The 57,671-nt window shown below is 68.9% G+C and carries 41 protein-coding genes (2 of these 41 running past the window's edge); 11 read left to right on the top strand and 30 right to left on the bottom strand.

Annotated features, from left to right (window positions below; all coding sequences use genetic code 11):
• The 4 genes in view from M8R19_RS32355 to M8R19_RS32340 are tightly spaced (at most 12 nt apart) and all read left to right on the top strand, a layout consistent with a single transcriptional unit that may run on beyond the window.
• Positions 1-612: the end of a putative baseplate assembly protein gene (locus tag M8R19_RS32355; RefSeq protein WP_249920046.1), read on the top strand. The gene continues 2,172 nt to the left of window position 1, outside the view; the window shows 612 of its 2,784 coding nt (coding positions 2,173-2,784); its start codon lies off the left edge, out of view; its stop codon occupies positions 610-612.
• A complete protein-coding gene (locus tag M8R19_RS32350) occupies positions 609-2,681 on the top strand; it encodes a hypothetical protein (RefSeq protein ID WP_249920045.1) in 2,073 nt (690 codons plus the stop codon). The genes M8R19_RS32355 and M8R19_RS32350 overlap by 4 nt, the downstream gene beginning before the upstream one ends.
• An 11-nt stretch (positions 2,682-2,692) precedes the next feature.
• On the top strand, positions 2,693-5,848 hold the full coding sequence (locus tag M8R19_RS32345; protein ID WP_249920044.1) for a DUF6519 domain-containing protein: 3,156 nt from the start codon (positions 2,693-2,695) through the stop codon (positions 5,846-5,848).
• A gap of 12 nt (positions 5,849-5,860) precedes the next feature.
• Positions 5,861-6,367 (top strand): tail protein X, encoded by a 507-nt coding sequence (locus M8R19_RS32340; protein ID WP_249920043.1) that lies wholly within the window; start codon positions 5,861-5,863, stop codon positions 6,365-6,367.
• Position 6,368: 1 nt separating this feature from the next.
• On the opposite strand, the gene M8R19_RS32335 is transcribed toward M8R19_RS32340, so the two are convergent.
• The 3 genes from M8R19_RS32335 to M8R19_RS32325 all read right to left on the bottom strand — a co-directional run bounded on the left by M8R19_RS32335 (position 6,369) and on the right by M8R19_RS32325 (position 10,282).
• Positions 6,369-7,382, bottom strand: a complete 1,014-nt coding sequence (locus tag M8R19_RS32335; RefSeq protein ID WP_116424460.1) for an ABC transporter substrate-binding protein — start codon at positions 7,380-7,382, stop codon at positions 6,369-6,371.
• A 315-nt stretch (positions 7,383-7,697) separates the two neighbouring features.
• On the bottom strand, positions 7,698-8,900 hold the full coding sequence (locus tag M8R19_RS32330; RefSeq protein ID WP_249916914.1) for an ISL3 family transposase: 1,203 nt from the start codon (positions 8,898-8,900) through the stop codon (positions 7,698-7,700).
• Positions 8,901-9,799: 899 nt separating this feature from the next.
• On the bottom strand, positions 9,800-10,282 hold the full coding sequence (locus M8R19_RS32325; RefSeq protein WP_249920042.1) for a sigma-70 family RNA polymerase sigma factor: 483 nt from the start codon (positions 10,280-10,282) through the stop codon (positions 9,800-9,802).
• A gap of 161 nt (positions 10,283-10,443) precedes the next feature.
• Between M8R19_RS32325 and M8R19_RS32320 the strand changes: the two genes are divergently transcribed.
• Together M8R19_RS32320 and M8R19_RS32315 are read left to right on the top strand one after the other, a co-directional pair.
• Positions 10,444-11,448, top strand: a complete 1,005-nt coding sequence (locus M8R19_RS32320; protein ID WP_074980882.1) for a FecR family protein — start codon at positions 10,444-10,446, stop codon at positions 11,446-11,448.
• Positions 11,449-11,712: 264 nt separating this feature from the next.
• Complete coding sequence (locus tag M8R19_RS32315; RefSeq protein ID WP_502943047.1) at positions 11,713-14,175, top strand: TonB-dependent siderophore receptor; 2,463 nt, start codon at positions 11,713-11,715, stop codon at positions 14,173-14,175.
• A 598-nt stretch (positions 14,176-14,773) separates the two neighbouring features.
• Here M8R19_RS32315 and M8R19_RS32310 read toward each other — a convergent pair.
• The 5 genes from M8R19_RS32310 to yfiR form a co-directional block, all read right to left on the bottom strand.
• Positions 14,774-15,274 (bottom strand): VOC family protein, encoded by a 501-nt coding sequence (locus M8R19_RS32310; RefSeq protein WP_074980884.1) that lies wholly within the window; start codon positions 15,272-15,274, stop codon positions 14,774-14,776.
• A gap of 117 nt (positions 15,275-15,391) precedes the next feature.
• A complete protein-coding gene (zapE, locus tag M8R19_RS32305) occupies positions 15,392-16,498 on the bottom strand; it encodes a cell division protein ZapE (protein ID WP_249920040.1) in 1,107 nt (368 codons plus the stop codon).
• Positions 16,499-16,507: 9 nt separating this feature from the next.
• On the bottom strand, positions 16,508-17,008 hold the full coding sequence (gene yfiB, locus M8R19_RS32300; protein ID WP_249920039.1) for an outer membrane lipoprotein YfiB: 501 nt from the start codon (positions 17,006-17,008) through the stop codon (positions 16,508-16,510).
• Complete coding sequence (gene dgcN, locus M8R19_RS32295; RefSeq protein ID WP_249920038.1) at positions 16,983-18,290, bottom strand: diguanylate cyclase DgcN/YfiN; 1,308 nt, start codon at positions 18,288-18,290, stop codon at positions 16,983-16,985. The genes yfiB and dgcN overlap by 26 nt, the downstream gene beginning before the upstream one ends.
• A complete protein-coding gene (gene yfiR, locus M8R19_RS32290) occupies positions 18,287-18,850 on the bottom strand; it encodes a regulatory sequestration protein YfiR (protein WP_116424456.1) in 564 nt (187 codons plus the stop codon). The genes dgcN and yfiR overlap by 4 nt, the downstream gene beginning before the upstream one ends.
• Before the next feature lie 275 nt (positions 18,851-19,125).
• On the opposite strand from yfiR, the gene M8R19_RS32285 reads away from it, so the two are divergent.
• Positions 19,126-19,767 carry an HD domain-containing protein gene (locus M8R19_RS32285; protein ID WP_116424455.1) on the top strand — a complete coding sequence of 214 codons (642 nt, stop codon included), beginning with the start codon at positions 19,126-19,128 and terminating at the stop codon, positions 19,765-19,767.
• A 17-nt stretch (positions 19,768-19,784) separates the two neighbouring features.
• Here M8R19_RS32285 and M8R19_RS32280 read toward each other — a convergent pair whose 3' ends face one another.
• Positions 19,785-20,684 (bottom strand): LysR family transcriptional regulator, encoded by a 900-nt coding sequence (locus M8R19_RS32280; RefSeq protein ID WP_116424454.1) that lies wholly within the window; start codon positions 20,682-20,684, stop codon positions 19,785-19,787.
• Positions 20,685-20,806: 122 nt separating this feature from the next.
• On the opposite strand from M8R19_RS32280, the gene M8R19_RS32275 reads away from it, so the two are divergent.
• Positions 20,807-21,565, top strand: a complete 759-nt coding sequence (locus M8R19_RS32275; RefSeq protein ID WP_249920037.1) for an SDR family NAD(P)-dependent oxidoreductase — start codon at positions 20,807-20,809, stop codon at positions 21,563-21,565.
• A gap of 964 nt (positions 21,566-22,529) precedes the next feature.
• Here M8R19_RS32275 and M8R19_RS32270 read toward each other — a convergent pair.
• From M8R19_RS32270 to M8R19_RS32195, 16 genes are all read right to left on the bottom strand, one after another.
• Positions 22,530-22,850: a DUF2025 family protein gene (locus tag M8R19_RS32270; RefSeq protein ID WP_009621849.1), complete on the bottom strand. Its 321-nt coding sequence runs from the start codon at positions 22,848-22,850 to the stop codon at positions 22,530-22,532.
• Positions 22,851-22,913: 63 nt separating this feature from the next.
• Positions 22,914-24,086, bottom strand: a complete 1,173-nt coding sequence (gene ubiM / locus M8R19_RS32265; RefSeq protein ID WP_249920036.1) for a 5-demethoxyubiquinol-8 5-hydroxylase UbiM — start codon at positions 24,084-24,086, stop codon at positions 22,914-22,916.
• A 128-nt stretch (positions 24,087-24,214) separates the two neighbouring features.
• Entirely contained in the window at positions 24,215-25,351 is a 1,137-nt protein-coding gene (locus tag M8R19_RS32260; protein WP_249920035.1) for a saccharopine dehydrogenase family protein, read from the bottom strand.
• 86 nt (positions 25,352-25,437) lie between these two features.
• The gene (locus tag M8R19_RS32255) at positions 25,438-25,839 is read right to left on the bottom strand and encodes a GFA family protein (RefSeq protein WP_249920034.1); all 402 of its coding nucleotides are present in this window, start codon (positions 25,837-25,839) and stop codon (positions 25,438-25,440) included.
• An 84-nt stretch (positions 25,840-25,923) separates the two neighbouring features.
• Positions 25,924-27,426, bottom strand: coding sequence for a TolC family protein (locus M8R19_RS32250; RefSeq protein ID WP_074980894.1), 1,503 nt, complete (start codon positions 27,424-27,426; stop codon positions 25,924-25,926).
• Positions 27,427-27,476: 50 nt separating this feature from the next.
• Entirely contained in the window at positions 27,477-37,499 is a 10,023-nt protein-coding gene (locus M8R19_RS32245) for a DUF4347 domain-containing protein (RefSeq protein WP_249920033.1), read from the bottom strand.
• 140 nt (positions 37,500-37,639) lie between these two features.
• Positions 37,640-38,221: a phage tail protein gene (locus M8R19_RS32240; protein ID WP_074980896.1), complete on the bottom strand. Its 582-nt coding sequence runs from the start codon at positions 38,219-38,221 to the stop codon at positions 37,640-37,642.
• 66 nt (positions 38,222-38,287) lie between these two features.
• The gene (locus tag M8R19_RS32235; RefSeq protein ID WP_074980897.1) at positions 38,288-38,596 is read right to left on the bottom strand and encodes a DUF6916 family protein; all 309 of its coding nucleotides are present in this window, start codon (positions 38,594-38,596) and stop codon (positions 38,288-38,290) included.
• A gap of 16 nt (positions 38,597-38,612) precedes the next feature.
• Positions 38,613-39,020 carry a GNAT family N-acetyltransferase gene (locus M8R19_RS32230; RefSeq protein ID WP_349654707.1) on the bottom strand — a complete coding sequence of 136 codons (408 nt, stop codon included), beginning with the start codon at positions 39,018-39,020 and terminating at the stop codon, positions 38,613-38,615.
• A gap of 231 nt (positions 39,021-39,251) precedes the next feature.
• Positions 39,252-40,241 carry a sulfotransferase family protein gene (locus M8R19_RS32225; protein WP_249920031.1) on the bottom strand — a complete coding sequence of 330 codons (990 nt, stop codon included), beginning with the start codon at positions 40,239-40,241 and terminating at the stop codon, positions 39,252-39,254.
• Positions 40,226-41,029, bottom strand: coding sequence for an aspartyl/asparaginyl beta-hydroxylase domain-containing protein (locus M8R19_RS32220; protein WP_249920030.1), 804 nt, complete (start codon positions 41,027-41,029; stop codon positions 40,226-40,228). Before M8R19_RS32220 ends, M8R19_RS32225 begins: the two co-directional genes overlap by 16 nt.
• Positions 41,030-41,070: 41 nt before the next feature.
• A complete protein-coding gene (locus M8R19_RS32215; RefSeq protein ID WP_116424446.1) occupies positions 41,071-43,164 on the bottom strand; it encodes an efflux RND transporter periplasmic adaptor subunit in 2,094 nt (697 codons plus the stop codon).
• Entirely contained in the window at positions 43,164-44,480 is a 1,317-nt protein-coding gene (locus M8R19_RS32210; protein ID WP_249920029.1) for an efflux RND transporter periplasmic adaptor subunit, read from the bottom strand. The genes M8R19_RS32215 and M8R19_RS32210 overlap by 1 nt, the downstream gene beginning before the upstream one ends.
• Positions 44,477-45,262 (bottom strand): efflux RND transporter periplasmic adaptor subunit, encoded by a 786-nt coding sequence (locus tag M8R19_RS32205; RefSeq protein ID WP_249920028.1) that lies wholly within the window; start codon positions 45,260-45,262, stop codon positions 44,477-44,479. The genes M8R19_RS32210 and M8R19_RS32205 overlap by 4 nt, the downstream gene beginning before the upstream one ends.
• Before the next feature lie 100 nt (positions 45,263-45,362).
• Entirely contained in the window at positions 45,363-45,626 is a 264-nt protein-coding gene (locus tag M8R19_RS32200; RefSeq protein WP_245322926.1) for a DUF6021 family protein, read from the bottom strand.
• 79 nt (positions 45,627-45,705) lie between these two features.
• Positions 45,706-46,590: a LysR family transcriptional regulator gene (locus tag M8R19_RS32195; RefSeq protein ID WP_074980903.1), complete on the bottom strand. Its 885-nt coding sequence runs from the start codon at positions 46,588-46,590 to the stop codon at positions 45,706-45,708.
• A gap of 104 nt (positions 46,591-46,694) precedes the next feature.
• Between M8R19_RS32195 and M8R19_RS32190 the strand changes: the two genes are divergently transcribed.
• Complete coding sequence (locus M8R19_RS32190) at positions 46,695-47,417, top strand: CTP synthase C-terminal region-related (seleno)protein (RefSeq protein ID WP_249920027.1); 723 nt, start codon at positions 46,695-46,697, stop codon at positions 47,415-47,417.
• Positions 47,414-47,743 (top strand): antibiotic biosynthesis monooxygenase family protein, encoded by a 330-nt coding sequence (locus tag M8R19_RS32185; RefSeq protein ID WP_249920026.1) that lies wholly within the window; start codon positions 47,414-47,416, stop codon positions 47,741-47,743. Before M8R19_RS32190 ends, M8R19_RS32185 begins: the two co-directional genes overlap by 4 nt.
• Positions 47,744-47,880: 137 nt before the next feature.
• On the opposite strand, the gene M8R19_RS32180 is transcribed toward M8R19_RS32185, so the two are convergent.
• Positions 47,881-48,195, bottom strand: coding sequence for an AzlD domain-containing protein (locus tag M8R19_RS32180; protein ID WP_058489844.1), 315 nt, complete (start codon positions 48,193-48,195; stop codon positions 47,881-47,883).
• The gene (locus tag M8R19_RS32175) at positions 48,192-48,890 is read right to left on the bottom strand and encodes an AzlC family ABC transporter permease (protein ID WP_074980905.1); all 699 of its coding nucleotides are present in this window, start codon (positions 48,888-48,890) and stop codon (positions 48,192-48,194) included. The genes M8R19_RS32180 and M8R19_RS32175 overlap by 4 nt, the downstream gene beginning before the upstream one ends.
• 202 nt (positions 48,891-49,092) lie before the next feature.
• Here M8R19_RS32175 and M8R19_RS32170 point away from each other — a divergent pair, with 202 nt between their 5' ends.
• A complete protein-coding gene (locus M8R19_RS32170; RefSeq protein ID WP_009621828.1) occupies positions 49,093-49,638 on the top strand; it encodes a C40 family peptidase in 546 nt (181 codons plus the stop codon).
• Positions 49,639-50,108: 470 nt separating this feature from the next.
• On the opposite strand, the gene M8R19_RS32165 is transcribed toward M8R19_RS32170, so the two are convergent.
• The 3 genes in view from M8R19_RS32165 to M8R19_RS32155 are tightly spaced (each overlapping or abutting the next) and all read right to left on the bottom strand, a layout consistent with a single transcriptional unit that may run on beyond the window.
• Positions 50,109-51,596 carry an efflux transporter outer membrane subunit gene (locus tag M8R19_RS32165; protein WP_074980906.1) on the bottom strand — a complete coding sequence of 496 codons (1,488 nt, stop codon included), beginning with the start codon at positions 51,594-51,596 and terminating at the stop codon, positions 50,109-50,111.
• On the bottom strand, positions 51,593-54,703 hold the full coding sequence (locus M8R19_RS32160) for a multidrug efflux RND transporter permease subunit (RefSeq protein WP_249920025.1): 3,111 nt from the start codon (positions 54,701-54,703) through the stop codon (positions 51,593-51,595). Before M8R19_RS32160 ends, M8R19_RS32165 begins: the two co-directional genes overlap by 4 nt.
• Positions 54,703-57,671, bottom strand: the 3' portion of a protein-coding gene (locus tag M8R19_RS32155) for an MdtB/MuxB family multidrug efflux RND transporter permease subunit (RefSeq protein WP_249920024.1). Its footprint extends 157 nt past the window's final position; only the last 2,969 of its 3,126 coding nucleotides appear in the window; the start codon falls outside the window, past its right edge; it ends in the stop codon at positions 54,703-54,705. The genes M8R19_RS32160 and M8R19_RS32155 overlap by 1 nt, the downstream gene beginning before the upstream one ends.

Genomic DNA, 57,671 nt, shown 5'->3' with positions numbered 1-57,671 from the left:
GAACGGGCGCGGGCCAACGCGCCGTTGACGGTGCTGACCCTCGACCGCGCGGTATCGGTGGCCGACTACGGCAACTTCGCCCGCGCCTTCGCCGGCATCGACAAGGCCCATGCGCTGTGGATCCCCGCCGGCCCGGCGCGCGGCATCTTCCTCAGCCTGGCCGGCGTCGACGGCGCGCCGGTGAGCGAGGACGGCGCCACCTACGGCTTCCTCCGCGACGCCCTGCTGGCCTACGGCGACCCGCTGCTGCCGCTGCGCCTGGCCAGCTACCGCGATGCGCGCTTCCGCTGCCGGCTGGCAGTGAAGCTGGCCTCCGGCTACGAAGCCACGCCGGTGCTCAAGGCGGTCGAGGCGGCGCTGCGCGAGCACTTCGGCTTCGCCCGCCGCGACTTCGGCCAGACCGTCTCGGTGGACGAAGTGGCCGCCGTGGTCCACGGCCTGCCCGGCGTCCTGGCCGTGCAGGTCAGCCGCCTCTACCGCCAGGGCCAGCCGCCGGCGCTGAAGCCACGGCTGTTCGCCGCGGTGCCGGTGCCCTCGCTGAGCGGCCTGCCCCAGGCCGCGGAACTGCTGACCCTGAGTGATGCGCCAATGGAACTGGAGGTGCTGCCATGAGCCTGGATGCGCAAAGCCTGTATGCCCTGCTGCCGGCCATCCACCGCGTGCGCGACGCCGAGATCGCTGCCGCCGAAGGCCTGGCCCGCGGGCCGCTGGAGGAACTGCTGGCGCTGCTGGCGGAGCAGCTCGGCGTCGCCGAGGAAAGCCTGGAACAGCTCTACGACGACCTGTTCATCGAAACCTGCAGCGACTGGGTGGTGCCCTACATCGGCGACCTGATCGGCTACCAGGGCCTGCACCGGGTGGTGCCCAAGGTGGCCAGCCCGCGCGCCGAGGTGGCCCACACCATCGCCCTGCGCCGGCGCAAGGGCACCGCCACGGTGCTGGAACAGCTGGCCCGCGACGTCTCCGGCTGGGATGCCCGCGCGGTGGAATACTTCCAGCGCCTGTGCGCCACTCAGTACATGAACCACCCGCGCCCGCATGCCGTGCAGGCGCCGGACCTGCGCCAGGGCGAGGCGCTGGAATGGCTTGGCACGGCCTTCGAGGCCGCCAACCGCAGCGTCGACGTGCGCAACATCGAATCCGCCCGCGGCCGCCATAACATCCCCAACGTCGGCCTGCACCTGTGGCGCATCCAGGCCTATGCGCGCAGCCAGGTACCCTGCCCGCGCGCCGGCGAGCGCCGCTACCGGGCCAGCCCCCTGGGCCAGGACGTGGCGCTGTACAACCGCCCGCAGGTGGAGGACGACATCGGCCACCTGGCCGAGCCGGACAACGTGCCCTGGCCGCTGTCGCGCCGGCGTCTGGCCGCACACCTGGCCCGCCACTACGGTGTGCGGGCCGACGCCACGGCGCCGCTGGACAACCCGCAGCCGAGCCTGCAGCTGTGGGTCGACGGCGTGGCCATCGAGCGCGACCACATCTGCATCTGCCACCTGGGCGACGACGCCGGCGGCTGGGCCCACACTCCGCCGCCGGACGGCTTGTATTCCATCGACCCGCAGCTGGGGCGCATCGCCCTGCCCGGCGACGCCGCCGACCCCGCCGAGGTGCGCCTGACCTGGCACGAAGGCGCCTGCGCCGACCTCGGCGGCGGCGAGTACGAGCGCGGCGCCGACCTGCCCGTACCGCCGGAGGACCGCACACCGGTGCGCGTGCCCGATGACCAGCCGACCCTGGCCGCAGCCCTGGCGCAGATAGCCGGCGACGGCGTGGTGGAGATCACCGACAACGGCCGCTACGAAGAGGCGCTGGACATCGAGGTGAACGCCGGCGGCGCGGTGGAAATCCGCGCCGCCAACGGCTTCCGCCCGCTGCTGGCGCTGACCGCGCTGAACGTCAGTGGCGGCGCCGACGCGGCCTGCCTGCTCAACGGCCTGCTGATCGCCGGCGCGTCGCTGCAGGTGCCGGCCGCCCCGGGCAACGCCCTGGCGCGCCTGGAACTGAAGCACTGCACCCTGGTGCCGGGCATCGCCCTGGACGCCGCCGGCCTGCCGACGCAACCGGCCACGCCGAGCCTGCAACTGGAAGTGCCCGGCCTGCGCGTGGAACTGACGCGCTGCATCCTCGGCGCCGTCCGCGCCCACGAGCACGCCGAGGTGACGGCCAGCGACTGCCTGATCGACGCCCTCGCCCGCAGCGCCGTGGCCTTCGCCGCCGCCGACGGCGAGGCGCCCGGCGCCCGCCTGTCACTGGATGCCTGCACGCTGGTCGGCAAGCTGCACACCCGCGAGGTGGGGCTGATCTCCAACAGCATCCTGTTCGCCGAACTGGCCACGGCCGACACCTGGCCCGCCGCGGTGCGCGCCCTGCGCAAACAGGTGGGCTGCGTGCGCTTCAGCTGGCTGCCGCTCGGCTCGCGGGTGCCGCGCCGCCACCACTGCCAGCCGCAGGCCGCAGGCTCAGGCATCGCGCCGCGCTTCACCTCGCTGCGCTACGGCACGCCCGCCTACGGCCAGCTGGCCAGCTCGACGCCGGCGGAAATCCTCCAGGGCGCCGACGACGAGAGCGAGATGGGCGTGCTGCACCACCTGTACGGCGCGCAACGCCTGGTCAACCTGCGCATCCGCCTGGCCGAGTACCTGCGCGTCGGGCTGCGCGCCGGCAGTTTCCACGAATCCTGAGGAATCCCGCCATGAGCTTCGATCTTTCGCGCATCCGCTTCGACGCCCGCCGCGATTTCCTCGGCGTGGTCATGCAACAGGGCCGCGTCCAGCTCGACGCCGACTGGAACGAATGGGTCGCGCAGCTGGCGCGGCGCCTGCAGGCCGGCAGCCTGGACGGCTTCGGCGGCAACGTGGTGCCGCGCATCACCCCCGACGGCTTCCGCATCCAGGCCAGCGGCGGCAAGCTGAGCATCGGCGCCGGGCGCATCTACGTCGACGGCCTGCTGGCGGAGAACCACGGCGCCGCGCCCCTGGCCTGGGAACCACGGCTGGCCGGCCTGGCCGGCAGCGCGCCGCTGGACTACGCCGCGCAGCCCTACTACCCGAACCCGCCGGCGCTGCCCGAGGGCGGGCCGCACCTGGTCTACCTGGACGTCTGGCAGCGCGAGGTGGACGCGGTGCTGGCCCCGGACCTGGTGGAGAAGGCCGTGGGCGTCGACACCACCGGGCGCCTGCAGACGGTCTGGCAGGTCAAGCTGCTGGCCGGCATCGGCGACGGCACCTGCGCCACGCCCGACGCCGAGCTGCCCGGCTGGCTGGCCGCGACCTCGCCCTCGGCGGCGCGCCTGAGCACCGCCACCGGGGTGCCGGACTTCGAGCCCGACCCGTGCCAGGTGCCGCCGGCCGCCGGCTACCGCGGCCTGGAGAACCAGCTGTACCGCGTCGAGGTGCACCAGGGCGGGCCGCTGGGCACGGCCACCTTCAAGTGGTCGCGGGACAACGCCACGGTGGCCTCGCGTGTCACCCACATCAACCCGGCGCGCGACCGCATCACCGTGGAAAGCCTCGGCCGCGACCAGGTGCTGTGCTTCCACGACGGCGACTGGGTGGAAGTCAGCGATGACTGGCGCGAGCTGCACAACCTGCCCGGAGAGCTGCGCCGCGTCCGTGTCGCCGGCGGCGTGGACGAGACCGCGCGCACCCTGCAGTTCGAGCTCGCGCTGCCGGCCGGGCTGTTCCCCACCGACGCCCAGCAGGCCACCGAGGCGGCGCGCAACACCCGCGTGCGGCGCTGGGACCAGGCCGGCCCGGTGCGCCGCGAGAACGGCAGCCAGCTGCTGGACCTGAACGCCCCCGGCGCCGCCGGCGACATCCCGGTTCCCGCCGCCGGCACCCGGCTGTTCCTGGAGAGCGGCATCCTCGTCGAGTTCAGCCTGGCGCCGGCCGGCGGCCAGTTCCACAGCGGCGACCACTGGGTGTTCGCCGCGCGCACCGTCGACGCCAGCATCGAACTGCTGGAGCAGGCGCCGCCGCTGGGCATCCACCACCACTACGCGCGCCTGGCGGTGGTCGACTTCCCCGACGACGAGACCGACTGCCGCGTGCTCTGGCCGCCCATCGCCGAGGGCGAAGGCTGCGACTGCAGCGTCTGCGTCAGCGCCGAGGGCCACAACAGCGGCGCGACCACCATTCAACAGGCCATCGACTCGATCAAGGACAGCGGCGGCACCGTCTGCCTCGGCATCGGCACCTACAACCTGCGCGAGCCGCTGAACATCGACGGCGCCCGCTCGCTGCGCCTGCGCGGCCAGGGCTGGGCCACCCTGCTGGTGGCCGGCCAGCCCGGCACCCTGTTGAACATCGAGGCGAGCATCGGCGTGGCCCTGGAAAACCTCAGCCTGCTCGGCTCGACCAACCGCGACACGCCGGCGATCCTCGCGCGCAACACCCTGGACCTGCGCGCCGAGCACATCAACGTGATCTGCCTGGCGGTGGGCGACGGCACCAGCGCGGCCATCGGCCTGGCCGGCTACGCCCTGGGCGCCTACGTCGGCGACTGCGCGCTGGTGGCCGAGCGCGGCATCGTGCGCGCCGGCGAATACCTGCTCGGCGCCGAGCTGCAGGTGGCGCGCAACCTGTTCATCTGCAGCCAGCGCGCGCTCAGCTTCGACGGCATCAGCCTGCACTACGGCAACACGCGGATCGCCGGCAACCTGATGCTGGGCGGCGAGCAGGCGGCGCTGGTGGCCACCGGCGCGGCGCTGCCCGGCGCGGTCTTCGACATCGACGGCAACGTCATCCACACCCGCGGCGCCGGCATCCGCGCCGGGGTCGACGGCCTGCGCATCCGCGCCAACGAGATCAACGGCCTGGACGAGGGCAGCGGCGACGGCATCGTCCTCGAAGAGGGCCTGGACCCGGTCGCGCTGGACGGCGTGCGCATCGAGGGCAACCGCCTGGCCCGGCTGCAGGGCAACGCCATCCTCATCCGCCAGCGGGTGGAGAACGCCATCATCACCGGCAACAGCTTCGACGCCATCGGCCTGGGCGCGCTGGTGATGGGCGAAGGCGGCGCCGCCGGGGTGCTCGCCTTCAGCGGCAACCGCTGCCAGGGCCTGGGCCTGGCGGCCGACCTCAAGGGCGGCGCCTATGCCGCCATCCAGCTGGTGCGCGTCGACCAGGCCGACCTGTGCGACAACCAGCTCGCCGAGGTGGCGCGCGAGGCCAGCGACCTGGCGGCACTGGACGGCATCCGCACGGCGGCGGTGCAGCGCCTGCGCATCAGCGGCAACCGCCTGCTCGGCATCGGCCCGGACCGCAGCGGCGCCGAGATCACCGGCATCCACCTGCTGCCGCCCTTCGACCGCGCGCTGCTGCAGGCCAACCAGGTGGAACGCCTGGGCGACGACCCGGCGCAGAAACCGGTGATGAGCCTGTGGCGGGCCATCCGCGTGGCCAGCGCGGCGGCCGGTTCGGCGCTCTACGCAAGCCCGGCGCAGGTGGTCGAGGGCGCGCAGCTGAGCTACCTGTTCACCGCCAGCCAGGTGTTCGCCCTGGCCCCGCGCGCGGCCGACCTGGCGATCCAGGACAATCAGCTGCGCAGCCACGCCAGCAGCCTGCCGCTGGTGCTCTGCGCGGCGCTGGACAACTGCCTGTTCGCCGGCAACCGCTGCCAGGCGCTGGACGGCAACGACCAGCAGCCGCAGCTGGGCGCCTTGCAGGGGCGCACCCTCAACGCCAGCAACAACCGCCTGATCGGCCGCGAGAAACTCGACACCCTGCACCTGAGCACCCAGCTGGAGCGGGCCATCGTCATCGGCAACGCCAGCAGCGGCAACATCAGGGTGCTCAGCGGCGCCACGGTGCCCAACGACATCAACCTGTGCAACCTCATCGGCGTCTAAGGAAGGTGCAGCATGCCCGTCATCCCGTTCCGCGGTGAAAAGAGCCTCGGCGAAATCGCCGACAAGCTGTACAACCGGCTCACGGCGAAGCAGCGCGAGAAGGTCGAGAGCGCCCTGCTCCAGCAGAACCCGCAGCTGGCCGACCTGGCCGCGCTGCCCGCAGGCACCCTGGTGCGCCTGCCGCAGATGCCGGAGCTGAGCGCCAAGGCCCGGGCCGGCAGCCAGGGGCCCCAGGCCGAGGTGGCCGCGCAACTGGGCGACGGCCTCGGCGCCTACGCCAAGCAACTGACCCTGCGCTACCGCCAGGCCATGGCGGCGCTGGCGGAAACCCAGGCGCTGCTGGGCGACGACGAACTGCGCCGGGCCATCGCCAAGGAGCCCGCCCTGCAGGCCCTGGCCAAGGACATAGGCCCCGCCTGCGAGGCCCGCGCCAAGCAGCTGGAGCAGCGCCAGAAGGCCGCCAGCGAAGGCCTGAAGCAGGCCCTGGCGGACCTGCATACGGGGTTCGGCAAGGGCTGATTCAGAGCGCGGCGGCGACCTTGGCCCGCGCCGTCTCAGGCAGCCAGGCCTGCCATACCTGCGGGTGCGCCTTGAGGAATTCGCGGGCGGCATCGCGCGGGGCCTGGCGCGTCTCGCTCATCTTCGCCAGGGCGGCATTGAGCTCGGCGATGGGGATGTCGACCTTCTCGAACAGCGCCACCAGCTCCGGGTAGTCCTTGCCGAAGGCCGCGGAAACGCCGATGGACAGGCGCGCCGGCAGCGACTGGCAGCCGCGCGGGTTGGGGTTGCTGGCGTCCACCAGGGTTTTCCAGGCCTCGGCGTCGAAGGGCGGCTCCTCCAGGCGCACCAGTTTGTAGCGGCCCATCAGCGGCGTCGGCGACCAGTAGTAGAACAGCACCGGCTTGCCGCGGCGGATGGCCGAGGCGATCTCGGCGTCCATGGCCGCGCCCGAGCCGCTGCGGAAGTTCACGTAGCTGTCCTCCAGGCCGTAGGCCTTGAGCTTCTGCGAATTGACGATCTCCGAGGTCCAGCCGGTGGGGCTGTTGAGGAAGCGCCCCTTGTCCGGCGCCTCGGCGTCGCGGAACACCTGGCGGTAGCGCGGCAGGTCGCTCACCGAACGCAGCTGCGGCGCGGCGGCGGCGATGCCGCGGGCGGGGTCGCCGTGGATCACGTAGTCCGGCACCCACCAGCCTTCGTTGGCGTTCTTCACGATGTCGCCCAGGCCGGCCACCTTGCCTTCGGCCTCGGCCTTGATCCAGGCGGGGCTGCGCCCGGCCCACTCCTCGCCTATCACCTGGATGTCGTTGTGCGCCAGGGCCGTCTCCAGGCTCACGGTGCTGCCGGGCAAGGTGTCGGTGGGGTAGCCATAGCCCTGCTCCACCAGCAGGCGCAGCACCTCGGTGATCAGGCTGCCGCTCTCCCAGGTGAGCTCGCCGAAATGGATCGGCTTGCGCTCCTCGGCCGCCTGCGCGCCCTGCGCCAGGAGCCCCAGGGCCAGCAGCGCGGCTCCCAGCCAGCGGGTGATCGAATGCATCGGGTCGTTCCTTCTTCGAGCCGGCCGCAAGGCCGGTGCCAGGTCGAAGGCGCGCCGGCAAGCACGCCGCGTCGCCACCCGCGCGAAGCGGGCCGGCCCTGTATTGATAGCCGAAACTCATGCCGCGCGCCGCAACCGGACGCATCGCCGCGCCCATCGCCCTGGCCCATATGCACTATCAAGCGCATTCATCATTAGCCTGCGAACAATTTGCTAGCTTATTACCCCATCAGGTGTTGCTCACCTGGTTTTGAAGCATCAAGGCCGTTACCCCCCCCGCTTCCCCCGCGACTCGGTAACGGCCTTTTTTTTGGTTCATCGCGCTTTCCCGGGGAAGGCGGCCTTGATTTTCAGGAAAAAGTAGGCGGAGTCCCTGAAGCCATAGGCCATGCGCTTGATCACCTTGATGCGGTTGTTTACCCCTTCCAGCAGGCTGGTGTGCATGGGGAAGCGAGCGCTGGCCAGGATGCCTCGGACGTATTTGCGCAGATTGCGAGCGAAGCGTTGCAGCGGGGCCAGGCCACTGTCCCTGGCGTGGCGCAACCAGTCCCGCCAGCGGCGCCAACCCTCCCGCACGCTGGGGGCGTACCAGATTTCCTTGAGCGTATCCTTGAGCACGTAGACCGTGGCCAGTGGCTGGTTGGCCTCGAGGATTTCCTGCAACTGCACGGCTTGCTGATCCTTGAGGTTTTCGCGATTGCGCAGCAGCAACCAACGACTCTGCTTGATTACCTTGCGTGCCGCTTTGTCCTGGCGTAGCGCGTTGGCCTGATCGACACGGATGCGGTCGATCACCTCCCGGCCATAGCGAGCCACCACGTGGAATAGGTCGTAGACCACTTCGGCACGGGGGCAATGCTGTTTTACTTCCAGATCGAAGGCGGTGTTCATGTCCATCGCCACGGCCTCGATTTGCTGGCAGCGCTCACCGAGCAGTTCGAAGAACGGCTGAATCGCCTCGCGGCTGTTGCCATGCCCGACCCACAGCACGCGTGTCCGCTGCGCATCCATGATCACGGTGGCGTAACGATGTCCTTTGTGAAGAGCGAACTCGTCCATCACCAGACGGCGAACGTCACCCGGCTCGAAAGCACCGACTGCGGCCTCTAGACGACGTTTGTCGAGCTGCTTGAGCGTGTGCCAATGCAGACCGACGAGGCGACTGACGTGACTGATGGGCAGTAATTGCAGCAAAGCCTCGAGCCAGATGCGCAAGCGCTGGGTCAAGCGCGACGCTGGCTCCAGCCAGTCGATCCGCTCGGTCACCCGACCACAGCGCAGGCAGTCGACGCGGCGCACCGGCAGTTGGAGCAGGACGCGCTGGTCGAACAGATCGCGATCACGCACCCGGCGAATCCGCCGTTCGTGGATTAATGGACTGGCCTGACCGCAGCGCCCGCATTTGGGGACAGCGCTGGCGTGAGGCTTGAGCTCGATCAGCAGGGTGCTGTCGGCAGATGGGTGGCAGGCGATGACTTCGTAGCCTGGCCAGAAAGCAGCAAGATCAATAGGATGCACGGCGACAGCAGGGGGTGGGGGTTGGTTCGTTTGGCGACTGCCAATCTACCCGCTTCCCTGACTGTCAATCCGCTCTTTCCCCAGACTCCGCGAAGAACCTTTTTTTTCGCCTGCGATTCAGGGTTGGTATTGTGCGGCGGGCTCCAGAGCACCCTCACCCCAGCCCTCTCCCGGAGGGAGAGGGGGCCGTTGGCCGGAGCGCCGATGCCTTCATGGAACTGTAGGAGCGAGCTTGCTCGCGAATGGGGTTTGCCGGGGGCTGCGGTGTTGGGGTCAAGAGCGCCCTCTCCCCAACCCTCTCCCTGAAGGGAGAGGGGGCTGTCCTGAGTGAAGGGAGAGTCCTGAGTCATCCTGATACTCCTCACCCCCCTCGTCATTCCCGCGAACGCGGGAATCCAGTGACGGCCGGGTTCGCGAGCAAGCTCGCTCCTACGAAGAGCAAAAGCACGTCCGCTCTGGCTTTTGCTTTTGGGATTTCCAGAGAAACCTCCGCGCACTCCGGAACGCCCCTTCAGAAGGCCGAGCGAAACCCGCGCTCAGGAGGTCATGCGACATGGATGTCGCGAGAGCCCCGCGGGCTACAGGGACGTACCCTCGGGGCGGGCCTCCGTGGCGGGGGAGTTCGTGAGGGTAGCCCGGCTCCATCGGGCCCGTATGTCGGGGCAAGCCTTTTTGGTTCCTTTTGTGGCGTTTGACAAAAGGGACTCGCCCGAGGGGGCGAAACAAGAGACATCCGAGCACTCGGAGCGGCGCGCTACACCGAACCCAACCCAAAAAGTCTCTGGGTTCCCGCGTTCGCGGGAATGACGAGGTGTGAGGATGGTGCCTGACCAACAAGCCGCTCAACCATGAAAGACGCATAACGCCCCAAGCGTTATCTGCCGTTCCCACCAAAACCCCTACCCCTGCCCACCCCACTGCAACAACCGCTGCCGACAATGCCGCATGGCATTGACGATATGCTTCTCCACCATATCCCGCGAAATCCCCAGACGCTCAGCGATCTCGGCATGGGAACACCCCTCGACCTTGCGCAGCAGAAACGCCTCCCGGCAGTTCTCCGGCAACTGCTCCAGGGCACGACGCAACATCAGCAACTGCTGTTGCTGGATAGCCTCAGCCTGCGGACAGCGCTCATCGAGACAACCTTCACGATCCAGCGCCTCCAGATCCTCGTTGCGACGGATACGCGCACGCCGGCGCAAATCGATGCTGAGATTGACGGCAGTCTTGAAGAGGAACGCCCGCGGCTGCTCGATGCGCTCCTCGGCCTTGCGGTCGAGCAGGCGCAGGAAAGTCTCCTGGGTCAGGTCCGCGGCGGCATGGCGGTCCCCCAGGGTGCGACTGAGGAAGGCGGTCAGTTCCTGGTAGTAGCGAATCAAGAAAAAAGCGCTCCGCCCGTTAGGGGGCTTGCGGGTAAGATCGGCTCTCGCAGCCGACGCTGGCTGACAGCCCGCGTCGGAGGTAATTATAATCACTCGCATCAAGCCGAAAAGAAAGCGTGATCTGGGCACACTTCGCCGCCCAGTCGTGGAAGCCTTCGATGAACCAGCCCCCCGCCGAGCATGACGACCAGAGCCTGAGCGCCGAAGCCGCGCGTTGGTGCTCGCGCCTGCACGAGGCGGACTGCACCCGGGCCGAGCGCGACGCCTTCGACGCCTGGTGCGCGGAAGACCCGCGGCACCGCGACGAATACCTGGCGATGCTGGAAATCTGGCGCCTGGCCGATCGCCTGCAGGCCCCGGCGCGAGCGCCCCTGTCGCACACCCGCCGGGCCACGACGCGGCCACGGCGCTCGCGCATCAGGCGCTTCGCCACTGCCGCGGCCATCGCCTGCCTGGCGCTGGGCGCGGTCTGGTCGACGGGCTGGTCCGCCGGCTGGCTGCCGTCGCGCATCGGTTACTACAGCGCCACGGACGCGCCGCGCGAAGTGCGCCTGGCGGATGATTCGCAAGTGCGCCTGAACGCCCACTCCAGCCTGTTCTTCGCCCTCTACCGCGACCGCCGCGACGCCCGCCTGGGCAGCGGCGGCGAGGCCTACTTCAGCGTCAGCCACAACGCCCTGCAGCCGTTCACGGTACGCACCGACAACGGCAGCGTGCGCGTCACCGGCACCCGCTTCAACGTCTGGACCGACGTCAACCAGATGCTGGTCACCCTGCTGGAAGGCTCGGTGATAGTCACCCCGCCGCCTGGCGTGGACAGCAACGCCGCCCAGCTGACCCCGGGCATGCAGGCCCGCTACAGCAGCGCCACCGGGCAGCTCGAACTGGCCCAGGTGGCCCCGGGCGACGCCATCGCCTGGCTCGACGGCCGCCTGGTGCTGCAGGACCAGCCGCTGCAGGCGGCCATCCCGCAGATCAACCGCTACCTGGCGCACCCGGTGCGCCTGGGCGACCCAGTGGTGGCGGCCATGCGCATCGGCGGCATCTACGACACCAGCGACCTGCAGGCGCTGGTCGACTCCCTGCCCAAGGTGCTGCCGCTGGAGATGCGCCGCCATGACGACGGCAGCATCACCCTGGCCAGCAGGTACGCGCCGCTCTGACAGATCCACCTGTAGGAGCGCGCCCTGCGCGCGAATCGCGGGCAGGGCCCGCTCCTACAAGACGCGCGTCGTAGGATGGGTTGAGCGAAGCGATACCCATCACCCCCAACCGCATGGGTTTCGCAAGCTCAACCCATCCTACGAAAAGCCATCGCCCCTGCGTGACATCCCCCCTCCTATCCATGCCCGCGAAAAAAAGTCTTCCGGTTTTTTCCGGTAGCCGCGTCATAGAAGGCTAATCATTCGCATTAATAACAAAACTGCATGGATCATAGGAGTGTCCCAGTGAACCGCAAGCCCCTGCACAGCAAGCGCAGCCCCCTGGCCCGCCTGGTCGGCGCCGCCGCGCTCGGCCTGACCCTGAGCGCCACCAGCGCCTTCGCCGCGCCGGTGCGCATAGATATCCCGGCACAGCCGCTGGCCTCGGCGCTGACCAACCTCGGCAGCCAGGCGCACCTGCAGATCATCTTCAACCAGGCCCAGGTGCAGAACCTGCGCAGCCCCGGCGTGCACGGCGAGATGGAGCCGGCGCGGGCGCTGGAGCAACTGCTGCGCGGCACCGGCATACGCTACCAGGTCGACGGCAGCCGCGTGACCCTGCTGGGCGCCGACGCCGCCGGCAACGACACCCTGGCGATGCCGGCCCAGGTGGTCACCGCCGCCCCGGAAGGCACCGACAGCTACGTGCCGCGCACCAGCGCCAGCGCGAGCAAGACCGATACCCCATTGCTGGAAATCCCGCAGTCGGTCTCGGTGATCACCCGCAAGCAGATGGACGCCCAGGGCGTGCAGAACGTCAGCCAGGCGCTGCGCTACGTGCCCGGCGTGCGCGTGGAGACCTATGGCCAGGACCCCAAGGGCTATGACTGGCTGTTCATCCGCGGCTTCAACGGCCAGACCACCAGCGACTACCTCGACGGCCTGCGCCAGCTGAACAACAGCTACACCTTCTTCCGCACCGAGCCCTATGCGCTGGAGCGCATCGACGTGGTCCGCGGCCCCTCCTCCACCCTGTTCGGCCTGGGCGACGCCGGCGGCATCATCAACCGCGTCAGCAAGCTGCCCACCGCCGCCGGCGTGCACGAGGTGGAACTGGGCTTCGGCAACCACGACCGCATCCAGGGCCGCTTCGACATCGGCGACCGCCTGGTGGACGACGGCAGCCTGCTGTACCGCGTGGTCGGCGTGGTGCGCAAATCCAACACCGAGTTCGAGTACGACGACGGCCACGAGGTCAAGGACGATCGCTACTACATCGCCCCGTCCTTCACCTGGGCGCCGGACGAAGACACCAGCTTCACCTTTCTCAGCAGCTTCATGAAGGACGACAGCGGCGGCACCATCGCGGTCAACACCCCGCAATACGGCCATACCGACAACACCCTGCTGGGCGACCACAGCTTCAACCACTCGTACCAGGACCAGTTCACCCTGGGCTACCAGTTCCGCCACCGCTTCAACGACAACGTCGAGTTCCGCCAGAACCTGCGCTACGGCCAGGTCGACTTCATCCTCAACAACATGCTGCCGCTGGGCACCGTGCAGAGCGCCGTGCCGGCCCTGGCCGCGCTGGTCCCGTCCCTGGCCAACGACGTCCTGCGCTCGCCGCGGCGCTGGGACGAGCACATGAACGCCTTCACCGTCGACAACCAGCTGCAGTTCGACTTCGACACCGCGGGCATCCAGCACACCCTGCTGACCGGCATCGACTATTCGCGCACCGAATCCGACGTCAAGCGCTACTTCGAGAGCCTGAGCCTGGCCAACCTGTCGTACTTCCTGCCGCTGCTGCTGGACCCGAGCAACCCGAAATACGGCCTGAACATCAACCGCCCGAGCACCATCCAGGTCAACTACGACCAGGACATCGACGCCGTCGGCTACTACGCCCAGGACCAGATCAAATTCGACGACAACTGGCTGCTGACCCTCGGCGGGCGCTACGACAACGTGCGCAGCAGCACCGACGACCACATCGCCGGCAGCCACACCCTGGCCAAGGACGACGCCTTCACCGGCCGCGTCGGCCTGACCTACCTGACCGACTTCGGCCTGGCGCCCTACGTGGCCTACTCCGAGTCCTTCGTGCCCAACAGCGGCATCGACGGCAACGGCAACACCTTCGACCCGAGCACCGCGCACCAGTGGGAGACCGGGGTGAAATACCAGCCCACCGACAAGCTCCTGCTGACCCTCGCCGGCTTCGAGATCGAGAAGACCAACGTGCTCACCAACGACGTGGTCAACGGCGTCAACACCGGCTTCCAGAAGGCCACCGGCAAGGTGCGCTCGCGCGGCATCGAGGCCGAGGTGAAGGCCCAGCTCGACGAGCACTGGGACCTGCTGGGCTCCTACACCTACACCAAGACCAAGATCCTCAAGAGCAACAACGGCGACGAGGGCAACCGCTTCGCCAACGTGCCCGAGCACATGGCCTCGGCCTGGCTCAACTACACCGTCCGCGAGGGCATGGCCAACGGCCTGAGCGTCGGCGGCGGGGTGCGCTACACCGGCTCGGTGTACGGTGACAACGGCAACACCTTCCACGTCGACAACTACACCCTGTACGACGCCGGCGTGAGCTACCCGGTGAACAAGAACGTCACCCTCTCCTTCGCCGCGCAGAACCTGCTCGACGAGAAGTACGTGACCACCTGCGACGACATCGCCGAGTGCTACCCGGGCGAAGGCCGCACCGTGCTGACCAGCGTCAAGTACACCTGGTAGGCCCAGGCCATTCCCCTGTAGGAGCGGACCTTGTCCACGATGGCCGGACACCCTGGCGCGTTTCGCGGATGAGATCCGCTCCTACGCCGCCCCACCCACGCCATTCCAATGTAGGAGCGCGCCCTGCGCGCGATTTCGCGGGCAGGGTCCGCTCCTACAGGTTACCGGGAGGCACGGTATTCCTTCCCCGTAGGAGCGGACCTTGTCCACGATGGCCGGACATCCCGGCGCGTTTCGCGGATGAGATTCGCTCCTACGCCGCCCCACCTGCGCCACTCCAATGTAGGAGCGCGCCCTGCGCGCGAAATCGCGGGCAGGGCCCGCTCCTACAGGTTGCCGGGTGGTGCGCTATTCCTTCCCCGGAGCGGACCTTGTCCGCGATAGCCGGACATCCCGGCGCGTTTCGCGGATGAGATCCGCTCCTACGCCGCCCACCTGCGCCATTCCAATGTAGGAGCGGGCAAGGGTGCGCCGAGGCGATTTTCGTAGGAGCGAGCTTGCTCGCGAACAGACTCCGCTGCGGGGCTCATTCGCGAGCAAGCTCGCTCCTACGAGAAGCCATGCTCGCCTGCTACAACCGTTCGCGGTTGTACGCCGCTCAGGCCCCGTCGTAGGCCCCGCGCAGCGCCGCGATATCCAGCTTCTTCATGCCCAGCAGCGCCTGCATCAGGCGTTGCGACGCCGCCGTCGCCGGGCCGGCTATCAAGTCCGCGAGCACGGCCGGCACTATCTGCCACGACAGGCCATACCTGTCCTTCAGCCAGCCGCACTGCTGCGCCTCCACCGGGCCGCCGGCGGACAGGCGTTCCCAGTAGTGGTCGATCTCCTCCTGGCTGTCGCAATTCACCTGCAACGACAGCGCCTCGCTGAACTTGAACAGCGGCCCGCCGTTGAGCGCGGTGAAGGCGACGCCGTCCAGCTCGAAGGCCACGGTCATCACCGAGCCCGGCGAGTGGCCGTGGATTTCCTGGCCAGCCTCGCCGTAATGGCTGATGGCGCCGATACGCGAGTTGGGGAAGATGGCCGTGTAGAAGGCCGCGGCCTGCTCCGCCTGGTCGTCGAACCACAGGCAGGGGGTGATGCGCTGGATGCGGGACATGGGCTGTCTCCTCGTCTGGGCGCGCGGCCACCGTGGCCGCGCCCTGTTCCTCGTCGTCCGGCGGGACGCGGAATCGACAAGTCTGGAACAGCTCCGACGAACGCGCCCGCGCGCCGCTCAGCGGCCGAAGCGGCTGGTCTGCATCTCGCGCAGGCGGCTCAGGGTGCGGCGGAAGGGGAATTCCAGGCCGCCCTGGGTGTACAGCGCCTCCAGTGCCACCTCGGCCTCCAGGTACAGCGGCACGCCACGGTCGTAGCATTCGTCGACCAGGGCGATGAAGCGGCGCACGCCGTCGTCCCGGGCCGACAACGCCGGCAACTGGCGGTCGCCGGCCACCACCCGCCGCGCGCCGTCCTCGGTGCCGCGGGCGATGCGCGCCTCGCGACGCTCGCCGCCCAGCTCGGGGATGTCGCCGAGCAGGATGGCGTGGAAGCGATCGCACAGGCCGATGAAGTCCTGGGCCGACCAGGGCCGCTCGCAGAGGTCGGCATAGCGGCACCAGAGCACCCCGCGGCCGTGGCGCACCACGGCCAGTTCGCGGTTGCCCAGCGCCAGCGGCGCCTCGCTGCCGCTGCCGGCCAGCGCGGCGAACACGTAGCCCAGGGCGCTGGGCAACCCGGCGCGGCACAGCCAGTAGCGCTGCACCGGCGCGCCCGGGTGCAGGCGGTGGTCCTGGCCGCCGTCGGTGGCCAGCACCTGCATGTGGCGCTCCAGGGCGGCGATGGCCGGGAGGAAGCGCTCGCGGTTGAAGCCGTCGGCGTACAGCCCTTCGGGCGGCTGGTTGGACGTGGCGACCACCACCACGCCGTGCTCGAACATGGCCTGCAGCAGGCCGCCCAGCAGCATGGCGTCGCCGATGTCGCTGACGAAGAGCTCGTCGAAGCACAGCACCCGCACCTCGCCGGCCAGTTCGGCGGCCAGCGCCTGCAAGGGCGAGGCGGTGCCGGACAGCTGGAACAGGCGCCGGTGCACCCACTGCATGAAATGGTGGAAATGCTGGCGCCGCGCAGGCACCCGCAGGCTGGCGTGGAAGCGGTCCAGCAACCAGGTCTTGCCGCGCCCCACCGGCCCCCACAGGTACACGCCCAGCGGCCGCTCGCCACGGTGCAGGGCCGCCTGGCATTCCTCCAGGCGCTGTGCCGCGTGCCATTGCGCGGCATCCTCGACGAACCCCCGCTCGCTCACAGCGAGGCGGTAGGCTGCCAATGGCGAAGACCGCTCCACGGCGACTCCTTATTCGGCCGGGACGATGATGGAGACCCGGCGGTTCTCCATGCGCCCGGCGGCGCTGCTGTTGTCCGCCACCGGGCGCTGCATGCCGCGGCCGATGACTTCGAGATTCTCCCGGGGCATGCCGATGCCGGCCAGCACCTGGGCCACCGACTCCGCCCGGCGCACCGAGAGCTGCTGATTGTAACCCGCATCGCCGTAGGAATCGGTATGGCCTTCCAGGCGCAGCTTGTCGATGCCCACCGCCAGCAACGCGTGGCCGATGCGCTCGACCTCGCCGCGGCTGGCCGGGTCGATGCTGTCGACGTTGTTGCCGAACAGCACCTTGCTCGACAGCCCCAGTTCCCAGCCTTCGTCGCCCAGCTGGAAGCCCTGCTGCTGGAGGGCCGCGACCTGCTCGGCGCTCAGCCCCTTCTGCGGCGCGGGCGGCGTCTGGCAGCCGGCCAGCAGCAGACTCAGCAGCAGGCCGATGATCAGGCTAGGTTTCAGGGGCTTGGCTATCACGGGCTATCTCCTTGTAGTCCTCGGTGTTGGAATCCGCGCCCTCGCCGGCCAGGCTGCGCATGCCCCGGCCGCTGCGCTTGGCCTGGTACATGGCGCCGTCGGCGCGGTGCAGCAGCTCGGCCAGGGTGCGCCCGTGGCGTGGGTAGAGCGCCACGCCGACGCTCAGCGAGGTGCTGATGCTGCTGCCGTCCGGCAGGGCGATGGGCGCCGCCATGCTGGCCAGGATGTCGTCGGCGATGCGCAGCGCCGCGCGGCTGTCCGGCAGTGGCGCCAGCAGCACGGCGAATTCGTCGCCGCCCAGGCGCGCCACCAGGTCGCTGTCGCGCAGCTGGCCGCGGATGCGCTCGGCGATGGCCACCAGCACCCGGTCGCCGGCCGCATGGCCGAGTTCGTCGTTGATCGCCTTGAAGCGGTCGGAGTCGATGTACAGCACCGCTGCCTGTTCGCCGCGCTGGGCCAGTTCGCGCAGGGTGCGGCTCAGGCGGCCCTCGAAGAAGGCGCGGTTGGGCAGGTGGGTGAGGCTGTCGTGATTGGCCTGGTGCGCCAGGGAGGCGTTCTCGCGCTCCAGGTGCTGCTGCCAGGCTTCCAGCTCGTCGAGCAGCGCGTTGAAGTCGCCGCCCAGCTCGTCCAGCTCGGCGATGCGCGCCGAGGGCACGCGCCGCGAGAACTGGCGGTCGCGGCGCACCGCGTGGGCCACCCGGGCCAGGCGGTCGAGCGGCGTGACGATGCGGCTGACCATGCGCCGCGACAGGTAGAAGGCGCCCAGGGCGGTCAGCAGCAGGCAACCGAGCATGCCGCCCAGGCCGGTGATCAGGAAGGTCAGCAGGCGCCCGCCGGAGCCGGTCAGGCGGATCTCGCCGATCTGCCGGCCATCGTGGACGATAGGCTGCACTTCCTCGTGGTTGAGCCACCAGCGCCCGACGAAATGCCGCAGCGCGCTCACCCCGTGGCCGAGCTCCCAGGTCGCCAGCAGGCGGCCCTGGGCGTCGTACACGGCGCAACGGCGCACTTCCTCGGTGCTGGCCACCAGGCGCAGGGCCTCCTCGGCGGCGGCGCTGTCGTTGAACACCACCGCGGCCTCGACGGTGTAGGCCATCGAACGGCCGATCAGGTGCAGGTTGTGCTCGGCATAGGCGCGCAGGGTGAGCAGGCCGACCACCGCCACCGCCAGCCCGGCCATGCACACCGAGGCCAGGGCCACCCCCAGGTGCGCGCGGTACAGCAGGCGGCCCAGCGACTTGCGCCGGGTGCTGCGGCGCTCGGTCAGGCGCGGCAGGTTCATGGCTGGCCCCTCCGCCGGCCGAGGTTGAGCACGTTGGGGTGCACCCGCACGCCGCTGTGCGCCACCGAATCCAGGTTCACCGCGAAGGACGGCGGCGTGGCGCTGAAGTCCAGGCAGAACACGCTGCCGACGCTGCAGTCGGGGTCGTGCTCGCTGAGCGACAGCACCGGGTGCCCGGCGACCCCGGCGAACGCGCGCCGGCGCTGCGCCTCATCCAGCAGGCCGAGGTAGAGCACGTTGCAGCGCTCGCCCAGGGCGGGGTCGTCCACCTGCGCGCGGCGCACCTCGACGCGGCGGCCGTTGGCCTGCAGCAGGCTGCCCCGGCGCAGCAGGGCCTCGGCGTATTCGCTTTCGCCCAGCACGCACAGCTCCAGGGTCTGCGGCTCCCGCGGCCAGCGCACGTAGCTGAGGATGCCCAGCAGCATGCCGCGCAGGGCCGCGCCGTCGCCGTCCGCGGCGCCGGAAGCCGCCAGGCACAGGGGCGCCGCCAGCACCCACAAGGTGAGTACCAGGGCACGCTGCAGCAGTGCGGGACGAAGGGCGGGAGAAACGAAGGACACGATGACGGCTCGGCGAGTACCAATACGGCGACAGCACGCGCGGCATCTTAATGGATTGCGGCAGGAATGTGACGTAGAGCTGACTTTTAGTTTGACCTGAAACAAGTTTCGTCAGTTTTATGACGTCATTTTCAGCAGAGGCTTACCAAAGGTTGGCAGCGCATCGGCTTCATTTGGCAGGATCCGATCCTCTGCATCGATTGCTGCCAAGGCGGCGCGGGCTTCCAATGGGGGCACGGCAGCACAGCGCCGCAACCACTCACCAGGAGGCCGCCATGACCCTCGACATCCAAGGGGTGAAAGTCCCCGACAGCCAGCTCGCCCGCGAGATCACCGAACTGGTGCGCGACACCGCCACCCCGCTGCTGTTCCACCACTCCTCGCGGGTGTACTACTGGGGCGCGCTGGCCGGCGCGCGCCGGGGCCTGCAGTACGACGCCGAGCTGCTGTACGCCGGCGCCATGTTCCACGACATGGGCCTGCTGCCGCGCTACTGCAGCAAGTGCGAGCGCTTCGAGGTGAACGGCGCCGACTGCGCCGCCGAGTTCCTGCGCAGCCACGGCATCGCCGAGCGCGACGTGGAGACCGTGTGGACCGCCATCGCCCTGCACACCACGCCGGGCATCCCGCAGCACATGCGCGCGGAGATCGCCCTGGTCACCGCCGGGGTGGAGATGGACGTGCTGGGCATCGACTACGCCGAGTTCCCCGAAGCCGTGCGCGACGCCGTGGTGGCCGCCCACCCGCGCGGCGGCGATTTCAAGAACGACATCATCGAAGCCTTCTACCAGGGCATAAAGGACAAGCCGCAGACCACCTTCGGCAACGTCAAGGCCGACGTCCTGGCGCTGAAGGACGCGCAGTTCGAACGCGCCGACTTCTGCCGGATCATTCTCGACTCGGACTGGCCGAGCTGAGGTTGCCCGCGGCCGGCTCAGAGGCCGGCCACCTCCTCCACCAGGCCCTGCAGCCACTGCATGAACAGCCGCACCCGCGGCGGCTGGCGGCGGTGCGCGTAGAGCAGCGTCACCTCCAGCCGCGCCGGGCGCAGGTCCGGCAGCACCTCCACCAGACGGCCGTCGGCCAGGTAGTCGCGCAGGCCGTGGCGCGGCGCCTGGATGATGCCCAGCCCGCCCAGGCAGGCGCCCTCGTAGGCCTCGGCGTTGTTCACCGTCACGCTGCCGGCCATCGGCAGGAAGTGCGTCCTGCCCTCGCGGCGGTATTCGAAGCCCGCCGGGCGTGTGCCCAGCACGGGGACGTAGTGCACCAGGCGATGCCCGGCCAGGTCGTCCAGGCTGCGTGGGATGCCGAAGGCCTGCAGGTAGGCCGGGCTTGCGCAGTTGAGCTGCTCGAAGCCGCCCAGCGGGCGCGCCACCAGCGAGGCGTCCGCGGCTCCGCCCACGCGCAGCACGCAGTCGAAGCCTTCGCGCACCAGGTCGACGCGGCGGTCGGTGCTGCTCACTTCCAGTTCCAGCTGCGGATGGCGGGCGGTGAATTCGCCCAGGCGCGGCATCACCACCTTGCGCGCCACTATGGTCGGCATGTCCACCCGCAGGCGCCCGGCGAGCACCTCGCCGTCGCGGCGGAACAGCCCCTGCAGCTCGTCCATCTGCGCCAGCAGCTCCTTGCTACGCTCGTAGAACACCAGGCCGTCCTGGGTCGCCCGGACCTTGCGCGTGGTGCGCTGCAACAGGCGGGTGCCGAGCAGTTCCTCCAGCGCCTGGACCTGCTCGGAAACGCTGGAGCGCGGCAGCCCCAGCTGCTCGCCGGCCTGGGTGAAGCTGGAGAGTTCGGTGACGCGCACGAAGGTGCGCAACAGTTCGGGCTTGATCATGGGCGGCGGGGCCTGCGGATTGTTCGGCTATGACGAGCAGTATTTCCGATTCCGCCAGGTTTATCAGCAACCAGCAGGACAATAACCTTGTCCCCGAAGCCAACCCCCACAGGAGCCACGCCATGTCCCGCAAGATCGCCCTCATCACCGGCGCCAGCCGCGGCCTGGGCCGCAACGCCGCGCTGCACCTGGCCGAAGCCGGCGTCGACATCATCGGTACCTACCGCAGCCAGGCCGACGAAGCCCGCATCGTCGCCGACGAGATCGAACAGCACGGTGCCCGGGTGCGGATGCTGCCCCTGGACGTCGCCGACAGCGCCAGCTTCTCCGACTTCGCCCAGCGCATGGAAAGCGTGCTGAAGGAGCACTTCGGCCGCCCGCAGTTCGACTACCTGGTGAACAACGCCGGCATCGGCATCCACGCGGCCTTCGCCGAGACCACCGAGGCGCAGTTCGACCAGTTGCTGAACATCCAGCTCAAGGGCCCCTTCTTCCTCACCCAGAAGCTGCTGCCGCTGCTCGCCGATGGCGGGCGCATCCTCAACGTCTCCACCGGCCTCACCCGCTTCGCCCTGCCCGGCTATGCCGCCTACGCGGCCATGAAGGGGGCGATGGAGGTGCTGACCAGGTACCAGGCCAAGGAGCTGGGCGGGCGCGGCATCTCGGTGAATATCCTCGCCCCCGGCGCCATCGAGACCGATTTCGGCGGCGGCCTGGTGCGCGACAACGCCGAGGTCAACCGGCAGATCGCCGGCAACACCGCGCTGGGGCGTGTCGGCCTGCCGGATGACATCGGTGGCGCCGTGGTGGCGCTGCTGGCCGATAACAGCCGGTGGATCAATGGCCAGCGGGTGGAGGCCTCTGGCGGCATGTTCCTCTGAGGGCCGGTCCACGCTCTGCTGCGTGTCGGCATAACTGCGTTAAAAGCAGGCGAGGGAGCGTAATGTTGTTCACTTAAGAAAGAATGCCGTTTCTCTCCATGAGAGAAACGGCATTTTCATGTGGGGTGGGGCTAGGGCTTCGATCTCTAACCCGTCATTCCCGCGAACGCGGGACGCGGCTCCATCGCGAACAGCGCTTGCGCTGGCCCGAAGGGGAATAACCCAGCTGCCTTCTTGCTTGGTGTAACGCGCCGCACCGAGTGTTCGGAGATTTTTTGTTTCGCCCCCTCGGGCGAGTCCCTTTTGTCAAACGCCACAAAAGGAACCAAAAAGGCTTGCCCCGCATACGGGCCCGATGGAGCCGGGCTACCCTCGCGAACTCCCCCGCCACGGAGGCCCGCCCCGAGGGTACGTCCCTGTAGCCCGCGGGGCTCTCGCGACATCCATGTCGCATGACCTCCTGAGCGCCGGTTTCGCTCGGCCTTCTGAAGGGGCGTTCCGGTGCGCGCGGAGGTTTCTCTGGAAGTCCAAGAGCAAACGCGCTTTTGCTTTTGCTCTTCGTAGGAGCGAGCTTGCTCGCGAACCTCTCGAACTGGCCGGCGACATCTGCGCCCGCGTTCAACTCCGCCCCCACACCTCTGCCAACCCTGACTCCGCTCCCGCTTGAGAGGGGACCGTCCGGCATGAAGCGCAATCACGAAGCTCCCTGATTCCCCCCTGTCCAGCCAACCCCATCGCGGACGGAGTCCGCTCCTACGGTTCCAGGAAGCATGGGCGTAGGAGCGGACTTTGTCCGCGATCGGATTCACCGGCCCCACCGAACGCCCCGGTGGCACGGCCAACGGCGTATAACCGCGAACGGTTATACGCCCTACGTTCCCGCCTTCGCTGAACCATGAACAGCATTACGCTCCCTCGCCTGCTTTCGCTCGCGAGATCGTGACCAGCTTTCAGGCGGCACCGGCTACTTCAGCTGGCGCTGGGCGCAAATCTCCGGCAGGTCGGTGCGTCGCAGGTAGGTCTGCAGCGCCTCACCGAACTCCAGGCGCTCGGCGATGTTCTGCGCCTGGAGGATCTGCAGGCATTCGCGGCTGAGGGTCATCAGCTCGCCGGTCTTCTGCGCCCAGACGAACTCGCAGGCCGGGACGATGCTGTCCTCGTCCACGTCGAGGCCGAAGGAGTCCTCGCTGAAACGCACCAGGTACTTGCCAGTCTTGCGGTTGAAGCCGACGAAGCCCTTCAGGCGATCGGCGGCGGCGCAGATGTCGGCGGATGTCAGGGCCATGGTCTTTCCTCCCATTCTTTCTCGGATCGCGGCCCGCGCCCTCCCCCGGGCCAGGCCGGTGTGTCAGGCGTTCTGCGTCAGGTGCCGGGCGATGGCCTGGCGCAGCGGCGGCAGGCCCTGGGCCAGGCGCAGGCCGGCGTTGCGCAGCAGGCGCGCCGGCGGGCGCGGGTCGTTGTACAGCCCAGCGATCAGGCTGGTGGCCTGGTACAGCGGCCAGGTCGCCAGGCGGTGCGCCAGGGCGTAGCGGCGCAGCGGGCCGGCGGCGCCCGGGTCGCCGCCCTTGCGCTTGGCCGCCAGCACTTCCGCGGCCAGGCGCCGGGCGCTCTGCAGGCCGAAGTTGAAGCCGTGGGCGGTGACCGGGTGCATGCCCACCGCGGCGTCGCCCAGCAGCGCGCAGCGCGGGCCGGCGAAGCGGTCGGCGTAGACGCCCACCAGCGGGTAGCAATGGCGCTGCCCGAGCAGGGCCATGCTGCCCAGGCGGTGTTCGAAGCGGCGCTCGATGTCGCGGGCGAAGGCCGCCTCGTCCAGCGCCAGCACCTGGGCCATCTCGTGCTGCGGCAGGGTCAGCACCACCGACGAGACGTCGCCGTTGAGCGGCAGCAGGGCCAGGGTCTGGCCGTAGCCGAACCATTCCCAGGCCACCTGCTGGTGGGGCTTGGCGTGGGCCATGCGGCAGACCAGCATGGTCTTGCCGAAGTCTTCCATGCGCGCGCCTATGCCGAGCATGCGGCGGGTTTCCGAGAAGCGGCTGTCGGCGGCCACCAGCAGGTCGGCGGTCAGTTGCTCGTCGTTGTCGAGGGTGAGCCGGGCGCGGTCGCCGGCGACCTTGGCCGATTGCAGTGCGCGGCCGTCGAGCAGGGTCACGTCGGCGCAGTCCTGCACCTCCTCGAAGGCGGCGCGGCGGATCGCCCGGTTCGGCACCAGGTGGCCGAGCTGGCCGGCGCCGGCCAGGCCGGCATCGATGCGCAGGGCGAATAGAGAGGGGCCGTTGAGCACCTGGGCATCGCGCAGCGGCGCGATGTCCTGCGCGGCCAGCCGCGGCCAGATGCCGAGCTGTTGCAGTTGGTTGCGCGAGGCGTGCGTCAGGGCGATCTCGCGGCCGTCTTCCGCCGGCTCGGCCAGGGCGGCGCGGGCCTGGCGCTCGATCAGCAGGATCGACAGGCCATGGCCGGACAGGGCGCGGGCCAGGCAGAGCCCGGCGGGGCCGGCGCCGACGATGGCGATATCCACGTGCATGGGTGACTCCTCTCGCGGGATGGGCGGTCACGGAGTCTAGGGCGGGCGCCCGGCGCGTTTCTTGTCGTGGATCAGTAGCCGGCGGCGGACGGGCCTGCGGCGCTGGCGCGCATACCGCTTCCGGGGTATCAGCCGCGGGCGCTCTCCGACCCCAGCTCGCGCAGGCCATGGCGCACGCTCAGGCCTTCCAGCTCGGCAAGGTAGTCGTCCAGGCCCAGCAGGCCGATGCAGGGCGTGGCGCCGCGCCGGGGCAGGCGCCCGGCCGCCAGCTTGCGGGCCAGGGCGACCGCCGCCATGCAGGGGATGTTCGGCCCGTGGTCGTCGGCCGCCTGCAGCTCCCAGCACAGGCGCAGGGGCCGGCCGTCGGCGCCCTCGCCTTCCAGGCGCACGAACATGCCGCTGCGCCCGTCGCCCAGCGGCTCCAGGCCCTGGGCCAGGCGCTGCAGCCAGGGGCTCAGGCGGCTGGCGTCGCGCAGCACGCCCAGGCGCACCAGCCAGGACAGCGCCCAGGTGCCGAAATGCGTGCTGCGCAGGCCCAGGCCGGCGCCGAAGCGCACCTCGCGCACCGTCGGGTAGCGCTGCGGGAAGAGTTCCAGGTCGGGCACGTCGCAGTTGGCCAGCCAGCGCCGCCCCAGTGGCGCCGGGAAGCGGTGGGCGACCAGGTCCTGCCAGCCGTACACCGCCTGCCAGCGACCGTCGCGCAACTGGCGCAGCGGCTTGCCGCAGTAGCCGAGCACGGCCGCCAGGGTGGCCTGGCCGGGAATCTTCGCCGACGAGCTGATGCCGTGGTGGATGACGTCCAGGCGGGCGAAGCGCGGCAGCAGTTCATCGACCACCGCGGCGCTGAGCGCCGGCACCGAGCTGGCGCCGGCGCACACCAGCACCCCGGCGCTGCGCGCCGCGCGGTCCAGCTCGCCGATGGCGCAGACGAACTCGCGGGCGTCGGCCAGGTCGACGTAGTGCGCCCCCGCCGCCACCGCGGCGCGCGCCGCCCGGTAGTCCTGGGCCTGGAACGGGCCGGCGGTGGAAATCAGCAGGTCCACCCCCAGCTCGCGCAGGCGCCCGGCGAGGGTCGGCTGGTTCATGTCCAGGCACACCGCCTCGCCGCCCACCTCCGCGGCCAGCAGGCCGGCGCGCTTGCGGTCGCGCCCGGCGACCAGCACGCGCATGCCGTCGATGCCGGCCAGGCGGCGAACGATCAGGCTGCCGAAATTGCCATAGCCACCGAGCACCATGACGCGAAAATGGCCGGGTGATGCCGACATCGTTCCTCCTTGACGATCAGCCACTCAAACGGCCCACAGGGTAACGCGCGGTGAACGCAACGAACATGACAACCTCGCCGCCGCGCTCAACCGGGCTTGCCGGCGGGATGGCGCGGCAGGTCGTCGTCCAGCGGCCACCAGTTGGCCGCCGAGGCCACGTGGTAATGAGCCTCCGGACGGCTCGGCAACTCCCCGTCGAGGGTGCCGGCACGCAGCCGCAGGATGCCGGGCAAGGCGTCGCGTTCGCTGTAGATCGGCGAGCCGCAGCGCGCGCAGAACCAGCGGCGCTTGCCCGGTGAGGACTCGAAGGCGCGCAGCTGCTCCTGGCCCGCCAGCAGGCGCAGGGCCTCGCGGCGCACCGGGATGTTGGTGGCGAAAGGCCCGCCCTGGGCCTTGCGGCACTGCCCGCAGTGGCAGACCTGGATGGGCGCCAGCTCGCCTTCGAGCACGAAGGCGATGGCGCCGCACAGACAGCTTCCCCGGTACATGTGTCCTCCGACATGACAGGCGAGGCTGCAGTCTAAGGCAAGCGCCGGCCCGCTGCAGCCGGCGATCGGGATGGCGTGAGCGCCTCAGCGCGGTTGCGCGGCGATCTCCCCGCGCTGCCATTGCGCTTCGCGGTTGGCCAGGGCCTGGCCGATGTCCGCCAGGGAGTCGGACTTCAGCTGCGCCGGCAGCGGATCCAGCCCGACGCTGGCGAACACCTGGCCATAGGCGTTGCGCAGCTCGGCATAGGCCAGGTCGCGCTGCAGGTCGGCCTGCAGGTTGTTCAGCTCGCCCTGGATCAGCTCCAGCTCGCCGATGCCCTGGGCCTGCCGGCGGTTGCGCAACTCCTGGGTGATCTGCCCGTCCAGGCTGGCCAGCTCTTCGCTGGTCTGGAACTGCCGGCGCGCCTCCTGGTAGTTGGCGTTGGCCACGTAGAGCTGCGCCAGCACCGCCATGGACAGCGCCTGGCGGCGTGCCGCGGCGACATCCTCGCCGGCCTTGGCGACCTTGATCGCGGCTGGGGCGGAGAGCACGTTGAACAGGTTCCAGGTCACCTTCACGCCGTAGTCGGCCCAGCTCTGGTTGACCAGGTAGCTGTTGCTGTCGTAGTGGCCGCCGGCGGAGAACTCCAGGCCCGGCAGCAGGCGCAGCATGGCCTTCTTGGTCTCGGCGGCGCTGATCCGCGCCTGGTAGTCCTGCTCGCGCAGTTCCGGGCGCGAGGCCAGGGCTTCGCGTTCCAGGCTGTCCATGCCGACCTTGAGTTCCGGCAGCGGGTAGTCGTCGGCCGGCATGGCCAGCCGGACTTCGGTGCCCGGCGCCAGGTTGATCAGCGTGGCCAGTTCGGTCTTGGCCAGCGACAGCGCCTTGCGCTGCGCTTCCAGCTGGCGGGTGGCCTCGATCAGCGAGCGCTGGTAGCCCATCGCCTGGACCGGGTCGCCGATGCGCTGGCTGCTGAGGTTCTGGCTGTCCTTGCGGGCCTGCTCGACGCGCGCCATCAGGCCATCGATACGGCCCAGCAGGCGTTCGGCGGCCACCGCCCGCCAGTAGGCCGAGCGCACGTCCTGGACGATGGTCTGGCGCACCTTGCGCCGGCGCTCCTCGATGATCAGGCGCTGGTCGGCCTGTTGCTTGGCGCTGACGTAGCTGACGCCGAAGTCCAGCACGTTCCAGACCATGGTCAGGTCGGCGACGTCGCGGTCGCGGTCCTGGGAGGTCGAGGGCTCCAGGGACTGCTGGTTGGTCAGCACGCTCTTGCTCGACGAGGCGCTGACGTTGTTGCGCCCGGCGTAGCCGGCCTCCAGGGCCATGCGCGGCAGCATGTCGAAGGTGGCGAGGTCGACCTGGCGCTGGGCCAGGGCCTCTTCCATGACCTTCAGGCGGCCTTCGAGGTTGTACTTGATCGCCCGCGCAGTGGCCTCGTTGAGCGTCAGCTCGCCGGTGAGCGGCTCCTGCGTGCGGAACATCCCGGCCAGATCGTCGCGGGCACGCTGTTCGCTCATCGCGCGGCTGATCGGTTCGCTGGTCACGGCGCAGCCGCTGATGGCCAGCGCCAGCAGGCTGACGCTGAAGAATCGGAAATGCCTGTTCATTGTTGTCGAGCCGCCCCCTGTACGGCTTCTGCTGTTTTCACGCCCCGCCATCAGCTGGCCGGCCGCTCCTGGCCGAGCTCGCCGAAGGCGTTGGCCAGGTCGGCGACCTGGCGCTGCTCGCGCTGATTCATTTCCTGCAACTGCTGTCCGAAGCCGGACGAAGTGAAGATCCCCCGCAGCCCCTGGCCGAGATCGCCCTGGCGCGGGCCGAAGGCCGACAGCGCTTGCTCGTCGCCCTCCCGCGCGGCACCGAAGATCGCTCCCAGCGTGGTCGAACCGAAGACGCCGGCATCGCCGCCACCGAAGCCGAGGAAACCATGCCCGCTGCCATCGCCGAAGGCGCTGTTGCCGGCATTGGCGAATATCTGTGCGATCTGCGTCTGGCTCGGCCCCTCGCGGAACAGGCTGCCGAGCAGCGACTGCGCCGCGCCACGGTTGCTGCTGTCCAGCAGCGGCGCCTGGCCGAGCGTCGGCGCGCCGAGGCTCTGCGACATCGGCGGCGGCGGCACGCTGCCGCCGGGAATGCTCCCGGGCAGCGCCGGCTGTATCCCCTGCTCGGCGCGGAACTGCGGGTCGCCGTCGCTCAGCGAGCCCTGCACCAGCAGGCCGCTGGTCGACGGCAGGCTGCCGAGTGCCAGGTTGGCGGCATTGCCCACGGCATCACTCGGGCGTGCGCCATTGGCGAGTATCTGGTCGCCCAACTGGATGCCGTCGATATCGGCCTGCCCGCTCTGCACGGTATAGGCGAACACCAGCCGGCTGCTGCCCGAGCCGGAAACGTAGTCGGCGTAGACCACCCCGCCACGGTCGAGGGTGATGGCGATGCGCGGCACGCCGGAATGGGTGTCCACCTGCACCGCTTCGCTGAAGTCGACGCTGAACTCCAGCGTCTGCCCCGGCGTGTAGCGGCCATCGGCCGGCAACTGCACGGCGGTGATCTGCGGGTTGCTGTGGTCCAGTGCGTAGCTCGGGCCGGTCAGGCCGGTGGCCAGCGCGTTGCCGGCCGCATCGCGGGCTACTGCGTTGGCGCGCACCGATAGGGTGAGAGTGCCGTCGCCACCGACCTCGCCCACGCTGACCCGCCAGGTCAGGTCGTTGAGCTGCACCACCGACAGAATCTGCCCGTGGGCGGAGCCGCTGGCCTGCAGGGCGAGGTCCTGGGTGCCGAGGAAGGCGACCTGCTCGGAGAAGCTGACGTCGTATTCCAGGGCATCGGCATTGCTCGGCGAGGCATCTACCCGGGTGATCGACGTGACCGTCGGCGCGGTGGTATCGACCAGCACCGCGCTGCTGTCGCGCACGCCATGCAGGGTCAGTTGCACATCGTTGCCGGCCTGGTCACGCATGACGGCGCCATGGGATTCGAGACCGACGACCTGGATGCCATCGGCATCGTTGTCCCCCGGTTGTATCCGGTAGGAGAACATGCCGTAGGACGAGAAGTTGCCGATGAAGTCGGCGTAGACGGTGCGTCCGCCGATATCCAGCACCAGGCGCGGCGCGCCGTTGCTGGTATCCAGCAGGATGTTCTCGCTATAGCCGACCATCAGCATCAGCGAGTCGCCGGCCTTGTAGATCCCGTCATGGTAGACCGCAACCGACGTCACGCCGGGCGCAGTGGTGTCGACCACGGCGCCGGAGGTGTCGCTCAGGGCGGTGAGCGTGCTGTCCAGCGGGTTGCCGGCGGCGTCGGTGATGGCGCTGCCATTGGCCTGCAGGGAGAGGATCCGGATGCCACCGGCATCGTTGTCGCCCGGCTGCACCAGGTAGCGGAAGCTGATGCCGCTACCGGTGCTGGCGACGAAGTCGGCGTACACGGTGCGCCCGCCGAGTTCCACCAGCAGCCGCGGAACGCCGCCGCTGGTATCGACCAGCAGGTTTTCGCTGCCGGTGATGGAGAAGTTCAGCGCGTCCCCCGCCTTGTAGTAGCCGGCGTAGGGGCCGGTGGCGAGCGTCACGGTCGGGCCGGTTGTATCCAGTAGCACGCCCTGCGTACTGCCAACCCCGTCGAGCGTCAGTTGCAAGGCATTGCCCGCGGCGTCGTGCAGGGCGCCGCCGTTGCTTTCCAGGTGCAGCACCTGGATACCGTCCGCATCGTTGTCGCCAGGCTGTACCTGGTAGCGGAAGGTCAGCGCCGTGCTGCCGGAGCCGGACAGGTAGTCGGCATAGATCGTCCGGCCGTCGAGGTCGAGCGCCAGGCGCGGCATCCCGTTGCTCGTATCGACCAGTACGGCTTCGCTGGCGTTGACCGTGAAGGTCAGTTCGGTCCCCGCCCTGTAGCTGCCGTCGGCAGGCACGTCGACGCTGACGATGAGCGGCGCGGAGGTATCGACGATTACACCGGCGGTGCTGCCGACGTTGCTCAGGGCCAGGTTGGCGTCGTTGCCGGCATTGTCGCGCAGGGTGGCGCCATTGCCTTGCAGGCCCACCACGGTGATGCCATCGGCATCGGTATCACCGGCCTGCACCTGGTACTGGAACACCAACGCACCGGTACCGGAGCCCGAAACGTAGTCGGCGTAGACGGTGCTGGAGCCGATGGTCAGCGCCAAGCGCGGGCTGCCGTTGACGAACACCGCCTCGCTGGCATTGACCGTGAAGTTCAGCACATCGCCGGCGTTGTAATGACCGTTCGCCGGAACGCCAACGCCGGTCACCACCGGTGCGCTGGTGTCGACCAACACGCCCGCGGTGTTGCCGACGCTGTTCAGCGTCAGGACGGAGTTGTTGCCGGCGCCGTCGCGCAAGGTGCCACCGTTGGCGTCAATGGAGCCTACGGTGATGCCGTCGGCATCGTTGTCGCCGGCTTGCACCTGGTACTGGAACACCAGCGTGGAAGTGCCGGAGCCGGAAACGTAGTCGGCATAGACCGTGCTGGAACCGATGGTCAGTGCCAGGCGCGGGGAACCGTTCACCGTGACCGTTTCGCTGGCGTTGACCGTGAAGCTGAGCAGGTCACCGGCCTTGTAGGTGCCGTCGGCGGGTACATCGACGCTGGAAACGACAGGCGCCAGGGTATCCACCCGCACATTCTGGCTGGGAAGAATGTTGTTCAGCGTCAGCAGGGCATCGTTTCCGGCGCTGTCCTTCAGACTGCCGCCGTTGGCCTGCAGGGACGTGATGGTAATGCCGTCGGCATCGTTGTCCCCCGCCTGCACGAGGTACTGGAACTCCAGTTGGGTACCGCCGGAGCCGGCGACATAGTCGGCGTAGACGGTTTCCGAACCCATGACGAAGGCCAGGCGCGGGATGCCGCCCTGGGTGCTCACCTGCACCGCTTCGTTGGTAGAAACAGAGAAAACCAGGATGTCGCCGGCCTTGTAGGTGCCATCTCCCGGGCCGAGCACCAGGCTGACCTGGGGAGCGCTGTGGTCGATGGCATAGGTTTCGCCCTGTAACCCACCGCTGAGGGCATTGCCGGCCTGGTCCTTGATGCTGTTGTCGTTGGCCAGGTCGAGTCGCAGGGTGCCGGTACCGGCCACGGCGGACACCACCACGCTATAGGTGCGCGAATCGACGGTGCTGACCGAGCTGACGACTCCGCTCGCTGTCTGGCTGCCCACCAGCACGAAGTCGGAAGCATCCACGCCGCTCACCGCTTCGCTGAAGGTGACGGTGTAGCGCACCGAGGTTCCATTGCTGGGCGACGCATCGACGCGAACGATGCCGCTGGCCGAGGGGGCGACGCTATCCACCAGCACGCCGCTGGTGGCGCCGACGTTGTTGAGCGTCAGGTTGGCAGCGTTGCCGGCGATGTCGTGGATGCCGCCACCATTCAGGTCGACGCTGCCGATGCTGATGCCGTTGCTGTCCAGCTGACCCGACGGCACGCCGAGACGGAACACCAGCGCACTGCTGCCAGTGCCGGAGAGATAGTCGGCGTAGTAGGTCTGGCCGCCGATATCCACGGCGAGCCGCGGCGTGCCATCGACTATGGCCGCCTCGCTGAGATTCAGGGTGAAGTCGAGGTTCTGCCCCGCGCGATAGATGCCGTCGGACGGCACGCTGACGTTGCCGATCAGCGGAACCACGCCGTCGACCACTATGTTCGCGTTGGCGCCCAGAGAGCCGGCGGCGCCCGGTGCTGCCAGGGTCAGCGTGGCAACGTCACCGCCGGCATTCTTGATGCTCCCGCCGTTCAACTGCAGCGCCGAAGTGGCGGCGACGTCGAGGTCGGCACTTACGTCGCCGGCCTGCACGGTGTAGAGGAAGGTCAGCACATTGCTGCCGGAGCCGCCGGAATAGCTCGCGACGCGGTCGACCAGTCCGGTCTCCAGCAACAGGCCTGGCGTGCCGTCGACGAACACGTTCTGGTCGAATGTCACCTGCAGCTGGATGGTGTCGCCGGCCTTGTAGGTGCCGTTCGGAGTCAGGGCCACGACGTCCTGCGCCTGCGGGTTCGGGATGCGAACCTGCAGGGCCACGCTGGTGGTGGTGGTGCCCCCGGATCCGTCGGTGACCGTGACCACCAGGGTATCGCTGCCCTGGTATCCGCTAGTGGGTTGGTAAACGAGGCCGTTCAGGAAAGCGTTCAGGCCGGACAGGGGCCCAGCGGTTGACCAGGTCTGAGAGGGCATGCCGGAGTACAGGATGGAACCATGGCTGACGGAAACGCTCAGCAAGAAACCACTGTCCGCATTGTCGACATCGCTCACCACTATGGCGTTGCCGTTGGCGTCGCTGAACGTCAGGCTGCCGAGTGAAGAAACGCTCTGCGCCCCCGGAACGCTGACGGTCGGCGCATCGTTGACCGCGTTGATCGTGAGGCTGACGTTCGCCAGGGCGCTCAGCGCATCGGCCGGGCCGCTACCGCCGTTGCCGCCATCGTCGATGCCGATGGTCAGTTGCACGCTGCCGTTGAAATTGGCGGCCGGCATATAGGTCAGGTTGTTGCCGGCAATGAAGGCATTGAGGTCCGCCAGGCTGCCGCCGAGGGTCAGTTGGCCACTGCCCGTGCCGCTGACTGTCACGCCAGCGCCGCCCAGGGCGAACAAGGCGCCGCTGGGCACGCTGAAGGTCACGCTCATGGTGCCACTGCCGGCATCCACGTCGCTGAAGCTGATGCCGCTCAGCGCCAGGCTGGTGTCCTCGTTGGAAGAATAGGCCAGAGGCGCGGTGATCTGCGGCGCATCGTTGACCGCCACCACGTTCACGCTGCTGGCCACGGCCAGGTTGGTCGTGTCGATCCCGCCGTTGGTGGTGCCGCCGCTGTCCTGGATATGCGTCAGCGTCACCACGCGGCTGCCGGCGCCGGGGGTGTCGCCGAGGACACGATAGCTGAGCCCGGCCACCAGGTTCTGGGCATCGCTCGTGCTGATGCCGCCGGCCTTGCCGATGGTCACGCTGGCGGTGCTGCCACTGACCGACACCGTCACGCTCATGCCATTTGTGGTGGTCAGGGCGTTGCCATTGACCAGCGCGACATCGGTGCCGTCGATGCGCAGAATCTCGTTGCCGCCATCGCGCAGGCCGCTGACGCTCAGGCCGATGCCGGTGATCGACTGGCCGCTTTCGCCGGCGCTGATGACCACGTCGCCGAACAGGGAGACCGCCGAGCCATTCTCGACGTAGGTCGGCGCGCTGCCGGTAGCGGTGAGGCTCGGCGGGTCGTTCACCCCGACCACGTTCAGCGTGAGGTTGGCGGCGCTGCTGGTGGCGCCGTCGCCATCGTTCACGGTGAGGCTCAGGGTACGCGTCGCGGTGGATGGGTCGTTCAGGTTGCTGTTGCGGTAGGTGATGGCGTGGATCAGTGCCTGCACCGCCTGCGCAGTGGCGTTGGCGCTGGTGAAAGTGACGACCAGGTCGTCGCTGCCGGAGCCGCCGGCAAAGGTCCCGATGACGACGCCGCCATAGGTCACGCTGTTACCTGAGACACCGATCTGGCCGGTGCCTGTGCCCTGGTCGAGGATGCCCAGCAGATCCTCGCCAGTCGCCCGGTTGGCGGTGATCGAGACAGTCAGGTTGCCGCCGTTGAAATCACTGGAGTCGCTGTCGCTGACGGTGGCGGAACCCGCGGCGTCGAGCAGTACCGCCGCGCCGCCCTCGGTATGGCTGACAGGGCCGCTGCCCAGGTTGTCGATCACCGGCGCCTGGTTGACAGGTCCGGCCAGGATGAAATCGTTGCCGGTGCCGCCAACGTAGCTGACCGTCAGTTCCGTGCCATTGCCGGCGGCCAGGACGGTGCTGCCTTCGGCGAGGCCGGAGAAGGTGCCGGATATGGCATCGCTGCCATCGTTGACGATCACCGCGTAACTGTCGCCCAACCCCGCCGGGTAGCCATGGCTGACCGATAGGGTCGCCGCGCTGCTGAGGAAGACGAGGCCGTTGACCAATACCTGGTCATAACTGCCCGGGGCGCTACCGTTGATCTCGGCCTGCAGGACCGAGCCGCTGTTCATGATCAGGTTGCCGTTGATGCTCAGGGTGCCGGCCCCGCCATTGCCGGGTGACAGCGTGCCGCCGCTGGCGATCACCACAGCTCCGGCCAGCGTCGCCGTGCCGGTGCCGCCCAGCGTCGCGCCGGAGAGCACGCTCAGGCTGCTACCCGCCAGCGAACCGTTCAGCATCAGGGTACCGCCCTGTACCGAGGTGGCGCCGGTATAGCCGCTGCTGCCGCTGAGGGTGAAGGTGCCGGTACCGGTCTTGGCCAGGCTGCCGCTGCCGTTGATCGAGCCGGCGAAGGTCGTGCTCAGGTTGGCGCCGCCTACGGTCAGGGTATTGCTGCCAAGTTGCACCGCGCCGGCGCCGGCCAGCGCGGCCAGGGTCTCATTCGACGACAGCGACAGGCTGGCGCCGCTGTTCACCGTCACGCTGGAAACATCGGCAATGGCATTGCCGCCGCTGAGCGCCAGCGTCCCGCCGGCCACCATGGTGTCGCCGGTATAGGTATTGCTGCCCGCCAGCATGGCGGTGCCGCTGCCGGTCTTGGTCAGGCTGCCGCCGCCCGAAACCACCCCGGCCAGGGTCGCCGTGCCGCCGGAGATGGCCAGGGTGCCGCCGGCGCCGCCGAGCACGACGGCGTTGTCGACGGTGAAGGATGCGCCGTTGTTGCTGAGGGTGCCGCCATTGAGCGTCAGGGTGCCGGAGGAAAGCTGGTCGTCGCTGGAGATCTGCAGGGTGCCGCCGGCGACGTTGATGCCGCCGGACATGCCCGCCTCGTTGCTCGCGCTGGTCAGCCCCAGGGTGCCGCTGCCGGTCTTGCTCAACGCACCGCTGCCGGCCAGGGCGCTGCCCAGGGTGACAGTGTCGCCGGCGCCGTTGCTCAGCGTCAGGGTGGTGCCGCCGCCGAGGCTGATGGTTCCGCCGGTGATCAACAGCCCACTCGCCGCATCGGTGTCCAGCGTCAGGCTCTCGCCGATGCTGAGGTTGCCGGCCAGGTTGATGGTCTGCCCTGCCAGGGCGCTGCTGAAGACGATGGTCTGGCTGCCGGTGGCATCGGCCGCGGCGATAGCTACCGCCTCGCTGAAGCTGACGCCGTTGCCGGGGTCGATGGTCGCGGTGTCGGTGGCATTGGTGACGTAGATGAAATCGCTGCTGGCAACGACGTCCGCGCTCGCGCTGGAACTGCCGTCGCTGAGCGTGAAGCGGATGCTGGTATCGCCGGACGGCGTGTCGTTGCGGTAGGTGATGTGCCGCGCGACATCGTTCACCAGCGCGGTGGTGGCCGCGGTGCCGCTGCTGGTGTAGGTGATGGTCAGTACGCCGCCGCTGTTGGTGAACGTGGCGAAGGTCAGCCCACCCGCCTGCAGGTTGTTGCCGCTGACCGTGAACGAGGCGTCGCTGGTGTTGAAGTCGAAGCTGTCGGTGGAAACGGCAGCGCCCGGGCGCTGCACCGTGAGGCTGGCGCCGCTCCAGTCGCCGCTGCCGGCGTTGCGCGCGCCGAACTCGGTGTCACTGAGGGTGGCGTTGCCGCCCACGTCGAGCGTCACGCTGCTGCCGACGCCAGCCCAGGCGACGCTGTCGCCATTGAGGTTGCCCAGGCTGGGTGCCGAGTTGATCACGATAGCCTTGTTGGCCCCCAGGGACCCGGCTGTGCCAGGGCTGGCGAGCGTCAGGGTGGCATCGTTGCCCGCCGCATCGCGGATGCTGCCGCCATTGAGGGACAAGGCGTTGCTGGCGAGGTAATCGAGGTCGGCGCTGCTGTCCCCCGCCTGGACCGTGTAGTTGAAGGTCAGGGTGGAGGTGCCGGAACCGCTGACGTAACTGACCGCCCGGTCGGTGGCGCCGGTTTCCAGCGTCAGTTGCGGGGTGCCGGTGACCGTGACCGCCTCGTTGAAGGAGACCTGGATCGAGATGACGTCGCCTGCCTTGTAGACGCCGTTGGCAGTGGACGAGGAAACCGAATTGACGGAGGGCACCAGGGTATCGATGGCGTAGTTGCCGGAGTCCTTCGTGCCGGAACCGGCCAGGCCGCCCTGCACGGCGTTGACCCCGCCCAGGTTGACGGTGATCACGTTGCTGGCATCGGTGACGCCGGTGTTGGGGGTGAGGATCCCGCTCCAGGTGACGCCACCATCGCTGGAGCTCAACTCGCTGATGACACCGTTGGGCACGGTCAGGTCGGCGGTGGTGAAACCGGTGACGGCGGTGTTGAACGTGAAGGTGACACCGGAGGTCTCGCCGGCGTTCAGGTTGCTGTCGGTGAAGACGACGGAAAGCAGGTCGGGCGCGGTGTTCAGGCTGACCACGGAGCCGACGCTGGTGGCAATGCTGCCGCTGTTGTCGCCGGTCCAGTTGGCCGAGGTGGTCACCCGTGCCAGCCAGGTGGCACGGTCGGCCGAGGTGGTCGGGCCGGTGTACTGGATGTTGTCCAGCTCCAGCGAGCCGCCGCCGGGGATGCCGACCGCGTTGATCCCATTGCTCAGGGCGTTCTGGCTGTTGACGCCGTCGGGGAGCATCGAATCGCGCAGGGTGACAGCGATCGAAGTGTTCCAGCCGTTGGCGTCGACCGCTCCGGCGGAGTTGTTGAAGCCGAAGATGAAGTAGGGGTTGCTGTCCGTGTCCTGGTAGATGAACAGGCCATCGCCGGCCAGGTTCAGCGGGTCGGTGATGGTGTAGGGGGTCACGCTTATCTGCGAACTGAGGTCGATGCCGGTAGTGACGTTGGTCAGGGTGGTCGCCTGGTCGGAACCACCGAAGAACAGTTGCAGGCGGGTGCCGGCGGCGATGGTGCCGGTGGTGGTCCAGGTGACGGTGCCGTCGCCCGTGGAGCTCGTGGTGAAGGCATCGGAGGCCTGGTCCCAGCCCTTGTCGGTGAACTTGATGACCGTGCCGGCGGGGATGTCGACCAGGGTCGCCAGGGTCACGGTGTCGGTGAGCGCGTTCCAGCCGAGCACCACCATGTCGCCGGCATTCAGCGTGTTGAGCACGTGGTCGTAGCTCACGCCCGCCAGCACCGACTTGCTCTCGATGGCGCCGGTGGCGGCTTCCAGCACCCAGTCGCCGCCCTTGTCGGCATCACCGCTCCAGTCGGTCGAGGCCGCCACGTCGGCGTCGGTGTAGCCGGCCAGCTTGGCCAGAAATGCCGAGCCGTCCGCGCCCTTGCCGACATCGCAACCATAGATCAGCAGGTCGCCGTCGGCACCGAGGCTGGCGCCGATCTGTTCGAGCTGGGCCTTGGCGGTATCGACGTTGTCCAGGGTCAGGCGCGTGGAGCCCACCTGCACGCTGGCTTCGCCGCCATGGGAAATCAGGTGGATCGCGTCGAGGTCGGTCCGCCCCTTGAGGTAGTCGGCCATCTGCTGCAGGCCGTTCTTCGACGGGTCCAGCACCACCACTTCGCTGCCCTTGGGCAGTTGGCTGGTCAGTTGCTTGTAGTCCTGGACGTTGCCGTCGACGAAGACCACCTCATGCCGGGCTTCGGTTGCCGTTGCCGCCGAGGCCGGCGCTGCGGCAGTGTCCTTGCCCGCGACGTCGTGCTGGCCGGCAGCCTCGACCGCCTGCGCCGCCTGGTCGGCCACCACCGGCACCGAGGCGTCGAACATCATGCGCGGTTCGAGTGCCTGGATGAGCGAGGCCCTGTGCGCATGGCTGGTTGGTTTGCCGCCAGTCTTGTTGCGTTTCCAGAATGCCATGCTGACCTCGAACGGAGTGCCGCCTGGGCGGCTGGGGACCGGTGCCCCTGGCCTGCCGACGGGCAAGTGCCTGAACTACGTTGCGGAACGGGCGCCGTTGCCGGCGCCTGTCCGAAACCCTGGTGTTGCTGCCCCGTGCCTCAGTTACGGCTCGGGAAGATCCCTTCCAGGGCGATGATGAAGTTGATGCCCTGGAAGGGATTGCGGATAGCCACCGGCATGTTGTTGCCGACCGAGGCGGTCTGGCCGGTGACGTTGGCGTTGAAGGGCGCCAGCGTGGTGCTGCCCGGCGCCTGGGCATACACCTTCACTTCGGCGCCAGCGGTGTTGTCGACGGTGGTGGCCAGGACGCTGGTGTTCGAGGGCGACATGCTGGTGCCCTCGGTCGTGGCTACGGGGATCGAAACCGAGGCCGTGCCCGTGACCGTATGGGCGTGAGCCGGCAGGTTGTTGATGGTGAGGGTGATGGCCTCGCCGCCGCCGACCTGCCCCAGGTCCACAGGGCTCAGTCCAGGCTGCTGCCCGAAGCCGACCGGGCTGCGGCCACGCAGATCCGGCAGGGCGAAAGTCTGCACGCCGTTCCCGCCGTAGGTGACGCCGAGGATGGAAAACAACGCAGCGTTCTGCGCAATGCTCATAGTCTGCCCGTAACACAGGGCATAGCCCCTGGGCGCGAAATTGCCGCCGAACATCTTGATCTCACCGAGGAACGGATCACTCATTGCCTGCCTCTCCCTTGCCTGTCGCTATTGGGGCGGGCACTGCGCCCGCCGGAATCGGTAACCCCGTCATGCGGGGTTCTCCATGTGGAACACCGCCTGCAATACCTGGCGCCCGTGCTCGTCCGGCAGGCTCGGGCTCATCAGCAGCAGCCAGCCTTCGTCGCCCGGCGGCGACACGCGGAACACCGCCTGTTCGGCGCGCAGGCCGGACGGCAACGCGAAGTGCGCGGAGAAACACTGGTATCCGGGGCTCATCGCAATGCCGTCGATGACCTCCAGCAGTTCCACGTCTATCGTCTGCGCGGCATCGATCCACAGTTGAAAGGTCTTCCCCGTGGCCTGCTGCAGCGCTTCGCGGGTGGGCATCGGATACATGCGTGATTCCTGGCCTTCAGTGGCTGGTCGGACGGCTGCCGGAAGCCGGCCTCCGCATCTTCAGGTAGACCCCGTTCTCGCCCTCGACGACGAACCCGTGGCGCAGGTAGAGGCGTTGCGCCGGGTTGTAGTTCTCCACGTACAGGCCGACGCTGAGGCCTTGCGCGTCGGCCCGCCCCAGCCACTGGCGCAGCAGCGCGCCGCCGATGCCGCGGCCACAGGCCTCGGGCAGCAGGGCGAGATCGATGATCTGCAGGTGCTCGGGCCCCCAGAACAGGTAGGCGCGGCCGACCGACTGGCCACCGGCCTCGATCACGCAATAGTCCGCATCGGGGAAATGCGCCTGGTAGTAGCTGTGCTGGGCGTCGAACTGCTGGGAAAGGAAGGCGTCGATAGCTGCCGGGACCCAATCGACCTGGGCCATCTCGCCGGCTCGGGTGGAGGCGTATAGCGCACGCAGGAACGCCTGATCGGCGTCCACGAGAGGGCGAAGCTGCAACTCGAAAGTTGGCATGGCGTCGTGCATCCTTGCGACGGCCCCTCTTCGGGAGCCACATCCGTTATCGTTTTTGTGTTGAACCGAACGCTGGAAGCCTATCCGATGCTGAAGGCGTATCGCCAGTATTTACTGAAAGAAACGTAAACTTTTTCTCAATCACTCGTATGAATTCAACAGGCGCAGAGCCTCCAGCCTGTCATAAGGCTCCTGGGCCCAGCGCCGTACCGCCTCGCGGACCGCTTCTGTCGCGGACTCGCGCTTGTGCAGGCTGTCCGCGCTGAAGGCCTGCGACGGCTGCTTGGCGTCGACCGCGGCGATCTCCTGCAGCCGTGCCAGGTCGGCCTCGCGCACCCCGAACAATCCGCCCAGGCGGCCCCAGAGCGCGCCAGGCAGCTCGGTGTAGTTCAGCGCAATGCCGCCCTCCTCCCGGCACAGGCGCAAACCCCGCTCGAGGATCTGACCGACCATCCGGCAGCTGTATTCCAGCATCGGCATGTCCTGCCCGCCCGGCAGCGCCTCATCCAGCCCCGATGGCCCCAGCAGCCCCGGCACCCGCTGCATGCCCGGCTGGCGCAACTGCGAGACGACGATCTCCAGCGGGTCGCGATAGAGGAAGAGGCGCGGCGTGTCCGGGTACAGCCCGCACAGCAGCGAGGCCTCGAAGACGTTCCAGGCGTCGAGCTTCACCAGCAGCCGCCCTTCCCCGCCCAGGCGGCGCTGGCCATAGGCGGAAAACAGCGCGCGCACCCAGTCCGCCTGCCGCCCGGCCACGCCGGGGTCGCGGTAATGCGCGCGCAGCACGGCATCCAGCGGTGGCGGTTCGGAAAGCACGGTGTGGCGCGGCAACCCGGCAAGCATCTGCGCCAGCAGCGTCGAACCGCAGCGCGAGGCATGGAAGATCAGTACGCCGGGCGCAAGTCCCGGGCTGGCCCGCCGCCAGTCGAGCAAGGCGTCGACGGCGGTCTCGCGGCGAAACGCCTGGTTGAACGGCAGGCGCAGCGCCTGCTCGACGTCGTCGCGGAAGAACGGCCGGGTCGGCGCCCGGTCACCGAACCAGCACCAGTCCACCCGCCATTCGCCGTCCCGCGGCCAGATGCGGATGGGCAGCCAGCCATCCAGGGTTGCGCAGGTCATCGTACCGTCCATTGTTCGCTCCAGGCCTGGCGCCCCTGGCGCATCGCCGCCCGCACTTCCGCCTCGGCGAAGCACAGGCCCGCGGCTTCACCCTGGCGGATGGCTTCGCGGATGAAGGCCTGGGCATCGACGCATTCGCGCAGGCGCCGCGCCAGGGCCGCATCCTGCTCCACCCGCCGACGAAACTCGAGGAATGCCCGCACCGCGCGGCCCGGCAGCAGCTCAGGCGTGCCCTCCAGCCCCTGCTCGACGAGCGCCAGCAGCCAGGGCTCGGGCGCACAGTCCAGCACCAGGTGGATGCGCGCCTGCGTGCTGGGGTTGTCCACCCGGTGGGGTCGCGACAGGTCGAGGAACCAGCATTCCCCCGGACGCATCGGCACCTGCAAGCCGTCGAGCAGGAACTCCACCGCCTCCGCGCTGCGCAGTGGCACGTGCAGGCGCAGATCGCCGCCGGGCATCCCCAGGTCGGGATCGCAATGCTCGTGGATCCGCGCCCCGGGCCCGAGGCGCAGCAGGCGCGCGCTGCGCACGCTGCTGTGGAAGACGCCCAACAGCTGGTGCCAGGCTGCCTCCTGCTGCCACCAGTCGCTGGCGCGGGGCGCGCCATGGCCGGGAGCCAGCGGCAAGGGGGCATCGACCGCCGAAATCAGCGCCACGCCGCTCCAGTCGCCTTCGTAGTAGCCACTGTTGAAATGATGCTGCCAGGCCCCGGGCTCCACCCGGTCCAGAGCCGCCAGCAGCGGCGGCAGGTCGATGGCGATGGGCAGGCGCGAACAGCTTGGCCGGGGCTTGTCTGGCATGGACGGTTTCCTTGTCTCTCAACGGGCGGCGCCGTGCCGCGTCAGAATCCACTCTCGCGCACGCCCAGCGCGGCCAGGCGCCGCCAGGCGTAGCCGAGCACCGACTGGCCACGTCCATCCAGCACCACGACGCCGCGCAGGGGCTGTGCGGGCGCCTGCGGCGCATCCAGCAGGCTCAGGCGCACACCGTACTGGGCCTGCACCGGCTCCGCGCGCTGCTGGGCATCGCGGCGCACGGCGATCGGGCCCTGGTGATCGGAACTCAGGGCCTCCAGCTCGAGGAAGGCCACGCCGTTGGCGTCGACGCTGTCCAGCCGCACCGCCAGGGCCGGGCGCGCCGGATCGTCGGCGATGAAACGCCCGTCGGCCCCCGCCGCCACGCGCCATAGGTCATCTTCGGCCAGGTAGCCGCGCAGGCGCAGGCCGGGCTCGACCACGCGCACCAGGGTGTCGGCGGGCTTCAGCCAGCGCCCCGGCTCCAGGTCCGGCAGCAGGTCGCGCACCACCCCGGCTTGCGGCGCGCGCAGCTGCAAGCGCTCGCGCTGGGCGGCGAAGCCGCGGTACTCGGCCACGGCCTCGGCCAACTGCTGTTCGAGAATGCCGGCATCGGCCGCCGTTTCGCTGCGGCCGGACTGGCGGCGCAGCTGCAACTGGAGGATGTCGATCTTGTGCCGGGCGATGGCCTGGCGCGAATCCAGGTCGGGAGACTCCAGCTCCAGCAGCAGGTCGCCCTGCGCCACGGCCTGGCCATCCTTCACGTACGACTGCTTCAGGCGCGCCGCCACCGGCGCGTGCAGGGCGTTGGTGCGCACCGCCTCCAGCAGCGCCGGCACCTCGACCGAACTGCGCCAGGGCAGCACCAGCAACGCCAGTACGGCCAGCAGGCCGGCACCGCTGAGCAGGACCTTGCCCGGAGCGGCCTGGTCGCGGCGTCGCCACCACTCGTGCAGTTCCTTCCAGATCGGCAGGCCGAGGAACCAGACCAGCTCCACCAGCATGAGGAAGATCCCCAGCACCTTGAAGAACAGGTGGTACACCGCCAGGGCGATGCCGAAGAACAGCACAGCGCGCCACAGCCAGGAACCGTAGCCCCAGACCAGCAGACGCCGCGCCATCGACGGCGACCAGGGCTCCGGCGCCGGCTCGCCGTAGCCGAACAGCGCCTCGCGCAGGCGCCAGCGGCACAGCGCAAAGGCCCGTGCCTGGAGGTTCTCCACGCCCCACAGGTCGCTGAGCAGGAAATAGCCGTCGAAGCGCATGAAAGGGTTGAGGTTGATCGCCAGGGTGGTGATCCAGGTGGCGCTGGCCAGCATGAACGCGGACGTCCGCAACGGCCCGTCCGGCAGCAACGACCAGGCGAGCAGCGCCAGCACCGCCAGCACCAGCTCGGCGAGCACGCCGCCGGCGCCGATCAGCAGGCGCGAGCGGCGGTCGTTGACGCGCCAGGCGTCGCTGACGTCGGTGTAGAACATCGGCAGCAGCACCATGAACGCCACGCCCATGCTCTGTACCCGGCAGCCGGCGCGCTTGGCCATGAACGCATGGCCGAACTCGTGGCAGAGCTTGGCGAAGGTCAGGGCCACGCCGAAGGCCAGCGCGCCACCGAAGCTGAACAGGTGCGGGAAGGTGGCGATGAAGCGCTCCCAGTCGCGCGCCACCAGGAATACGCCCAGCCCCAGCACCAGCGGCAGCCCCCAGCGCAGCAACCAGCCGCCATGGCGCGCCAGCAGCGGCCAGGCGCGGTTGAGGAAGACATCCGGACGCCACAGCGGCACCCGGAAGAACAGGTACTGATGCAGCACGCGACGCCACAGGCTCTGGCGCAAGGCGCCCGCCTTGGCGCCATAGCTGGCCCGCTGCTCGGCATCGACGGCGGCGATCAGGTCATGGCCGCGGAGGAAGCGCAGCAGTTCCTCCAGCTCGGCCTCGCCCAGCGGCCCGCCGGTTTCCGCATTGGCAGCCTCCAGCACCCGCCGCGGGTCGCCCAGCGACCAGTGCCGGAGCAGGCGGACGGCAGCGGCCCCGAGCTTGAAATAGCGCCCGCGCAGCGGGTCGGCCAGGGTCCATTGCGGCGAGCCGTCGAAGCCCGCCGCAGCCGGCGACAGGCTCAGGTCGGGGCGCAGTGCCGGCAACATCAGAAACCGAGCCTCTGGCGCAGCGCCGCCAGGGGCCGGCGCAACAGGTAGTAGGCCAGCGGCGCACGCTCACCCGACAACTTGGCCGTGCCGCGCAGGCCGATACGCGGCGGCGCGTCGAGGAAGGCCGCGTCCAGGCGATAGGCCAGTTGCCCGGCAGCCGTGGCCTGGGCCTCGTAGGCGGAGCGTTCGAGACGGGCGGCCTGGCGGTTCAGCGGATCGCTGTCGAGGAACAGCGCGACCTCGGCCCCCGGCGCCAGGGCGATGGCATCGCCCACCGGCAGTTCGATGCGCAGCTCGGCCTGGGCCGGGTCGGCAATCTGCATCAAGCGCTCGCCGGTCTGCACCGGCCTGCCGGTCCAGCGCTCGGCATCGGCGAACACCGCAATGCCGGCGCGCTCGGCGCGTACTTCGCTGCGGGCCAGCAACTGGCGGGCGTAGTCCAATTCGGCACGCTTCTGCTCCACGCGGGCGGCCAGCAGGTCGATCCGCGCGCTGGATTCGGCGTCGGTGAACGCCCGCTGGGTGCTGGACTTCAGCTCGGCCTCGGCAACCCCCAGGGCGCGCTCGGCGACATCGGCCTGGGCCTTGAGGCTGGTGGCCTCGAAGCGCACCAGCAGATCGCCGGCGGCCACCGGTTGGTTGGGCTTGACCAGGAATTCGGCGATCACCCCGTCCAGCGGCGCGGCGACCACCCGCCCGCCCAGGGGCACGACTTCCGCGGGCGCCAGCACCGACTGGCGCACCGGCAGCAGGAGCAACAGGCAAAGCGCGCCGGCGATCGCCAGCACCTTCTTCTTCGGCCAGCGCAGGCGCCAGGGCTTGCGCGGCTGCAAGGCCAGCCAGGCATGGGCATAGGTGCCACCGAGCTGGTTCAACAGCGCCTGCTCGGCCTCGCTGAAGGGGCGCTCACGGGCCAGCCAGAGCCCACCGAACACCTCGCCGCTGCGGTCCAGCAACGGCAGCCAGTAGGCCTGGGCCACCGACAAGGCCTGCCAGTCGGCCCGGCTATCGCCATCCAGGCTTTCGCTATCGACGGCGCCGGCGAAGCCCAGCTGCGCCTTCGCCTGCAATTGCCCGACGGCGCGCTCGACGAAAGCCACGAATGGCGCATTGGGCTCCACCACGCTGACACCGGTAAGCGCGCGGACCTTGCCGGCGATCAGCAGGGCCGCATGGTGGTAGCCGAACAGCAGTTGGCCATCGTTGACCATGGAGAAGGCCAGTTGCTCGGTGCTGGCGGCCTCGCGCGCCTGGCGCTCGAGGCCGAGGAACTGGGCGAAGACCCGCTCGGCGCCGCCGACGGCTGCGTTCATGGGTTCTCCGCGAATTGCGCGGTGCCGCTCATGCCCGCCACCAGGCCGTCGCCGGCCGGAGCGCTGGCGATCAGCAGCAGGGTCTGGCTGGCTTCGTCGATGCGCGCGCCCAGGCGTTTTATCTCCACCTGCAGCGGCTGGCCGGTTTCGTCCGGGGTGAAGCTGAAATGCTGGCCGGGCTTGAGCTTGGCCAGCCAGCGCGAGGGCACCAGCAGGCGGATCTCCAGGCTGCGGTTGTCGACGATCTCCAGCAGCGGCGCGCCGCTGGCCACGCTCTCGAACGGCTGCGCCTTGCGCTGCACCACCTGGCCATCGTAGGGAGCCTGCACGCTGCAGCGGCGCACCTGTACCTGGTAGACCTGGGCCTGGGCCTGGGCTTCGGACTGCTTGGCCTCGGCCAGGGCCACTTCATAGCGGCCGACGGAGTTCAGCGAGGCCAGCTGGCGATTGTGCGAGAGTTCTTCGCCGGCGGCCCGCACCGCGGCCTGGGCGGCATTGAGCTGGGCCTGGTAGGCAGAGCAGTCGAAGCGCACCAGCACGTCGCCCTTGTGGAAGGCCTGGCCTTCGGCGAACGGCATTTCCAGGATGCGCCCGGCCAGTTCGCTGGACAGCATCGCCTGCTCGCGGGCATGCAACACGCCACGGACTTCACGCTTGGCGCCTGCCGAGCCGTCCACGGCCGGTAGCGGCAACAGCGGGTCCGGCGCCGCCTCCTGCGCAGCCTGCGCCTGCCCTGCCAGTCCTACCACGATCGATATCGCGTACCACATGCGCCTCTGCATTCCCTGCCCTCCACGACCGGATGCGCGGAGTCTAAGGGAGTGGCGTTCTGTAGGAAATGGCCTTCTGCCATTTCGCCTGACGGACTTCTCCCGCCGCGAGTCAGTCGCCGTAAGGCGGGTATTGCTCGCCCGGCGCGCGTTTGTGGCGCTGCGGGCTGGGGCCTTCGCGGGGTGGGTGAGGTGGCTGCGGCGGGTCGATCTGCGGGTCGGCCAGGTCCGGCGAGTCGGGGTCGAAGCCCAGACTCCTGACGATTTCCGCGTCCTGCTCGGCGTCCTGCGGGTAGCCCGGCAGACCGCGGGCGGCGTTTTCGCCGTCGCGTTGCGGCCAGGGTTTGCCCAGCCATTTGTGCAGAGTCGGGTTCATGGCGACCTCCGGTTGATGCGGCGATGGCCATTGGAGGACGATGGCGGGCGCAGGTTCGCTCTTTTCGTCGGACAGCCGTTCAATGTCCGGCCGGCGGTGGCAGACGGATGTGCCGCGCCAGTTCCTCGAACAGCGTGACCACGGTGCGCAGGGCCCGGCAGTCCGGCCGCGTCAGCAGCCACAGCGCAGTGGCGCAACCCGGCAGGTCGGGCCGCAGCACGCGCAGGCCGTCACCTTCGCGCAGCAGGTAGTCCGGCAGCGCCGCCAGGCCCAGGCCGGCGCGGCACAGTTCGAGCACCGAGAGGATGCTGCCGCAACGGTAGGCCGGGGTGAGCGCCGGGTACAGCTGGCGGCGCCAGGCGACGCTGGGGTGGTCGGGCATGAATTCGTCCGGGGCGATCCAGCTCAGTTCGCTCCAGTCGCGCCCGGCCTGGGCGGCCAGGTAGCTTTCGTGGGCGCACAGGGCGTAGCGCACCTCGCCCAGGCAGCGGCCCACCAGGTAGTCCGGCGGCGCGGTGGTCAGGCGCAGGGCGACGTCGGCATCGCGCCGGCTGAGGTTGGCGAAGGCGTTGGAGGTGGAAAGCTCCAGGTGCAGGCCGGGGTAGCCGCCCATGAAATGACCCAGCGCCGGCAGCAGCAGGCCGTGCAGCACGGCGTCGGTGCAGGTCAGGCGCACCGTGCCGCTGAGCACTTCGCGGCCCTGCTCCAGGCCCACCCGCGCCGCCTCCAGGGCCTGCTCGGCCAGTTCTGCCTGGCGCGCCAGCTGTTGCGCGGTGGCGCTGGGCAGGTAGCCGGCGCGGCCCTTCTCGAACAGCGCCATGCCCAGGGCCTTCTCCAGCCGGCGCACCGCGCGGAACACCGTGGACACGTCCACTGCCAGCAGTTCCGCCGCCCGCGCCAGGCTGCCGCCGCGCACCAGGGCCAGTACCAGGGAAAGGTCGGCGTATTCCAGTCGATATTGCATTGGCGCACTCTTAAATTGCGCAACCGCCCATTTCGATTGCATCGGCGCAACTATAAATTGCCCGGAGAAGCCCGCCAACGGGCGCCAGCGCAGGGGAACGAGCGATGCGGAAGGTGCGGAAACTACTGCGGATCGGCCTGATCGGCGACCGCGACAGCCGGGTCACCGCGCACTGGGCCATTCCCCTGGCGCTGCAGCAGTCGCTGCTGCCCCACGCCGGCGCCCTGCGCCTGGAGTGGCTGGATACCGAGCGGCTGGCCAACGGCCTGGCGCTGGACGCCTACTCCGGCTTCTGGTGCACCCCCGGCAGCCCCTACCGCAGCACCGAGGGCGCGCTACGCGCCATCACCTACGCGCGCACCCGCGGCGTGCCCTACCTGGGCACCTGCGCCGGCTTCCAGCACGCGCTGCTGGAGCGAGCCCGCAACGTCCTGGGCTGGGACGACGCCGCCCACGGCGAGGTCGAACCGCGCGCAGCGCGGCCGGTGATCCACGCCCTGCCCTGTTCGCTGATCGAGGTGCGCGAGGACATCCGCCTGCAGCCCGGCTCGCGCCTGGCCAGCGTCTACGGCAAGCCGAGCATCCGCGAAGGCTATCGCTGCAGCTATGGCGTCAACCCGGATTACCAGGCGACGCTGTTCGACAGTGGCCTGCACGCCACCGCCCACGGCGAGGACGGCAGCATCCGCGCCCTGGAGGCCAGCGACCATCCGTTCTTCGTCGCCACCCTGTTCCAACCCGAGCGCAAGGCCCTGGCCGGGGTCAGCGTGCCGCTGGCCGAAGCCTTCCTGCGCGCCGCCAACCAGTACGCCAGGAGCGCAGCATGACCGCCACGACGCCGGAGCCGCCCTACTTCGCGGTGATCTTCACCTCGCTGCGCACGCCGCTGGAAGCCGGTTATGGCGAGGCGGCCGAGCGCATGCTCGAACTGGCCGCGGGGCAGCCGGGGTTTCTTGGGGTGGAGTCGGCGCGTGGAGAGGATGGGCTGGGGATCACGGTGTCGTACTGGCAGGACGAAGACAGCATTCGCCGGTGGCGGGAGAATGCCGAGCACAAGCTGGCGCGTGAAGGTGGGCGGCGGGATTGGTACGAGCGCTTTCGCGTGCGGGTGGCGAGGGTCGAGCGGGCCTATGGATTTGAGCGTCAGGGCTGAAGGCTTTTCGTAGGAGCGAGCTTGCTCGCGAATGAGCCCCGCAGCGGAGTCTGTTCGCGAGCAAGCTCGCTCCTACATTATGACGATTACGCCCACCACCGAACCTACCTGTAGGAGCGCGCCCTGCGCGCGATTCGCTACAACCACCAACGCAACAGGAAGAACACCCCCATGCTGAGCAACACGCTGAGCAGCGTGTTGCGCGTCCACAGCACCAGCCCCACCGCCACCAGCGAACCCAGCAGGTAGGGGTTGTCCGGGCGCAGGTTCAGCTGGTGCTCGGGCAAGAACACGATGGGCCCGCAGATGGCCGTGAGCATGCCCGGCACGGCGAAGCCGAGGAACTGCCGGACGTTGCTGCCCAGGCGGATGGGCAGGCGCGGTTCGAGGAACACGTAGCGGTTGAAGAAGACGATCAGCCCCATGCCGATGATCACGGCCCAGACCATCATGCCGACCTCCCGCTGAACTTGTTGCAGACAAAGCCCGCGGTCATGCCCGCCAGGCCCGCGAGCACCAGGGCCGAGCCCAGTTGCCAGTAGCTGAACAGCACCGAGCAGAACAGCGACACCGCCACGCAGACCACCGTCGGCACGCTGCGCACCACCGGCGCGATCAGCGCCACGAAGGTGGCGGCTACCGAGAAGTCCAGGCCCAGGTGCTCCAGGCCCGGGATGCTGCTGCCCAGTAGCACGCCGGCCAGGGTGAAGAGGTTCCAGGCCACGTAGAAGGTCAGGCCCACGCCCAGGGCGTACCAGCGGTTGAAGGTCTCGCGGTCGTGCTGGCTGGTCAGGGCGAAGAATTCGTCGGTGAGCAGGAAGCCCAGTCCCAGGCGCCAGCGCCCGGGCAGTCCGGCGATCACCGGGCGCATGCTCATGCCGTAGAGCAGGTGCTGCGAGGTCAGCAGCAGCGTGGTGATCATGATCGAGAAGAACCCGGCGCCGCCCTTGAGCATGCCGATGGCCACCAGTTGCGCGGCGCCGGCGAAGACGATGGCCGACAGGCCCTGGCCGTGCAGCGGCGAAAGGCCGGCCTCGATGGCCAGCGAGCCGGCCAGCAGGCCCCAGGGCAGCACCGCGATGGACAGCGGCATGATGGCGATGGCGCCCTTGAGGAAGGCGCGGGAGGGAAGCAGTTGTTCTGACATGGATGACGCTTTCGAGGCAGTAAGGCGCCCAGCTTGGCAGAAACCTTCGTCGCCCGCCTTGAACGTTCTTGCGCACTTGCCAGTGGCACATCGGAAAGTGTTAGGCACTTTCTGCCTGGAGTAGATGAATTTTCCGACTGACCGTTCGTAGGCCGATACCTAGGATGGCTGCAGCTCCCACTACCTCCTTGCGGTCCCTGTCGTGCGTATCTTCCTGCTGTCGTTGTTCTGCCTGTTTCCCCTGGCCACATCGGCCGATCTGCTGGACGCGCCGACCTGGCGCAGCTACCAGGCGCAGGAAGGCGCCCTGACGCAGTTCTTCCGCCCCGGCGCGCAGCCCGGCCTGAAGCCCGGCGCCCCGGACGGCGACATGCACCGCCTGCTGCAGAGCGCGCAGGAACTGGTGGGCACGCCGTACCGCTGGGGAGGTACCTCGGCGAAAACCGGCTTCGATTGCAGCGGCCTGCTGGTCTACCTGTTCCGCAAGGAGATCGGCCTGGAACTGCCACGCACCACCCGCTCGATGATCCGCCAGAAGCACCGCCAGGTGCCGCGCCACGCGCTCAAGCCGGGGGATGCGGTGTTCTTCAGCCACAACGGCGGCGCGCGGGTCAGCCATGTCGGGCTGTACCTGGGCGATGACCGCTTCATCCATGCGCCGCGCAGTGGCAAGTCGGTGCGCATCGATTCGTTGAGCAACAATTATTGGGATCGTAATTTCACTACGGCGCGGCGGTTCAGGCACTGAAGGCACGCCCACGCCATTCCCCTGTCCGCGATGTGCATCGGACTCGCACCGGGGGCGGATCGCGGATAAATCCGCTCCTACAAGATGCAGGAGAAACCGCCATCTGCACGGCTGAAGGCATTCACTTGTAGGAGCGGACCTTGTCCGCGATAACCGGACATATCGGCGCGATTCGCGGATGAGATCCGCTCCTACGCCGCCCCACCTGCGCTGTTTTCTGGGTTCCCGCGTTCGCGGGAATGACGGGATTAGGATTCGTGTTTTCCGACGTCATTCCCGCGAACGCGGGAACCCAATAGACAGGCTGTAGGGCGCATAACGCCTCCCACGGGCGAACGGTTATTCGCCCTACGCCATCGCGGGCAGGGCCCGCTCCTACAGGTCCGGCAGCGATGTGGATCGAGACCGGACCGGGATAGACCACACGTTACAGGCGAACACGGTTTTTCGTAGGAGCGGTTCGGCGCAGGTCAATCGGCCTTGGCCGCCTTCTCGCCTTCGGCGGCGATCTGGCCGGCGTCCCAGCCGCCGCCCATGGCGGCTATCAGTTGCACGCTGGCCACCAGGCGGTTGCCGTAGAGGCTCAGGACGTTGCGCTCGTTGGACAGCGCGGTGGTCTGGGTGGTGACCACGCTGTTGTAGTCCACGGTGCCGGCCTTGTACTGGTTGCTGGTCAGGCGCAGGGCTTCGCGGGCGGCGTCCAGGGCTTCGTTCTGCGCCCCGCTCTCCTCTTCCAATACCTTGAGCTGGACCATGTAGTCCTCCACCTCGCGCATGCCGTCGAGCACGGTCTGGCGGTAGCTGGCCACGGTCTGGTCGTAGCTGGCCTCGGCCTGTTCCACCTGGGAGGAAATCAGGCCGCCGTCGAACAGCGTCATGGCGAACTGCGGGCCGATGGACCAGTAGCGGTTGGGCGTCTCGATCCAGTCGTGGAAGCTGCCGCTGCGGTAGCCGCCGGCGGCGCTGAGGGTCAGGTCCGGGTACCAGGCGGCCTTGGCTACGCCGATCTTGGCGTTGGCCGAGATCACCTGGCGTTCGGCGGAGGCGATGTCCGGGCGCCGCTCCAGCAGTTGCGAGGGCACCAGCGCCGGGATCGGCGGCAGCTTCGGTACCTGGCCGGTGGCGGCCAGGCCGAAGTTGGCCGGGGCCTGGCCCACCAGCACGGCGATGGCGTGCTCCAGCTGCGCGCGCTGGTACTTGAGGTCGATGGCCTGGGCCTCGGTGCTCTTGAGCTGGGTGCGCGCCTGGGCCACGTCGGCCTTGGTGACGATGCCGGCGTTGTACTGGTTGGTGGTGAGCTTGAGCGCGCGCTCGTAGGCCTCGACCGTGTCGTTGAGCAGCTTGATCTGCTGGTCCATGACGCGCAGCTGCAGGTAGTTCTGCGCCAGTTGCGACTGCAGCGACAGGCGCGAGGCGGCCAGGTCCGCGGCGCTGGCGTCGCGGCTGGCGGTGTCGGCTTCCAGCTGGCGGCGCAGCTTGCCCCACAGGTCCAGTTCCCAGCTCACGCCCAGGCTCGCGCTGTAGCTGTTGCTGATGCCGCCGCTGCCGCCACTGCTGACCGTGGAGCCATCGGGCAGGCGCACGCTGCCGCTGCCACTGCCGCCCTGGCCGGAGCGGGTCTTGCCGACGTCGGCGCTGATGGTCGGGAAGAAGGAGGCGCGCGAGCCCTTCACCAGGGCCGCGGCCTGGCGGTAGGAGGCCTCGGACTGCGCCAGTGTCTGGTTGGCCTTGAGCAGGCGCTGCTGCAGATCATCCAGCACCGGGTCGGCGTACAGCGTCCACCACTGGCCATGGCCCGCCAGGTCGGCCGGCTGCGCCTGGCGCCAGCCCTCGCCTTCCTTGAAGGCGGCCGGCACGCTCAGCTCGGGGCGCTTGTAGTCGGGGCCGACCGCGCAGCCGGCGAGCGCCGCGCACAGCGCCAGGGCGAGCAGGCTGCGGGATGGGTTCGGGCGGTTCATAGCGGAGTCTCCAGGGCGCCGTCGGTGCGCACGCCGCGCTTCTGGTTGACCCAGTGACGCAGGCGGTCGAGGTAGAGGTAGACCACGGGGGTGGTGTAGAGGGTGAGCAGCTGGCTGCCGATCAGGCCGCCGACGATGGTCATGCCCAGCGGGCGGCGCAGCGCGGCGTCGCCGCCGATGCCGAAGATCAGCGGCAGCGCGCCGAGGATGGCGGCCAGGGTGGTCATCATGATCGGCCGGAAGCGCTTCATGCAGGCTTCGAGGATGGCTTCGCGCGGCGACAGGCCGAGGGTGCGTTCGGCGTCCAGGGCGAAGTCGATCATCATGATGGCGTTCTTCTTGACGATGCCGATCAGCAGGATCACCCCGATCAGCGCGATCAGCGACAGCTCGGTGCGGAACAGCATCAGCGTAAGCAGCGCGCCCACGCCCGCCGAGGGCAGCGTGGAGAGGATGGTCAGCGGGTGCACGTAGCTTTCGTAGAGGATGCCCAGGACGATGTAGACCGCCACCAGCGCCAGCAGGATCAGCCAGGGCATGTCGTTCTGGGTGTCCTGCACGGCGCCGGCGTTGCCTTCGAAGCTGGCCTGGATCTCCAGCGGCAGGTGCAGCGGCTCCAGCGCCGCCATCACCGCGTCGCGGGCCGGGCCGATGAGCGCGCCGGGGGCCAGGTTGAAGGAGAAGGTGGTGGCGGCGAACTGCCCCTGGTGGTTGACCGCCAGCGGCGCGCGGCTGGGCTCCACGTGGGTGAAGGCCGACAGCGGCACCTGCTGGCCGTCGGCGCCGATCACGTAGACCTGGCGCAGCTCTTCGGGTGTCTGCTGGAACGGCTGGTCCACCTCCATCACCACGTGGTACTGGTTCAGCGGGTTGAAGATGGTCGACACCTGGCGCTGGCCGTAGGCGTTGTTCAGCACCGCGTCCACCGCCGCCACGTCGATGCCGAGGCTGGCCGCGCGGTCGCGGTCGATCACCAGGCGGCTCTGCACGCCCTTGTCCTGGGCGTCGCTGTTGACGTCCACCAGCTGCGGGACCTTGTTCAGCACCGCCTCGACCTTCGGCGCCCAGTCGCGCAGCAGGGTGAGGTCGTCGCTGCGCAGGGTGAACTCGTACTGCGCGTTGCTCTGCCGGCCGCCGATGCGCACGTCCTGGCCGGCGGTGAGGTAGAGGTTGGCGCCGGGGATTTCCGCCAGCTTCTTGCGCAGCCGCGCGACTATGGCCTCGGCGGAGTCGCGCTCGGTGATGGGTTTGAGGGTGACGAAGAAGGAGCCGGTGTTGCTCGACTGCCACTTGCCGCCGCCGACGAAGCCGAGCACGTTATCCACCCCCGGGTCCTGGGAAAGGATGTTGCGGAACTCCGCCATCTTGCGGTCCAGGGCCTGGAAGGAAATGCTCTGGTCGGCCACCGCGAAGCCGCGCAGGCGCCCGGAGTCCTGCTGCGGCAGGAAGCCCTTGGGCACGATGGCGAACAGGTAGAGGTTCAGCGCGATGCAGCCGAACATGATCACCACCATCAGCCGCGAGTGCTCCAGCGCCCAGGCGAGGCTGGCGCGGTAGCGCAGCATGAAGGCGACGAAGTAGCGGTTGCTCTGCCGCGCCACCGAGGCCTTCTGCGGCCGCTCGGCGCGGCGCAGCAGGCGCGCGCAGAGCATGGGCGTGAGCGTCAGGGAAACCAGCAGCGAGACCAGGATGGCCGCCGCCAGGGTCACCGAGAACTCGCGGAACAGCCGCCCGGTGATGCCGCCCATGAGCAGCAGCGGGATGAACACCGCCACCAGCGAGAGGGTCATCGACAGCACCGTGAAGCTCACCTCGCGGGCGCCGCGGATGGCCGCCCGGACCGGATGGTCGCCCTCCTCGATGCGCCGGGCGATGTTCTCCACCACGACGATGGCGTCGTCCACCACGAAGCCGGTGGCGATGATCAGCGCCATCAGCGACAGGTTGTTCAGCGAGAAGCCGCACAGGTACATGACGGCGAAGGTGCCCACCAGCGACACCGGCACCGCCAGGCTGGGGATCAGCGTGGCGCGGCCGTTGCGCAGGAACAGGTAGACCACCAGGATCACCAGCAGCACCGAGATCACCAGGGTCAGCTCGGCCTCCTCCAGGGAGGAGCGGATCGACGGGCTGCGGTCGTCCATGACGCTGAGCTTGACCTGCGGGCCGAGCACGTCCTGGATGATCGGCAGTTGCGCGTGGATGGCGTCGGTGGCCTCGATGATGTTGGCGCCGGGCTGGCGGGTGACGATCAGCAGCACGGCCGGCAGGTTGTCGGAGAAACCGGCGTTGCGCACGTCCTCCACCGAGTCGCTGACCTTGGCCACGTCGTGCAGGCGCACCGCGGCGTTGGTCTCGGCGTTGTAGTGGATGATCAGCGGCGCGTACTCGCTGGCCTTGCGCAGCTGGTCGTTGGCGTCCACCTGCCAGTGCCGCTCGCCGAACTCCAGGGCGCCCTTGGGCCCGGTGGCGTTGGTGTTGTCGATGGCGGTGCGCACCGTGTCCAGGGAAATGCCGTAGTGGCTGAGCTGGTCCGGGTTGACGTCCACCCGCACCGCCGGCAGCGAGGAGCCGCCGATGCTCACCTGGCCCACGCCCTTCACCTGGGACAGCTTGGGCGAGACGATGGTCGAGGCCAGGTCGTACATCTGCCCGCGGGTGTAGGTGTCCGAGGTCAGGGTGAGGATCATGATCGGCTGGTCCGACGGGTTCGCCTTGCGGTACGTCGGGTTGTTCGGCATGCCGGTGGGCAGCAGGCTCATGGCCGCGTTGATCGCCGACTGCACCTCGCGGGCGGCGCCGTCGATGTCCTTGGACAGGTCGAACTGGATGATGACGGTGGTGTTGCCCAGGGAGCTGGTGGAGGTCATGTCGGTGACCCCGGCGATGCGCCCCAGCGAACGCTCCAGCGGCGTGGCCACGGTGCTGGCCATGGTCTCCGGGCTGGCGCCGGGCAGCGCCGCCTGCACCACGATGGTCGGGAAATCGACGTTGGGCAGCGGCGCCACCGGCAGCAGGCCGAAGGACAGCGCCCCGGCCAGCAGCAGCGCCAGGGTCAGCAGGATGGTCGCGACCGGCCGCAGGATGAACGGGCGGGAGATGTTCATCAGCCCTGCTCCAGGCCTTCGTCGGGGCTGTTCACGTCCAGCCCGTGGCGCTTGCGCCAGTTGGCCCAGCGCAGCGCCAGGCGGTCGAAGTAGAGGTAGATCACCGGGGTGGTGAACAGCGTCAGCAACTGGCTCAGCAGCAGGCCGCCGACCATGGTCACGCCCAGCGGCTGGCGCAGCTCGGCGCCGGCGCCGCCGGCGAGCATCAGCGGCAGCGCGCCCAGCAGCGCGGCCATGGTGGTCATCAGGATCGGCCGGAAGCGCAGCAGGCAGGCCTGGTAGATGGCCTCATGGGGCGGCTTGCCCTCGTTGCGTTCGGCGTCCAGGGCGAAGTCGATCATCATGATCGCGTTCTTCTTGACGATGCCGATCAGCAGGATGATGCCGATGATCGCCACGATGCCGATGTCCTGCCCGGCCAGCATCAGCGCCAGCAGCGCGCCCACGCCGGCCGAGGGCAGCGTGGAGAGGATGGTCACCGGGTGGATGAAGCTCTCGTAGAGGATGCCCAGCACGATGTACATGGTGACGATGGAAGCCAGCACCAGCAGCAGGGTGTTGGACAGCGACGCCTCGAAGGCCTCGGCGGCGCCGCGGAAGCTGCCTTCCAGGCTGGCCGGCATCTGCATCTGCGCCTCGACGTCGCGGATGGCCTGCACCGCCTCGCCCAGGGCCACGCCCTTGGCCAGGTTGAAGGACAGCGTCGCCGAGGGGAACTGGGCGATGTGGTTGACCGCCAGCAGGGTGTGGCGCTCTTCCACCCTGGCTAGGCTCGACAGGCGCACCTGGGTGCCGTCGCTGGCCGGCACGTAGAGGTTCTCCAGCGACTGCGGGCCGAGCTGGAAGTCCGGCGCCACCTCCAGCACCACGCGGTACTGGGTGGCCTGGGTGAAGATGGTGGAGATCAGCCGCTGGCCGAAGGCGCTGTAGAGCACGCTGTCGATGCTCGACAGGCTCACGCCCAGGCGCGAGGCGGTGTCGCGGTCGATGTCGATGTAGGCCTGCAGGCCCTTGTCCTGCCAGTCGCTGGCCACGTCGGCCAGTTGCGGCAGCTGCTGCAGGCGTTCCACCAGCTTCGGCACCCATTCGGCGAGCACCTCGGGGTCGGCGTCCTGCAGGGTGAACTGGTACTGGGTGCGGGCGATGCGGTCCTCGATGGTGAGGTCCTGCACCGGCTGCAGGTACAGCTTGATGCCGGCGACCTTGTCCAGCTCCGGCTGCAGGCGGCGGATCACCTCGCTGGCGGTGAGGTCGCGCTCGCTGTGGGGCTTGAGGTTGATCAGCATGCGCCCGGTGTTGAGGGTGGCGTTGCTGCCGTCGACGCCGATGAAGGACGACAGGCTCTCCACGTCCGGGTCGGCCAGGACCACCCTGGCCAGTTCCTGCTGGCGGCTGGCCATGGCCTGGAAGGAGATCGACTGCGGCGCCTCGGCGATGCCCTGGATCACCCCGGTGTCCTGCACCGGGAAGAAGCCCTTGGGCATGAACAGGTAGAGCGCGGCGGTCAGCAGCAGGGTGCCGATGGCCACCAGCAGGGTCAGCCCCTGGTGGCGCAGCACCACGCGCAGGGCGGCGGCGTAGCGCTCGATCATGCGTTCGATGAAGCGCCCGGCGGCGCGGGCGAAGCGGCCCTCCTGCTCCGGCTCGATGTGCTTGAGCAGCTTGGCGGCGAGCATCGGCGTGAGGGTCAGGGAGACGAAGCCGGAAATCAGGATGGCCACCGCCAGGGTCACGGCGAACTCGCGGAACAGTCGCCCGGCCACATCGCCCATGAACAGCAGCGGGATGAGTACGGCGATCAGCGAGAAGGTCAGCGAGATGATGGTGAAGCCGATTTGCCTGGAACCCTTGAGCGCCGCTTCCAGGGGGCTGTCGCCCTGCTCCAGGTAGCGGGCGATGTTCTCCACCATGACGATGGCGTCGTCCACCACGAAGCCGGTGGCGATGGTCAGCGCCATCAGCGTCAGGTTGTTGATGGAGAAGCCGGCCAGGTACATGACGCCGAAGGTGCCGATCAGCGACAGCGGCACGGCGAAGCTGGGGATCAGGGTGGCCGAGAGGTTGCGCAGGAACAGGAAGGTGACCATCACCACCAGGCACACGGCGAGGAACAGCTCGAACTGCACGTCGGCCACCGAGGCGCGGATGGTGGTAGTACGGTCGGTGAGCACCGTGACTTCCAGGTTGCCCGGCAGGGTCGCCTGCAGCTGCGGCAGCATCTTCTTGACGCTGTCCACCACCTCGATGACGTTGGCCCCCGGCTGGCGCTGGATGTTCAGCACCACCGCCGGGGTGTTGTTGGCCCAGGCGGCCAGGCGCACGTTCTCGGCATCGTCCTCGACGCTGGCGACGTCGCGCACGCGCAGCGGCGAGCCGTTCTTGTAGGCGATGATCAGGTCGCGGTAGGCGTCGGCGGACTTGAGCTGGTCGTTGGCGTCGAGGGTCGAGGAGCGCGTCGGGCCGTCGAAGCTGCCCTTGGGCCCGTTGAGGTTGTTGCTGGTGATGGTGCTCTGCAGGTCTTCCAGGCTCAAGCCGGCGGCGGCCAGGGCCGCGGGGTTGGCGCGGATGCGCACGGCCGGGCGCTGGCCGCCGCTGATGCTGACCAGGCCGACGCCGGAGATCTGCGAGATTTTCTGCGCGAGGCGCGTATCGACCAGGTCCTGGATCTTCGGCAGCGGCATGTCCGGGGACATCACCGCCAGGGTCAGGATGGGCGCGTCGGCCGGGTTGACCTTGCTGTACACCGGCTGGTTGGGCAGGTCCTTGGGCAGCAGGCTCTGCGCGGTGTTGATCGCCGCCTGCACCTCCTGCTCGGCCACGTCCAGGTCGACCTGCAGGCTGAACTGCAGGGTGATCACCGAGGCGCCGCCGGAGCTGGTGGAGGACATCTCGTTGAGGCCCGGGATCTGCCCCAGCTGGTTCTCCAGCGGCGCGGTGACCGAGGAGGTCATGATGTCCGGGCTGGCGC

The organism is Pseudomonas sp. R3.Fl (genome assembly GCF_023516765.1).
GTDB lineage: Bacteria > Pseudomonadota > Gammaproteobacteria > Pseudomonadales > Pseudomonadaceae > Pseudomonas > Pseudomonas citronellolis.
Note: the sequence above shows the minus strand (reverse complement) of the source record. Positions and strands in the feature narration are given on the sequence as shown.

Bases quoted from the DNA above. Each gene is read 5' to 3' on its own strand.
- M8R19_RS32235 (WP_074980897.1), bottom strand. From the start codon at position 38,596: ATGTATCCGATGCCCACCCGCGAAGCGCTGCAGCAGGCCACGGGGAAG.
- M8R19_RS32230 (WP_349654707.1), bottom strand. From the start codon at position 39,020: ATGGCCCAGGTCGATTGGGTCCCGGCAGCTATCGACGCCTTCCTTTCC.
- M8R19_RS32210 (WP_249920029.1), bottom strand. From the start codon at position 44,480: ATGAACGCAGCCGTCGGCGGCGCCGAGCGGGTCTTCGCCCAGTTCCTC.
- M8R19_RS32345 (WP_249920044.1), top strand. From the start codon at position 2,693: ATGAGCTTCGATCTTTCGCGCATCCGCTTCGACGCCCGCCGCGATTTC.
- dgcN (WP_249920038.1), bottom strand. From the start codon at position 18,290: ATGAACCTGCCGCGCCTGACCGAGCGCCGCAGCACCCGGCGCAAGTCG.
- M8R19_RS32260 (WP_249920035.1), bottom strand. From the start codon at position 25,351: ATGTCGGCATCACCCGGCCATTTTCGCGTCATGGTGCTCGGTGGCTAT.
- M8R19_RS32250 (WP_074980894.1), bottom strand. From the start codon at position 27,426: ATGAACAGGCATTTCCGATTCTTCAGCGTCAGCCTGCTGGCGCTGGCC.
- M8R19_RS32255 (WP_249920034.1), bottom strand. From the start codon at position 25,839: ATGTACCGGGGAAGCTGTCTGTGCGGCGCCATCGCCTTCGTGCTCGAA.
- M8R19_RS32350 (WP_249920045.1), top strand. From the start codon at position 609: ATGAGCCTGGATGCGCAAAGCCTGTATGCCCTGCTGCCGGCCATCCAC.
- M8R19_RS32225 (WP_249920031.1), bottom strand. From the start codon at position 40,241: ATGGACGGTACGATGACCTGCGCAACCCTGGATGGCTGGCTGCCCATC.
- M8R19_RS32165 (WP_074980906.1), bottom strand. From the start codon at position 51,596: ATGAACCGCCCGAACCCATCCCGCAGCCTGCTCGCCCTGGCGCTGTGC.
- M8R19_RS32175 (WP_074980905.1), bottom strand. From the start codon at position 48,890: ATGTCAGAACAACTGCTTCCCTCCCGCGCCTTCCTCAAGGGCGCCATC.
- M8R19_RS32220 (WP_249920030.1), bottom strand. From the start codon at position 41,029: ATGCCAGACAAGCCCCGGCCAAGCTGTTCGCGCCTGCCCATCGCCATC.
- M8R19_RS32245 (WP_249920033.1), bottom strand. From the start codon at position 37,499: ATGGCATTCTGGAAACGCAACAAGACTGGCGGCAAACCAACCAGCCAT.
- M8R19_RS32285 (WP_116424455.1), top strand. From the start codon at position 19,126: ATGACCCTCGACATCCAAGGGGTGAAAGTCCCCGACAGCCAGCTCGCC.
- M8R19_RS32275 (WP_249920037.1), top strand. From the start codon at position 20,807: ATGTCCCGCAAGATCGCCCTCATCACCGGCGCCAGCCGCGGCCTGGGC.
- ubiM (WP_249920036.1), bottom strand. From the start codon at position 24,086: ATGCACGTGGATATCGCCATCGTCGGCGCCGGCCCCGCCGGGCTCTGC.
- M8R19_RS32205 (WP_249920028.1), bottom strand. From the start codon at position 45,262: ATGCAGAGGCGCATGTGGTACGCGATATCGATCGTGGTAGGACTGGCA.
- M8R19_RS32200 (WP_245322926.1), bottom strand. From the start codon at position 45,626: ATGAACCCGACTCTGCACAAATGGCTGGGCAAACCCTGGCCGCAACGC.
- M8R19_RS32315 (WP_502943047.1), top strand. From the start codon at position 11,713: ATGGATCATAGGAGTGTCCCAGTGAACCGCAAGCCCCTGCACAGCAAG.
- M8R19_RS32185 (WP_249920026.1), top strand. From the start codon at position 47,414: ATGACCGCCACGACGCCGGAGCCGCCCTACTTCGCGGTGATCTTCACC.
- M8R19_RS32160 (WP_249920025.1), bottom strand. From the start codon at position 54,703: ATGAACATCTCCCGCCCGTTCATCCTGCGGCCGGTCGCGACCATCCTG.
- M8R19_RS32215 (WP_116424446.1), bottom strand. From the start codon at position 43,164: ATGTTGCCGGCACTGCGCCCCGACCTGAGCCTGTCGCCGGCTGCGGCG.
- M8R19_RS32180 (WP_058489844.1), bottom strand. From the start codon at position 48,195: ATGATGGTCTGGGCCGTGATCATCGGCATGGGGCTGATCGTCTTCTTC.
- M8R19_RS32240 (WP_074980896.1), bottom strand. From the start codon at position 38,221: ATGAGTGATCCGTTCCTCGGTGAGATCAAGATGTTCGGCGGCAATTTC.
- M8R19_RS32340 (WP_249920043.1), top strand. From the start codon at position 5,861: ATGCCCGTCATCCCGTTCCGCGGTGAAAAGAGCCTCGGCGAAATCGCC.
- M8R19_RS32335 (WP_116424460.1), bottom strand. From the start codon at position 7,382: ATGCATTCGATCACCCGCTGGCTGGGAGCCGCGCTGCTGGCCCTGGGG.
- M8R19_RS32280 (WP_116424454.1), bottom strand. From the start codon at position 20,684: ATGATCAAGCCCGAACTGTTGCGCACCTTCGTGCGCGTCACCGAACTC.
- M8R19_RS32320 (WP_074980882.1), top strand. From the start codon at position 10,444: ATGAACCAGCCCCCCGCCGAGCATGACGACCAGAGCCTGAGCGCCGAA.
- M8R19_RS32310 (WP_074980884.1), bottom strand. From the start codon at position 15,274: ATGTCCCGCATCCAGCGCATCACCCCCTGCCTGTGGTTCGACGACCAG.
- M8R19_RS32270 (WP_009621849.1), bottom strand. From the start codon at position 22,850: ATGGCCCTGACATCCGCCGACATCTGCGCCGCCGCCGATCGCCTGAAG.
- M8R19_RS32190 (WP_249920027.1), top strand. From the start codon at position 46,695: ATGCGGAAGGTGCGGAAACTACTGCGGATCGGCCTGATCGGCGACCGC.
- M8R19_RS32195 (WP_074980903.1), bottom strand. From the start codon at position 46,590: ATGCAATATCGACTGGAATACGCCGACCTTTCCCTGGTACTGGCCCTG.